Annotated in this window: 45 protein-coding genes and 1 pseudogene (1 of these 46 running past the window's edge); 28 read left to right on the top strand and 18 right to left on the bottom strand. The window is 64.6% G+C overall.

The annotated features are described in order from the left end of the window. Positions 1 to 243 precede the first annotated feature (243 nt). Together V3328_RS18520 and V3328_RS18515 are read right to left on the bottom strand one after the other, a co-directional pair. Positions 244 to 1,248, bottom strand: a complete 1,005-nt coding sequence (locus V3328_RS18520) for a VOC family protein (RefSeq protein ID WP_340331180.1) — start codon at positions 1,246 to 1,248, stop codon at positions 244 to 246. A gap of 292 nt (positions 1,249 to 1,540) precedes the next feature. Further along, on the bottom strand, positions 1,541 to 5,263 hold the full coding sequence (locus V3328_RS18515) for a vitamin B12-dependent ribonucleotide reductase (protein ID WP_340331179.1): 3,723 nt from the start codon (positions 5,261 to 5,263) through the stop codon (positions 1,541 to 1,543). An 888-nt stretch (positions 5,264 to 6,151) separates the two neighbouring features. Here V3328_RS18515 and V3328_RS18510 point away from each other — a divergent pair. From V3328_RS18510 to V3328_RS18500, 3 genes are all read left to right on the top strand, one after another. After that, the gene (locus V3328_RS18510) at positions 6,152 to 7,153 is read left to right on the top strand and encodes an acyltransferase family protein (protein WP_340331178.1); all 1,002 of its coding nucleotides are present in this window, start codon (positions 6,152 to 6,154) and stop codon (positions 7,151 to 7,153) included. Positions 7,154 to 7,371: 218 nt separating this feature from the next. Then, the gene (locus V3328_RS18505; protein WP_340331177.1) at positions 7,372 to 7,782 is read left to right on the top strand and encodes an NADH:ubiquinone oxidoreductase subunit NDUFA12; all 411 of its coding nucleotides are present in this window, start codon (positions 7,372 to 7,374) and stop codon (positions 7,780 to 7,782) included. 227 nt (positions 7,783 to 8,009) lie between these two features. Further along, on the top strand, positions 8,010 to 8,375 hold the full coding sequence (locus V3328_RS18500) for a DUF2155 domain-containing protein (protein ID WP_378759029.1): 366 nt from the start codon (positions 8,010 to 8,012) through the stop codon (positions 8,373 to 8,375). Here the strand turns inward: V3328_RS18500 and aat are convergent. The 8 genes from aat to V3328_RS18460 all read right to left on the bottom strand — a co-directional run bounded on the left by aat (position 8,315) and on the right by V3328_RS18460 (position 15,707). After that, a complete protein-coding gene (gene aat, locus V3328_RS18495) occupies positions 8,315 to 8,986 on the bottom strand; it encodes a leucyl/phenylalanyl-tRNA--protein transferase (RefSeq protein WP_340331176.1) in 672 nt (223 codons plus the stop codon). The genes V3328_RS18500 and aat overlap by 61 nt on opposite strands. Positions 8,987 to 9,040: 54 nt before the next feature. Continuing rightward, a complete protein-coding gene (locus V3328_RS18490) occupies positions 9,041 to 10,309 on the bottom strand; it encodes an RNA polymerase sigma factor (protein WP_340331175.1) in 1,269 nt (422 codons plus the stop codon). A gap of 121 nt (positions 10,310 to 10,430) precedes the next feature. Further along, positions 10,431 to 10,868: a VOC family protein gene (locus tag V3328_RS18485; RefSeq protein WP_340331174.1), complete on the bottom strand. Its 438-nt coding sequence runs from the start codon at positions 10,866 to 10,868 to the stop codon at positions 10,431 to 10,433. 51 nt (positions 10,869 to 10,919) lie between these two features. Then, positions 10,920 to 11,342 carry a YciI family protein gene (locus V3328_RS18480; RefSeq protein WP_340331173.1) on the bottom strand — a complete coding sequence of 141 codons (423 nt, stop codon included), beginning with the start codon at positions 11,340 to 11,342 and terminating at the stop codon, positions 10,920 to 10,922. Positions 11,343 to 11,496: 154 nt separating this feature from the next. After that, positions 11,497 to 12,840, bottom strand: a complete 1,344-nt coding sequence (gene accC, locus V3328_RS18475; RefSeq protein ID WP_340331172.1) for an acetyl-CoA carboxylase biotin carboxylase subunit — start codon at positions 12,838 to 12,840, stop codon at positions 11,497 to 11,499. A gap of 16 nt (positions 12,841 to 12,856) precedes the next feature. Next, positions 12,857 to 13,327, bottom strand: coding sequence for an acetyl-CoA carboxylase biotin carboxyl carrier protein (accB, locus tag V3328_RS18470; protein ID WP_340331171.1), 471 nt, complete (start codon positions 13,325 to 13,327; stop codon positions 12,857 to 12,859). A gap of 168 nt (positions 13,328 to 13,495) precedes the next feature. Then, complete coding sequence (locus tag V3328_RS18465) at positions 13,496 to 14,344, bottom strand: DsbA family protein (RefSeq protein ID WP_340331170.1); 849 nt, start codon at positions 14,342 to 14,344, stop codon at positions 13,496 to 13,498. A gap of 46 nt (positions 14,345 to 14,390) precedes the next feature. Further along, a complete protein-coding gene (locus V3328_RS18460; RefSeq protein ID WP_340331169.1) occupies positions 14,391 to 15,707 on the bottom strand; it encodes a M48 family metalloprotease in 1,317 nt (438 codons plus the stop codon). 361 nt (positions 15,708 to 16,068) lie between these two features. Here V3328_RS18460 and V3328_RS18455 point away from each other — a divergent pair, with 361 nt between their 5' ends. Then, on the top strand, positions 16,069 to 17,268 hold the full coding sequence (locus tag V3328_RS18455; RefSeq protein ID WP_340331168.1) for a pyridoxal phosphate-dependent aminotransferase: 1,200 nt from the start codon (positions 16,069 to 16,071) through the stop codon (positions 17,266 to 17,268). A 4-nt stretch (positions 17,269 to 17,272) separates the two neighbouring features. Here the strand turns inward: V3328_RS18455 and V3328_RS18450 are convergent, their stop codons facing one another. After that, positions 17,273 to 19,975, bottom strand: coding sequence for an Rne/Rng family ribonuclease (locus tag V3328_RS18450; protein ID WP_340331167.1), 2,703 nt, complete (start codon positions 19,973 to 19,975; stop codon positions 17,273 to 17,275). A 707-nt stretch (positions 19,976 to 20,682) separates the two neighbouring features. On the opposite strand from V3328_RS18450, the gene V3328_RS18445 reads away from it, so the two are divergent. From V3328_RS18445 to prfB, 3 genes are all read left to right on the top strand, one after another. Beyond that, a complete protein-coding gene (locus V3328_RS18445) occupies positions 20,683 to 21,948 on the top strand; it encodes an N-acetylmuramoyl-L-alanine amidase (RefSeq protein WP_340331166.1) in 1,266 nt (421 codons plus the stop codon). 211 nt (positions 21,949 to 22,159) lie between these two features. Next, positions 22,160 to 24,601, top strand: a complete 2,442-nt coding sequence (locus tag V3328_RS18440; RefSeq protein WP_340331165.1) for a penicillin-binding protein 1A — start codon at positions 22,160 to 22,162, stop codon at positions 24,599 to 24,601. Between the two features lie 49 nt (positions 24,602 to 24,650). After that, a protein-coding gene (prfB, locus tag V3328_RS18435; RefSeq protein ID WP_340331164.1) for a peptide chain release factor 2 occupies positions 24,651 to 25,782 on the top strand; the annotation gives its coding sequence in 2 pieces (ribosomal slippage) (positions 24,651 to 24,719 and positions 24,721 to 25,782; 1,131 coding nt in all). A 57-nt stretch (positions 25,783 to 25,839) separates the two neighbouring features. Here prfB and V3328_RS18430 read toward each other — a convergent pair. Beyond that, positions 25,840 to 25,977: pseudogene (locus tag V3328_RS18430) on the bottom strand (peroxiredoxin); the annotation flags it as partial. Positions 25,978 to 26,157: 180 nt separating this feature from the next. Here V3328_RS18430 and V3328_RS18425 point away from each other — a divergent pair. The 14 genes from V3328_RS18425 to V3328_RS18360 all read left to right on the top strand — a co-directional run bounded on the left by V3328_RS18425 (position 26,158) and on the right by V3328_RS18360 (position 36,768). Beyond that, complete coding sequence (locus V3328_RS18425; protein ID WP_340331163.1) at positions 26,158 to 27,555, top strand: tyrosine-type recombinase/integrase; 1,398 nt, start codon at positions 26,158 to 26,160, stop codon at positions 27,553 to 27,555. 630 nt (positions 27,556 to 28,185) lie between these two features. After that, entirely contained in the window at positions 28,186 to 28,533 is a 348-nt protein-coding gene (locus tag V3328_RS18420; protein WP_340331162.1) for a hypothetical protein, read from the top strand. 18 nt (positions 28,534 to 28,551) lie between these two features. Beyond that, entirely contained in the window at positions 28,552 to 28,779 is a 228-nt protein-coding gene (locus V3328_RS18415; RefSeq protein ID WP_340331161.1) for a hypothetical protein, read from the top strand. Beyond that, on the top strand, positions 28,772 to 29,569 hold the full coding sequence (locus tag V3328_RS18410; RefSeq protein ID WP_340331160.1) for a DUF3102 domain-containing protein: 798 nt from the start codon (positions 28,772 to 28,774) through the stop codon (positions 29,567 to 29,569). Before V3328_RS18415 ends, V3328_RS18410 begins: the two co-directional genes overlap by 8 nt. Continuing rightward, a complete protein-coding gene (locus V3328_RS18405) occupies positions 29,562 to 29,846 on the top strand; it encodes a hypothetical protein (protein WP_340331159.1) in 285 nt (94 codons plus the stop codon). Before V3328_RS18410 ends, V3328_RS18405 begins: the two co-directional genes overlap by 8 nt. After that, entirely contained in the window at positions 29,843 to 30,817 is a 975-nt protein-coding gene (locus V3328_RS18400; RefSeq protein WP_340331158.1) for a hypothetical protein, read from the top strand. Before V3328_RS18405 ends, V3328_RS18400 begins: the two co-directional genes overlap by 4 nt. Further along, on the top strand, positions 30,817 to 31,560 hold the full coding sequence (locus tag V3328_RS18395; protein ID WP_340331157.1) for a hypothetical protein: 744 nt from the start codon (positions 30,817 to 30,819) through the stop codon (positions 31,558 to 31,560). Before V3328_RS18400 ends, V3328_RS18395 begins: the two co-directional genes overlap by 1 nt. 131 nt (positions 31,561 to 31,691) lie before the next feature. After that, positions 31,692 to 31,877 carry a hypothetical protein gene (locus V3328_RS18390; RefSeq protein WP_340331156.1) on the top strand — a complete coding sequence of 62 codons (186 nt, stop codon included), beginning with the start codon at positions 31,692 to 31,694 and terminating at the stop codon, positions 31,875 to 31,877. A 391-nt stretch (positions 31,878 to 32,268) separates the two neighbouring features. Further along, positions 32,269 to 32,529, top strand: coding sequence for a hypothetical protein (locus V3328_RS18385; RefSeq protein WP_340331155.1), 261 nt, complete (start codon positions 32,269 to 32,271; stop codon positions 32,527 to 32,529). A 60-nt stretch (positions 32,530 to 32,589) separates the two neighbouring features. Next, positions 32,590 to 33,096 (top strand): hypothetical protein, encoded by a 507-nt coding sequence (locus V3328_RS18380; RefSeq protein ID WP_340331154.1) that lies wholly within the window; start codon positions 32,590 to 32,592, stop codon positions 33,094 to 33,096. Between the two features lie 363 nt (positions 33,097 to 33,459). Further along, the gene (locus V3328_RS18375; protein WP_340331153.1) at positions 33,460 to 34,134 is read left to right on the top strand and encodes a Clp protease ClpP; all 675 of its coding nucleotides are present in this window, start codon (positions 33,460 to 33,462) and stop codon (positions 34,132 to 34,134) included. Positions 34,135 to 34,146: 12 nt separating this feature from the next. Continuing rightward, complete coding sequence (locus V3328_RS18370; RefSeq protein WP_340331152.1) at positions 34,147 to 34,596, top strand: hypothetical protein; 450 nt, start codon at positions 34,147 to 34,149, stop codon at positions 34,594 to 34,596. A gap of 6 nt (positions 34,597 to 34,602) precedes the next feature. Next, entirely contained in the window at positions 34,603 to 36,492 is a 1,890-nt protein-coding gene (locus V3328_RS18365) for a phage tail tape measure protein (RefSeq protein WP_340331151.1), read from the top strand. After that, complete coding sequence (locus V3328_RS18360) at positions 36,493 to 36,768, top strand: hypothetical protein (RefSeq protein ID WP_340331150.1); 276 nt, start codon at positions 36,493 to 36,495, stop codon at positions 36,766 to 36,768. Positions 36,769 to 36,845: 77 nt separating this feature from the next. On the opposite strand, the gene V3328_RS18355 is transcribed toward V3328_RS18360, so the two are convergent. The 3 genes from V3328_RS18355 to V3328_RS18345 form a co-directional block, all read right to left on the bottom strand. After that, positions 36,846 to 37,514: a hypothetical protein gene (locus V3328_RS18355; protein ID WP_340331149.1), complete on the bottom strand. Its 669-nt coding sequence runs from the start codon at positions 37,512 to 37,514 to the stop codon at positions 36,846 to 36,848. Positions 37,515 to 37,662: 148 nt separating this feature from the next. Continuing rightward, positions 37,663 to 38,073: a hypothetical protein gene (locus V3328_RS18350; protein WP_340331148.1), complete on the bottom strand. Its 411-nt coding sequence runs from the start codon at positions 38,071 to 38,073 to the stop codon at positions 37,663 to 37,665. 10 nt (positions 38,074 to 38,083) lie between these two features. Further along, the gene (locus V3328_RS18345) at positions 38,084 to 38,482 is read right to left on the bottom strand and encodes a hypothetical protein (protein WP_340331146.1); all 399 of its coding nucleotides are present in this window, start codon (positions 38,480 to 38,482) and stop codon (positions 38,084 to 38,086) included. A 248-nt stretch (positions 38,483 to 38,730) separates the two neighbouring features. Here V3328_RS18345 and V3328_RS18340 point away from each other — a divergent pair, with 248 nt between their 5' ends. Further along, positions 38,731 to 39,390: a thermonuclease family protein gene (locus tag V3328_RS18340; RefSeq protein WP_340331145.1), complete on the top strand. Its 660-nt coding sequence runs from the start codon at positions 38,731 to 38,733 to the stop codon at positions 39,388 to 39,390. Between the two features lie 370 nt (positions 39,391 to 39,760). Then, positions 39,761 to 39,937: a YegP family protein gene (locus V3328_RS18335; protein WP_340331193.1), complete on the top strand. Its 177-nt coding sequence runs from the start codon at positions 39,761 to 39,763 to the stop codon at positions 39,935 to 39,937. Between the two features lie 13 nt (positions 39,938 to 39,950). Here V3328_RS18335 and V3328_RS18330 read toward each other — a convergent pair whose 3' ends face one another. Beyond that, positions 39,951 to 40,505, bottom strand: a complete 555-nt coding sequence (locus V3328_RS18330; protein WP_340331144.1) for a hypothetical protein — start codon at positions 40,503 to 40,505, stop codon at positions 39,951 to 39,953. 169 nt (positions 40,506 to 40,674) lie between these two features. On the opposite strand from V3328_RS18330, the gene V3328_RS18325 reads away from it, so the two are divergent. Next, positions 40,675 to 40,983: a hypothetical protein gene (locus V3328_RS18325; protein WP_340331143.1), complete on the top strand. Its 309-nt coding sequence runs from the start codon at positions 40,675 to 40,677 to the stop codon at positions 40,981 to 40,983. 167 nt (positions 40,984 to 41,150) lie between these two features. Here the strand turns inward: V3328_RS18325 and V3328_RS18320 are convergent, their stop codons facing one another. Further along, the gene (locus tag V3328_RS18320; RefSeq protein ID WP_340331142.1) at positions 41,151 to 41,369 is read right to left on the bottom strand and encodes a hypothetical protein; all 219 of its coding nucleotides are present in this window, start codon (positions 41,367 to 41,369) and stop codon (positions 41,151 to 41,153) included. A 196-nt stretch (positions 41,370 to 41,565) separates the two neighbouring features. Here V3328_RS18320 and V3328_RS18315 point away from each other — a divergent pair, with 196 nt between their 5' ends. From V3328_RS18315 to V3328_RS18305, 3 genes are read left to right on the top strand one after another with little or no spacing between them, the layout of a single operon-like run. Beyond that, the gene (locus tag V3328_RS18315) at positions 41,566 to 42,348 is read left to right on the top strand and encodes a hypothetical protein (RefSeq protein WP_340331141.1); all 783 of its coding nucleotides are present in this window, start codon (positions 41,566 to 41,568) and stop codon (positions 42,346 to 42,348) included. Then, positions 42,345 to 42,584: a hypothetical protein gene (locus V3328_RS18310; RefSeq protein ID WP_340331140.1), complete on the top strand. Its 240-nt coding sequence runs from the start codon at positions 42,345 to 42,347 to the stop codon at positions 42,582 to 42,584. Before V3328_RS18315 ends, V3328_RS18310 begins: the two co-directional genes overlap by 4 nt. Beyond that, positions 42,581 to 42,823 carry a hypothetical protein gene (locus V3328_RS18305; RefSeq protein ID WP_340331139.1) on the top strand — a complete coding sequence of 81 codons (243 nt, stop codon included), beginning with the start codon at positions 42,581 to 42,583 and terminating at the stop codon, positions 42,821 to 42,823. Before V3328_RS18310 ends, V3328_RS18305 begins: the two co-directional genes overlap by 4 nt. A 376-nt stretch (positions 42,824 to 43,199) precedes the next feature. On the opposite strand, the gene V3328_RS18300 is transcribed toward V3328_RS18305, so the two are convergent. Next, positions 43,200 to 43,676, bottom strand: coding sequence for a peroxiredoxin (locus V3328_RS18300; RefSeq protein WP_340331138.1), 477 nt, complete (start codon positions 43,674 to 43,676; stop codon positions 43,200 to 43,202). A gap of 353 nt (positions 43,677 to 44,029) precedes the next feature. Between V3328_RS18300 and V3328_RS18295 the strand changes: the two genes are divergently transcribed. Next, on the top strand, positions 44,030 to 44,313 hold the 5' portion of the coding sequence (locus tag V3328_RS18295; RefSeq protein ID WP_340331137.1) for a YhdP family protein. It continues 3,118 nt past the right edge of the window; 284 of the gene's 3,402 nt are visible here — the first part of the coding sequence; its start codon is at positions 44,030 to 44,032; its stop codon lies off the right edge, out of view.

Genomic DNA, 44,313 nt, shown 5'->3' with positions numbered 1-44,313 from the left:
GGTGGGGGTGGCGCAAGGCGGGTTCGATGCCCGCCTTGCGCGATGCTCTGAAGGCGCCCGCGGGCACGGCCAATCGCCCCGCCGCCGGGACCGGCGCGGGTCGGTGTCTTGCTCGGTGCGGCGATTGCCGCGTGTCAAAGAGCCGCGGAGCGATTGCCACTCCGGGGACCGTCTGCCCCCAACTGATACTGCAGACGACCGTCTGCGGGGCGCGGGCGCTCGAAGGAGTGCCTTGCTAGTGGTTTAGTGATGGCGCTCGTCCGAGCGCCCGCCGCGGCGGTTAAGACCAGTCCGGATCGCGCTCCGGCGGGGGCGAACGGCTCGCGCCCTCAAGAGCCGCCGGGGTGCGCTGCCAGGAGGCTCTGCCTCCTGCGCCACGGTCCCCGCGGAACTCCCCTGGACGGCCGGACGGAATCCCGCCTCAAGGCCCGCTTGGGCGGCCCGCCGTAGTACGGACGGGCGATCCGGGAGCCTCCCCGAGCCGGCGTGCCGACATGCACGGCCTGCTGGAGGCGCCGCTCCCTCCCGCGTGGTCCGTGTCGGATCCGGACACGCCCCCGCATGGGAGAGATGACATGAGCATACGCGCGTTCTGGAGAGTGTGAATAAGATTGTCGGCGGGAATCTGTAAGGGACTGGCAGGCCTACGGAAATCGACAGTCCGCGCCAACCTCGACTGCGTCCCCGGTCGTCATGGCCGGTCCTGTCCCGGCCATCCACGTCTTCTCCGCGGCGGCCGCCGTCCGTGGATGCCCGGCACAAGGCCGGGCATGACGGCCGAGGTGGATCGCATGGGATTGGCCATATCGCAGCCTGCGCCCCGGACGTGATCCGATGCCCGGCGGGACGATGGCGGTGTCCGCCGCGCGACCTAAAGAGCGCTGTGACGAAGTAGCCGTCGGGATCGCGCAGGGAAAACTCCATCGTGCCGGTGTTCGAGTTGACGTGCGGCTCTTCCTCCAGCCGGTCGGCGGCGGTGCTGGCCCTCGACAGGGCGTGATCGAAGTCGTCGACGCGGAAGAACAGCAGGAGGCCGTTGCCGGGCTCGGCGTGGGTCGGGCTCGCCAGCGTCGGATGACCGTGTGCGCCCCACTGGTGGAGACACAGCAGCACGGTTCCGTCGGTGTCGATGACCTGGCCGAAGTCGTCATGCGCCGGGTCCGTTGCGGGAAGGCCGAGAAGCGACTGGTACCAGGCAAAGCTTCGGGCCACGTCGCGGACGCCGATGATCGTCCAGGTGCGCTTCACCGCCTGCTCCGATGGCGTCGTACGGGCCCACCATGCCCGCCAGGAATGAACTCACGATACTCGCTTTGTAGCGGCGTTCCGGTCAGCACTGTAAGTCGGATCGGCGGAACGTTGTGTCATCGATTCTCCCGGAGCCGAGCCGACATGGCGTCTTGCCGGCCTGTGAACAGGTCGGCACCGGCGTACCGCCGTCGATGTCGGGCTGGCGGCGACGGGTGGGTGCCGCACACAAAGGAAAAGGGCGGATCCGAAGGCCCGCCCTTGTATTATCCGTCAGATCGGACTTGGCCGCTCAACTACAGCCGCTGGTCGAGCCGCAGGTGTCGCACTTCAGGCAGGTGCCGTTGCGTACCATGGTGAAGTTGCCGCACTCGGTGCAGGATTCGCCGACATAGCCCTTCAGACGTGCCTGGGCGCGCTGTTCCTCGACGCTCGGCTGGGCGATCACCGACTCCGCTTCCATCTGCACCTCGACTTCGACCTCCCGCTTCAGCGCGGTGGCCTGTCCGGATCCGCCGGATCCGCCGGCGAAGTTCTGGGCGCGGGCCTGGAGCTTGCCGACGGGGCCGCGGGCATCCGGGGTGCGTACCTTCGCAGGCGCCTCGGCGCCGCGCACGACGGTCAGCTTCTCGTTGACCCGCCCGCGCACCAGGCCGGTGGAGACGAAGCGCGCCGCGGCGGGAACCTCGGGCTCCTGCTTGCCTTCGCTGACGCCGGCGCCCATCGCCGTAGAGCCGATGTCGGCGGGGTCGACGTGGCCGAGATCGTGGCGGCCGATATAGGAGATCGCCAGTTCACGGAAGATGTAGTCGAGGATCGACGTGGCGTTCTTGATCGAGTCGTTGCCCTGCACGAAGCCGGCCGGCTCGAAGCGGGTGAAGGTGAACGCCTCGACGAACTCGTCGAGCGGCACGCCGTATTGCAGGCCGAGCGATATCGCGATGGCGAAATTGTTCATCAGGCTGCGGAAGGCGGCGCCTTCCTTGTGCATGTCGATGAAGATCTCGCCGAGACGGCCGTCCTCGTACTCGCCGGTCCTGAGATAGACCTTGTGGCCGCCGACGATGGCCTTCTGGGTATATCCCTTGCGCCGGTGCGGCAGCTTCTCGCGCTCGCGAACCGCCTTCTCGACGATGCGCTCGACGAAGCGTTCGGCCATCGCCGCGGCCTTTGCCTGCGAGGACTGGGCGAGAAGCTGCTCGACGACTTCCTCCTCGTCCTCGTCCTCGTCGGCGATCAGCTGGGCCGACAGCGGCTGCGAGAGCTTGGAGCCGTCGCGGTAGAGGGCGTTGGCCTTCAGCGCGAGCCGCCAGGACAGCATGTAGGCGTTCATGCAGTCCTCGACCGTCGCCTCGTTGGGCATGTTGATGGTCTTGGAGATGGCGCCGGAGATGAACGGCTGGGCCGCCGCCATCATGTGGATGTGGCTTTCCACCGACAGGTAGCGCTTGCCCTTCTGCCCGCAGGGGCTGGCGCAGTCGAAGACCGCCAGGTGCTCGTCCTTGAGGTGCGGGGCGCCCTCGACAGTCATCGTCCCGCAGACATAGGCGTTGGCCTGCTCGATGTCGCGCCGACCGAACCCGAGTTCCGACAACATGTCGAAACCCGGGTCGGCCAGTGCGTCCGCCGCGAACCCGAGGGTCCCGGAGCAAAAATCCTCGCCGAGCGTCCATTTGTTGAAGACGAACTTGATGTCGAAGGCGGTCCTCACCGCCTCCTCAAGGGCCTCGATCTTGTCGTTCGTGAAGCCCTTGGCCGCCAGCGTGTCGTGGTTGATCGCCGGCGCACCCTTCAGCGTGCCGTGACCGACGGCGTGGCGAATGACGTCGTCGATCTGCGCCTGGTCGTAGCCGAGGCCGCGCAGCGCCGCCGGGACGGCCTGGTTGATGATCTTGAAGTAGCCGCCGCCGGCCAGCTTCTTGAACTTCACCAGGGCGAAGTCCGGCTCGATGCCGGTGGTGTCGCAGTCCATGACGAGGCCGATCGTGCCGGTCGGCGCGATCACCGAGACCTGGGCGTTGCGGAAGCCGTGCTCCTCGCCGACCGACAGCGCCCGGTTCCAGGCATCGCACGCCGCCGCGACGATCTCGCGCTCCGGGCAGGAGTCGTGATCGAGCGGCACCGGCGGGATGCTGAGTGCCTCGTAGCCGGTCTCGTCGCCGTGGGCGGCGCGCCGATGGTTGCGGATGACGCGCAGCATCGCCTCGCGATTGGGTCCGTAGCCGGGGAAGGCGCCGAGCGCCGAGGCCATTTCCGCGGACGTGGCGTAGGCAACGCCGGTCATCAGCGCCGTGATGGCGCCGCACAGGGCGCGGCCTTCCTTCGAATCGTACGGGATGCCCGACGTCATCAGCAGGCCGCCGATATTGGCGTAGCCCAGGCCCAGCGTGCGGAACTTGTAGGAGAGCTCTGCGATCTGCCTGGAGGGGAACTGCGCCATCAGCACCGAGATCTCGAGCACGATCGTCCACAGCCGCGTGGCGTGGGCGAAGGACTGCACGTCGAACGCGCCGTCCTCGCCGCGGAACTGCAGCAGGTTCAGCGACGCCAGATTGCAGGCCGTGTCGTCGAGGAACATGTATTCCGAGCAGGGATTGGAGGCCCGGATCGCGCCGTCGGCGGGGCAGGTGTGCCAGTCGTTGATGGTGGAATGGAACTGGATGCCGGGATCGGCGCAGGCCCATGCCGCGTGACCGATGTCTTCCCACAGGTCCCGGGCCTTGAGCGTGCGGGCGACCTTGCCGTCGAGGCGCCGGATCAGGTTCCAGTCGCCGTCCTCCTCGACCGCGCGCAGGAAGTCGTCGGTGACGCGCACCGAATTGTTGGAGTTCTGACCGGAAACCGTCAGGTAGGCTTCCGAATCCCAGTCGGTGTTCAGATCGGGGAACTCGATGGACGTGTATCCCTGCCTGGCGAACTGGATGACGCGGCGGATGTAGTTCTCCGGCACGTGCGAGCGCTTGGCGGCCTTGATCTCGCGCTTCAGCGCCGGGTTCTTGGCGGGGTCGAAGCAGTCGTCGCCGGGGCCTTCGCAGTTGACGCAGGACTTCATGATCGCCGAGAGGTGCTTGCGGCAGATCTTCGAGCCGGTGACGAGGGCGGCGACCTTCTGCTCCTCCTTCACCTTCCAGTTCACGTAGGCCTCGACGTCCGGGTGGTCGACGTCGACGACCACCATCTTGGCGGCGCGGCGGGTGGTGCCGCCCGACTTGATGGCGCCGGCGGCGCGGTCGCCGATCTTCAGGAAGCTCATCAGTCCGGAGGACTTGCCGCCCCCCGACAGCTTCTCGCCGTCGCCGCGCAGCATCGAGAAGTTCGAGCCGGTCCCCGAGCCGTACTTGAACAGGCGCGCCTCGCGCGTCCACAGGTCCATGATGCCGCCGTCGTTGACGAGATCGTCGTCGACGGACTGGATGAAGCAGGCATGGGGCTGCGGATGCTCGTAGGCGGACGTCGAGGCGGTCAGCACGCCGGTCTCGAAGTCGACATAGTGGTGGCCCTGGCCGGGACCGTCGATGCCGTAGGCCCAGTGCAGGCCGGTGTTGAACCACTGCGGCGAGTTCGGCGCGCATTTCTGCGTGGCCAGCATGTAGGCGAGCTCGTCGAAGAAGGCGCGGGCGTCGGATTCGGAATCGAAGTAGCCGCCCTTCCAGCCCCAGTAGGTCCAGGTGCCGGCGAGCCTGTCGAAGACCTGCCGCGAATCGCGTTCCGGACCGAACCGCTCGTCCTCGGGCAGCGCCTCCAGCGCCTTGTCGTCGGCAACCGACCGCCACAGCCACGAGGGGACTGTGTTTTCCTCGACCGGCTTCAGCCGGGCGGGCACGCCTGCCTTGCGGAAATACTTCTGGGCGAGAATGTCGCTGGCCACCTGCGACCAGGTCGCCGGCACCATGATGTCGTCCAGCCGGAACACGACCGACCCGTCCGGATTGCGGATCTCGCTCCGGGTCTTCCGGAACTCGATCCCATCGTAAGGTGACTTGCCGTCGACGGTGTAGCGTCGCTCAATCCGCATCATATCTCCCCATCGCGCAACTCGGCGCGCACTTCCCCGCGCCGGACCCAACAGACGTCCGGCTCTTGCCTCACGTACCGACGGTGACAGTTCCGTCAAGGCGTCTGCCGACGCCGCTTACCCTGAACCGATGCCCGCGGCTCCCACCCGTCCGGCGGGCAATATCTGCCGCTGCCCCCGAACCAGGCCGGGGGCTGTAAAACGCTGATACATAATGGAATTCCTGCCTGACGGTGGAACGCCGCGCCGTCATCGGCAACGTCGACAACGCTAAGAGACTCGGCGGAGCGGCGTCAAGGACTAACATCGGGAGTGACATGAATTTTTCACAATCCCTTGTAGCGACGTTTGTTTCCCCCACAAGATATTGTGGCGAATCTTAACAGCCAGTGAATCGTGGGGACAACTCCGCAACGCCGGCGCGCGCAGCCGGCGCATCTGCTCCCAAAGGAGCGGCCCCTTCCGGAGGTCAAGGCCGCCCTGTCAACTCAGGAGCTTTAGGCACCGCTCACGCATTGAGGACGATTCGCCACGCCTTGTCACAATCGATGAGGTCGCATGTCGCGCACTACGGGTCGTCAGCCCACGAAGATACACGTCCGGAGGGTTGGACTGGGTAACCGCCCGAGGAGACGCGGTCCGGCTCTGGAAGATGCCGCGGAAACCCCGCGATGGCATCGATAGTCAAAGTGCCACAGATGTCATAGTATAGAGGGAAGGCAGAATGGTGAATTTATGATTCGCTCAGTAAAGGAGATAAATGCAGAAAAATTAAGTGCTTGAGAAACAATCAAATTAGGAGACGTGAAGGAGGCGGTTTGAGGTGCGGGCGCGTCAGGTCTGGAGGGCAATGCAATAAAGCCGGCACGCCGCCAGGGGGAGCGCTACGTGACTCTGGACGCCTTTCGTGGGGCCGCCGCTCTTTTCGTGGTGATGCATCATTTCCCTCAGTTTTTTGGCGGATGGAGTCCGCAGCTGGCTAGTTCTGCAGTCGACCTTTTCTTCGTTCTGTCCGGATTCGTTCTTGCGTCCGCCTATGGTGACAGAGTTGCCACAGGGACAGCGCAAAAGCAGTTGATCCTGTTGAGATTGGTTCGGATCTACCCTTTGTATCTCCTGGGCACCGCAATCGGAATCCTGTCCCTGGTCTTGTCCGTCGTGAGCCGCGGATACGTAAGTGAATTCCATCTCCCGTTCTGGAAGGCGATCCCCTTCGCGCTCGTTATGCTTCCGTCTCCGAGTTTTGGCAGCCTGGGAAACGTATTTCCGCTCAACATTCCCGCCTGGTCGCTGTTCTTCGAAATCGTTGCGAATTTTTACTGGTTTCTACTCGGAAGGTATGCGGCAAGATTACAGTTGTGGTCTGTCATCATCGTCAGCGGAATCGGCTTGTTCGTGTTGCGGGATCAATTGTCGGGCGGTTGGAGCCACGATAATTTTTATGTCGGATTTTTCAGAGTTGCATACTCGTTCGCCGTGGGGCTCGTCCTGTTCAGGTATAGAAATATAGTAGATCTGCGGTTCATGCCCTCCGGATTTGTATTCCTGACGATATTCATTCTGGCAATGTGCTCGGCACCAGAATCCGCACGGTTGGGCATCGTGATGGTGTTCTATCCCGTCCTTGTTCTGCTCGCGGCGCGCGCCCGGGTAGGGGCAGGGTGCAGAGCCGTGTTTGAGTATGCGGGCAGGATTTCCTATCCGATGTACGCGGTTCATCTTCCGATGCTTGCGATTGTCGTTGCCGTGATGGACAGATTTGCCTATGGACCGACGCCGCTGATATCTGCCGTCGTGATATTTGGTCTTGTGCTGTCCTGCTGGGTCGCTGATCGCTGTTATGATCAGCCCATCCGCCGATATCTTCACGCGATGCTTGGTCTGAAGTGAGAACGGTTGCGCCGACCACGGGCGGAGGTGTCTGGAGATGCGCCTGCGACCGCGTTGCGGCGCCGGAGCCAGGCCTGCTCGAGCCGGCCCGCCGATCGCGCCGGATCCTGCGGTGACAGATGCGGTGAGACGTGGCGGACGGCGCACGCCGAGACGCTTTACGCCCTAGACACCCGGGGGCTTTCCCGCCATATTCCGCGCCATTCCAAGGGCGGACGATGCGAAATTTCATCATTCAGATCTTTGCCTGGTGGCACAACGCGACGCTCGGCACGCGGTTCTACACGTGGCGGAAGGGCGAGTTCGTCGGCGAGGACGAGTTCGGCAACCGCTACTACCGCACCCGCGGCGGCGCGATCGACCCGGAACTGCACTTCCAGCGGCGCTGGGTGATCTTCAACGGATACGCCGAGGCCAGCGCCATTCCGCCGGGGTGGTGGGGCTGGATGCATCACAAGGTCGACGTGGCGCCCAGCGAGACGGACTACCAGCCGATGCCCTGGCAGAAGCCGCATCTGCCGAACCTCACCGGCACGCCGGCGGCCTATCGCCCCCCGGGCAGCATGCTGACGCCCGAACGGCGTCCGCGGGTCACCGGCGACTACGACGCGTGGTCGCCGGACGCCTGACCCGGCGCAGTGGCGGCCTCACACCAAACCTGCCGGATGGACGACGCAGTTTGCACCGTAGCCGCATGACCGCCTGCCTTGACCATTTTTCGGCGTATTCGCCTCGGATAAACGCCGGATCGCGCGGGCTGCGAGTCGGGCGGCGCAGGGAGACGGCATTGCGGAAGACGGACAGCACATCCTGGAAGGGCAGCCGCAGCGGCATTGCCGTCGCGCTTTCGGCCGCCGTGCTGATCCTGGCCGCCGGCGCGGCGCGCGCGGAGAAGATATCCAATCCGATCGCGGAGTTCGCCGGTCTGGACAAGATCACCGGCCAGATCCGGACCTTCGACGTCAGGATCGACGAGACGGTGCAGTTCGGCGCACTGCAGCTCACGCCGCGCGTATGCTATTCGCGGCCGCCCACCGAGCCGCCGCAGACGACGACCTTCGTCGAGGTCGACGAGGTGACGCTCGACCGCAAGATCCAGCGCATCTTCACCGGCTGGATGTTTGCCGACAGTCCCGGCCTGAACGCCGTCGACCATCCGATCTACGACGTCTGGCTGACCAACTGCAAGACCAGCTCCGAGGAACTCGGCGTCGGCAACTGACGGAAGTCGGCCTCCCTGAGGAGGGCCGCCTCGAGAACGTGCTGGTAGCGCTTGCGCGGCAGCTCGATGGCGCCGAACTGACGCAGATGCTCGGTGATGAACTGCGTGTCCAGCAGTTCGAACCCGCCATAGCGAAGGCGGGCGGCAAGATGGACCAGCGCGATCTTGCTGGCGTCGCGCTCGCGGTGGAACATCGATTCGCCGAAGAACGCGGCGCCCAGCCTGACCCCGTACAGTCCGCCGACCAGCCGGTCCTGCCGCCAGATCTCGACGGTATGGACATGGCCGATCTCGAACAGCTCCCGATAGATCCGGCGGATCTCGCCGTTGATCCAGGTCTTGCGCCGGCCGGGCGCCGGCTCGGCGCATGCCGCGATCACCCCGTCGAAGTCGCTGTCGATGCGCACCTCGTAGTCGTTGCGCCGGATGGTGCGCGCCAGCCGCCGCGAGACCCGGAACTGGTCCAGCGGCAGGACGCCGCGTTCGCGCGGCTCGATCCAGTAGATCGACGGATCCTCGGCGCTTTCCGCCATCGGGAAGATGCCGCAGGCATATGCCTTGAGAACCACGTGCGGCGTGATCGACAGCGTCAGGTCGTCATGCGAGGTCATGGCCCATATCTAGGGCTTGCCGCGGCGGATTGGAACCGGCGCGGGGCGCGACGCTCAGGCCGGGCCGGCACACGCCGCCGCCCGCCGCAGGAGGAACTCCCTCTCGCGCGCGTTGCGGGTCAGCGCTGCGGCGCGCTCGAACTGTGCCCTTGCCTCGTCGGGGCGGCCGGCGCGCAACAGGAAGTCGCCGCGGGCTGCGGGCAGGGGGGCGTAGTCGCTCAGCGCCTCGACGCGGTCGATCTCGTCGAGACGCTCCAGGCCGACCTGCGGTCCGTAGGCCATGCTGTGGGCAATCGCGCGGTTGAGGTCGACGACGGGAGACGGCATCACCTGCCGGAGTACGTCGTACAGGCGGGAAATCAACTCCCAGTCCGTGTCCGCGGCACGACGGGCGCGGGCGTGGCAGGCCGCGAGCGCCGCCTGCAGGGCATAGGGGCCGGTCGCGCCGCCAAGCGACACCGCACGGTCGAGAGCCGCAAAGCCCCGCCCGATCAGCAGCCGGTCCCAACGCGACCGGTCCTGCTCGGTGATCGGCACGAGCGATCCGTCCGCTGCCGTGCGCGCGGGCAGGCGGGATGCCTGTATCTCCATCAGCGCGAGCAGGCCGAAGACCTCCGGCTCGTCCGGCATGGCCGCCGAAAGGATGCGTCCGAGCCGCTGCGCCTCGCCGCACAGGCCGGGGCGGACCAGGTCGTCGCCGGCAGTCGCCGAGTAACCTTCGTTGAAGATCAGGTAGACGACCTCCAAAACGGAGGCGAGCCGTTCGCGGCGGTTGCCGCCGCGCGGCACCTCGAACCGCAAGCCCGCATCGCGAATCGCCTTCTTCGCCCGCACGATGCGCTGGGCGATCGTCGGCTCGCTTGCGAGGAAGGCACGGGCGATCTCGTCGGTCGTGAGACCTCCGATGAGGCGCAAGGTCAGCGCAGCCCTGGCCTCGCGCGACAGGACGGGGTGGCAGGAGGTGAAGATCAGCCCCAGCAGTTCGTCGCCGAGATCGTCGTCCAGCGCGGCGTCGAGCTCGGCCACCGACGTCTCGCGCGTCTCGTCGGCTTCGCGGCCGATCTCGGCATGCTTGAGCCGGCGCATCCGCTCGCGGCGGAAGCCGTCGATGGCGCGGCGCCTGGACACGGACATCAGCCATGCGCCGGGCTTGTCGGGGATGCCGCTGTGCGGCCACTGCGCCAGCGCCGTCACCAGCGCGTCCTGGGCAAGTTCCTCGGCCAGGTCGACGTCACGAACGATGCGAGCCAGGCCGCCGATGAGGCGGGCCCGCTCGATCCGGAAAACGGTCTCGATCGCCTGATGCGTTTGATCGGGTGTCACGCATCCTGATTAGAGCGCGGACCGGAGAATGTCGACGCTGCCCGGGCCGTCGGAAAATTCGGCCGGCCGCAGGAGGACTGCGAGCCGGCCTTGGCCATTCGTCGTCCCGCGCTGCCGCCTGTCAGGCAGACCCCCCGGTTTCCTGCGGCATTGCGGCCGACGCGGCATCCATGTCCATCCACGCAGGCTCGAAAACGTGGCCGTCGGGATCCTCGAAGGTGCGGATATACATGAAACCCATATCCTGGGGCTCGCGGACGTCCGCCTTGCCCCCCGCCGCGGCCGCAGCCGCCACGATGGCGTCCACGTCCGCACGGCTGTCGCGCGACAGCGCGATCAGCATTGCGCAGGTCTCGCGCGGGTCCGAGATCGGCTTTTTGGTAAAGGTCGCGAAGTAGTCGCGCAAAAGCAGATGGAACATGATCGTCTCCGACCACACCATGCTCGCCGCCTGATGGTCGCTGAACTGTTCGTTCTTCACGCAGCCGATCGCCTCGTAGAAGCGGATGGAGGCCGCCAGGTCGGTCACGGGCAAATTGAGGAATATCATGTCAGACATGAGCAGAAGTCCTTGCTGAATCGATTTGGGGAAACCGGCGATCCCGGAGCCTCACCGGTCCTCCATCTTCTGCCGGGTGCGGTCGTGCAACTCCGTGACCTCCGGCGTCAGCGTCTCGGCGAAGTCCTCCATCTCGAAGATCGGGCGGATCTCGATCTCGCTCGGTCCGGGCATCGGATTCGGGCAGCGCTTCACCCATTCGACCGCCTCGGCCATATCCTTGACCTCCCAGATCCAGAACCCGGCCACGAGCTCACGGGTTTCGGCGAACGGACCATCGATCACTGTCCGGGTCGACCCTTCGAACGCGATCCGCTTGCCCAGTGAGGAGGGCTTCAGTCCTTCGCCGGCGAGCATGATGCCCGCGTTGACCAGCTCCTCGTTGTACTTGCCCATGGCTTCGAGCAGTTCCGTCGAAGGCAGCATTCCGGATTCGCTGTCGTCGGTGGCCTTCACCATCACCATTACACGCATCGTTTTTCTCCCATGTTCACGAAGGCCGAAGCAGCCTTCATGCACCTGCGACGATCGAACGTCGGCAGAATCGACAACGGGCCAGAAATTTTTTGCGAAATGATGTCGGCGGAAGGTACCGGCGCCCGCACGGCAGGCGCCTGGGCCTCCAGGATCACTGATTGTCGGCCAGGAACCGCTCGAGCCAGTGGATGTCGTAGTTGCCGTCGACGATGTCGGGCTGGGTCAGAAGGCGCTGGAACAGGGGAATGGTGGTCGACACCCCGTCGACGACATATTCGCTGAGCGCGCGCCTGAGCCGCATGAGGCATTCGTTGCGGGTCTTGCCCGAAACGATCAGCTTGCCGATCAGGCTGTCGTAGTAGGGGGGGATCCTGTAGCCCTGATAGACCGCCGAATCGACGCGAACGCCTAGCCCTCCCGGCGGATAGTAGTAGTTGATCCGGCCGGGGGACGGCATGAAGGTCGCGGGATCTTCCGCGTTGATGCGGCACTCGATGGCGTGACCGTCGAGCTTTATGTCGGACTGCCTGACCGACAGCGAGCCGCCGGAGGCGACGCGAATCTGCTCGTTGACGAGGTCGATGCCGGTGATCATTTCGGTCACCGGATGCTCGACCTGCAGCCGGGTGTTCATCTCGATGAAGTAGAACTCGCCGCCCTCGTAGAGAAATTCGATCGTTCCTGCGCCGGAGTAGCCGAGTTCGGCGATGGCGTCGGCGACCCTCGCGCCGATGGTCGCGCGCTCCGTGGCATTGATGCCGGGCGAGGGCGCCTCCTCCCAGACCTTCTGGTGGCGCCGCTGCAGCGAGCAGTCGCGTTCCCCGAGGTGGATCGCGTTGCCGTTGCCGTCGCCGAACACCTGGATCTCGATGTGGCGGGGCAGGGCCAGGTACTTCTCGATGTAGAGTGCGTCGTCGCCGAATGCCGCCTTGGCCTCGGCGCGCGCGGTGCTGATTGCATGGGGCAGATCGGCTGCCGTGCGGGCGACCTTCATGCCGCGCCCCCCACCGCCGGCGGCCGCCTTGACCAGTACGGGATAGCCGATTTCCGCGGCGATGCGGCCGGCCTCCACGTCGTCGGTTACCGCGCCGTCCGAGCCGGGGACGACCGGGATGCCGAGGCGCGCGGCGGTGCGCTTTGCCGCGATCTTGTCGCCCATGATGTTGATGTGTTCGGGGGAGGGGCCGATGAAGGCGATATCGTGTGCGCGCAGGATTTCGGCGAACCGGGCATTTTCCGAGAGGAAACCGTAGCCGGGATGCACGGCGTCGGCGCCGGTGATCTCGCAGGCCGACAGCAGAGCGGGGATGTTGAGGTAGCTGTCGCGCGCCGGCGGCGGGCCGATGCAGACGCTCTCGTCGGCGAGGCGAACGTGCATGGCGTCCGCGTCGGCGGTCGAATGCACTGCGACTGTCGCGATGCCAAGTTCCTTGCAGGCCCTGAGAACCCGCAAGGCGATCTCGCCGCGGTTGGCGATGAGAATCTTGTCGAACATCGCTCTGCCTGCCGGTCTATTCGATGACAAGCAGCGGTTCGCCGTATTCGACCGGCTGCCCGTCCTCGACAAGGATCGCGGTCACCGTGCCGGTCCGCGGGGCGGGAATCGGGTTCATCGTCTTCATGGCCTCGACGATCAGCAAAGTCTGGCCTTCCCGGACCGCGGTTCCCACGTCGACGAAGGGCTGGGCGCCGGGCTCCGGCGCGCGATAGGCGGTGCCGACCATCGGCGAGGTGACGGTTCCAGGCTTCAGGCCGGTGTCGGCGGTTGTCGCGGGTCGGCCTTCGCCCCGGTCGGCCGACGAGACAGGGCCGGGCGCCGGCGCGGCGTGGGCTGCGACGGGAGCGGCGACCGTCACGCTGCGCGCCACGCGAACCCGAAGGCCGTTCTGCTCTATCTCGATTTCGCTGAGGTCGGTCTCGGTGAGAAGCGACGCGAGCTCGCGAATGAGCTCCTGATCGATGTCGCGTCCGGATTTTGCCATTCGTTTCTTTCCTGCCGTCCGAGGGCCGCGTCGCCGCTGCCACATGCGGCTTTTTCCTGTTTCAAGGCTGCCCATACATAAAGGTTCGGGCGCGATCCGCAAATCGCGTCCGAACCGATGACGTCAACCTGGGAAAACTTATCCCGCCGCGGTGCGCCCGGCCAGCGCTCAGCAGGTCTCGCAGCCCGACTTCCGCGCCTCTTCAATCTTGGCCTGCAGCGCATCGAAGCTGAGCGCGCCGGGAATCACCTCGTTGCCGACCACGTAGGACGGCGTGCCGCGCAGCCCGAGCGCCTCGGCCAGCTGGAAATTCTGTTCAAGCGCATCGTCCACGGAGGACTCCTTGGACGCCGCGAGAATCGCCTCCCGGTCGAGTTCGAGCTGGTCGACCACCTCGAGCGCCCGCTTGCGGTTGATTCCGTCGCTGCCGCTGGGCTGGGACATAAGTTCGACGTGGAAGTCGAGGTACCGCTCGGGTGCGACCTTCTTGACGCCCTGCGCGATCCGCGCCGCTTCGGCGGACCCTTCCGACAACACCGGCCATTCCTTGAAGACGACCCGCAACTTGGGGTCGGAATCCATCAGGTCGACCAGCGCCGGCAGCATGCGCTTGCAGTACCCGCAGTTGTAGTCGAAGAACTCGACCAGGGTGATGTCGCCGGCAGGATTTCCGGCCACGGCCGAGTGCGAGGATCGGAAGATCTCCTCGCGGTTCTTGTCCAGCGCCTCGGTACGCGCCACCTGCTGGTCGCGCTCCCGTTTCGCCTCGAGTGCGGCGAGCACCTCCTCCAGGAGTTCCGGGTTGGCGAGGAGGTACTCCTTGACGATCGGGCCGATCGTGTCGGCATCGAGGGTTGCCTCACGCGATTCCTTGATGCGGGCGTCGATCATCTTCTCGACGGCCTTCTTGCTGAGGGTGGCTTCCTCCGCGAACGCGTGCTGCGTCGGGGCGAGGGCACCGATGGCCATGGCGGTCGCGATCGCCAGAGCCCCGAACATCGTGGGCAGTCTCGTCATGTCGTGCATGTCCCTATTGGGAGTGGATTGACTCGCCGTGGGCTTATCACGAGCGCGGCGGCTTGTAGTTCAAAATATCGTCAGCCCTCAGCCACGCGGGCGACCCCCGCGCGAGGCCCTGCTGGGCGCGACCGGCGAACCGCTGGGCAAGTTCGTAGTCGCCGCGGGTGAAATATTCCTGGGCCGTCGCAAGCTCGGCCTCGGGCACCTGTCCCGCCTTGCCGTAGGCGATGGCCAGATGCCGGTATCCTGCGGCAAAGTCGGGTTCCTCCTGGAGCCCCTGGTTGAGCTGCTTGATGCCCTGCTGAAGAAGGGAGGGATCGTCGGCGGCAACCATGGCGCCGCCGAGCGCCACCCGGATCAGTCCCGGGTGCGGAGCCATCGAGACGGCTTTCTGGTACGGGCCGATTGCGTCGCGCGGCCGCCCCGACTTCACGAACAGGTCTGCCTTCAACTCCCAGAAATAAGGGTTTGACGGCTCAACCCGCAGCAGTGCGTCCGCTCCGGCCATCGCGTCGCGATAGTTGCCCGACTGCATCAGCGCGATCGTGCGGGCATAGACGGCGGGAAGGCTCTTGTCGGAGGGCGGATAGCGACGGTTGACGGAACTGGGGTGCTCCAGGTAGCCGGTGAGCTTGGCCCGCGCCAGGTCGTGGCGATGCTGCAGCTGCGGCGGATCCTGCTTTTCGAAGTACGGGCTCTCCTGGGCGAGCTTCTCGAGCGCCGCGATACGTTCGCGCGGCATCGGATGGCTCTGGGCGTAGGGGTCGACGTACTTCGTCGACAGGAACGACTGGTCGGCCAGACTGGCGAACGTCGTCAGCATGCCCTTCGAAGACTGCTCCGTGGCATTCAGATAGTTGACCGCCGACCGGTCGGCCGCCGCTTCCTCGCCGCGCTGGTAGCTGAGCAGCGAGCGCTGCAGGGCGTGCTGGCTGCCCATCATCATGGCCTGGCCGGCCTGGGCGCCGGCGCCGGCGTCACCGGCCATGGCGCCTGCGGCCATCGCGCCGGCGCCAAGCAGCATCCCGAGTATCGCCATCGCCTGCGCGTTCTGGAGTTCCAGACGCATGCGGGCCAGGTGGCCGCCGGCGATATGGCCGGTTTCGTGCGCCAGAACGCCGATAACCTCGTTGGGAGTGTCGGCCTGCATCAGCACGCCGGAATTGATGAAGATGCGGCGCCCGTCGGCGACGAACGCGTTGAAGGCCGTCGAACCGACCAGATAGATGTTGACTGCGGAGGTGCCGACGCCGGCGGCGCGGATGATCGGCGTGGCGTAGTCGCTCAGCAGCGCCTCGATCTCCGCGTCGCGGATGAATCCGCCCCGCTGCGCGGCGGCCGGGGCGACAGTCAGTGCCACGGCGGCGACGGCCGCAACGGCGCCGCGGGCGAGCCGGCCGGTGCCCAAAAATCCGGTTGGACCGGGCCGTATCTGTCGACGCGGCGCAGTCTCGATTGGCATTGCCCCTGATGGCATGGCGGACCTTCTCCCTGAACGCCAGCAAGGTAGGATCAGCAGTCGTCGCGGTCAAACGCAACGGCGGCCCTTGCCGGCTGCTGCAGCTTTCCTCCCGGCGCCGATAAAACCGGTCCGGTGCGCGCGATGTGGACCCTGTGCTCCCGGTCGGCTACCACAAGGCGGAAATTGCGGCGACAGGGTGGCCGCAGCCGGCTGTCGCGCCGCAGATGCGGTGCGAGAGCCCCCACGCAGGGGAAAATGGATGCACGACAAGGTGAGCGGCGACGAGCGGATACTCCGGCACGGGCCGCCGATGCCGTCCAGACGCTCGGACGTGGCGCCGTTCATCGCGATGGACGTGCTGCGCGATGCGCGCAATCTCGAACGACAGGGCCGGCACATCCTGCACCTGGAGGTCGGGCAGCCCGGAGCCCCGACGCCGGCCGGCGTGCGCGCCGCCGTCGCCGAGGCCCTGACGGGCGGCAGCATCGGCTACACGGAGGCGCTCGGCACGACGCCGCTGCGCGAACGCATCGCCCGCCACTACCTCGAAACCTACGGCGTTCGTGTCGCGCCGGACAGGATCGTCGTCACGACGGGATCCTCCGCCGCCTTCGTGCTGGCCTTCCTGGCCTGCTTCGAGGCCGGCGACCGGATCGCACTCGCCGCTCCCGGCTACCCGGCCTATCGCAACATCCTGAGCGGGCTCGGCCTCGAAACGGTCTGGCTGGAAACCACCGAAGCGTCGCGCTGGGCGCCGACCGCGGCCATGCTGGACGATGCGTCCGCGGTTGCGCCCCTGCAGGGAATGCTGGTCGCCAGCCCGGCCAACCCGAGCGGCACGATGCTCGAGCCCGATGCAATGGAAGCGCTGCTGGCCGGCGCCCGCGATCGCGGCATGTGGTTCATCTCCGACGAGATCTATCACGGCCTGACCTACGGCGGCGCCTGCGACACCGCCCTGCAGCACGACGACGACGCGATCGTCATCAACAGCTTCTCGAAATACTACTGCATGACCGGCTGGCGGATCGGCTGGATGGTGGTGCCCGAGCGGCTGGTGCGGCCCGTCGAGCGGCTGGCGCAGAACATCTACATATCGCCGCCGGCGCTGTCGCAGGTCGCCGCCATCGCCGCCTTCGATTGCGTCGACGAACTGGAGCGCAACAAGGCTGTCTACGCCCGCAACCGCGAGATCCTCGCCGAAGCGCTGCCGCGGCTCGGGTTCGACCGGATCCTGCCGATGGACGGCGCCTTCTACGCCTATGTCGACGTCAGCCGCTTCACCAACGACTCGCTCGATTTCGCCGAACGCATGCTGCACGAGGCCGGCGTCGCGACGACGCCGGGCCTCGACTTCGATCCCGACAGGGGGAGCCGGTTCCTGCGCTTTTCCTTTGCCGGAGCGACCGCCGACATCGAGGCGGCGGTCGACAGGCTCGGCGACTGGCTGAAGCGCTAGCGGGCTATTCGCCGGCCGTGGTCCGCCGCCGCCACCAGCCGCGGCGCGGAGGAGCGCTCGGCGCGGTGTCCTGGACGACAGGCTTTTCCTCGGCGGCGGCCGGTTCCTCGGCCGTCTCCGGCCCGGTCTCGCCGTCCACGGCTTCGGCGGCGACCGGCTCGGCCACCTTTTCGGGCTCGGGCTCCTGCTCGGGCTCCGGCTCGACAGGAGCCGGCTCGGCGGCGTCGCCATCCGCGGGCTCAGTCTGCGCCAGCTCGTCGGCGGGGGCCGCAGGCACCTCGCCGACCTCCGCGATTTCGGCATCGGCGGTGTCCGAGTCCGCCGTCACCGGGTCGGCATCGGCAGCCGCGGACGCCGGCTCGGCCTCCTGGGCGGCCTTGGCGCGCGACCGGCGAGGGGCCCGCTTGCGGGGGGCGGGCTTCTTTTCGGGCGTTTCCGGTGCGGTCTCTGCGGTCTCGTCCGCTGATTCCGTTTCGACGGCCGCCTCCGGTTCCGCGGCGGCTTTGGCCGGCTCGTCCGCCTGCTGCGGTTCGGTCACCGTTGCGGGTTCCCAGGACGACGGCGCCACGACATCGGGCCGGTCGCCGGAACTTGCCGCTTCGTCCGCCTCGGCGGCGGTCGCCGGGGACTCGTTGCGGTGGCGGCGTCCGCCGCGCCTGCCGCGCCGGCGCCGGCGGCTGCCGGACGACCCGCCGCCCTCCTTTTCGGCACTCTCGTCGTCATCGGTGTCAGCCGACTCCGCCTCGGCGGCCTGCTGGTCGCCGGAGGCTTCCTGGCCGGCGTCCGCCTGGGAGTCGGAGGCCGATTCGCCGCCCGATCCGCGCCTGCGCCGCCTGCGCCGCCGGCGCTTCGGGCCGCTGTCTTCCTCGGAACGGCCGGCCTGCGTGTCGTCGGCCTCGTCGTCCGCAGCCTGGACGTCGTCTTCAACCTCGTCCTCGCCCGGGACCACGGAGATCGGCCGGACGACGGTGTCGCGTTCCGCCGCGCGGGCCGGCTCTCCCTTCTCGATCTCCACGGCCGAGGAGCCGACGCTTTCGTCGGCATCGATCGAAATGATGACGGAGAAGCGGGTTTCGAGTTCGCGCAGGTGGGTGCGCTTCTGGTTGAGGACGTAGAGCGCCACTCCCGTCCGGGTGCGAACCTTGAGATCGGTCGGCTTGCCCTTGAGCAGCTCGTTCTCGATGGTCCGCAGCAGGTGCAGCGCGACCGACTCGATCGACCGGATGCGGCCGGTGCCCTCGCAATGGGGGCAGGGCTGCATGGTGGATTCCAGGACGCCGGAGCGAATCCGCTGCCGGGACATCTCGAGCAGGCCGAAATGGCTGATGCGGCCGACCTGAATGCGGGCCCGGTCGTGGCGCAGCGCGTCCTTCATCCGCCGTTCGACAGCGCGGTTGTTGCGCTTCTCGTCCATGTCGATGAAGTCGATGACGATCAGGCCGGCGAGATCGCGGAGGCGCAACTGGCGGGCCACTTCGTCGGCGGCCTCCAGGTTCGTCTTGAGCGCGGTGTCCTCGATATTGTGCTCGCGGGTCGAACGCCCCGAGTTGACGTCGATCGAAACCAGCGCCTCGGTCTGGTTGAGCACGATGTAGCCGCCGGACTTCAGCGTCACCTGCGGGCTGAACATGGCGTCGAGCTGCGCCTCGATCCGGGTCTTGGCGAAGATCGGTTCGGGGTCGCGGTAGGGCTGGATGTTCTTGGCATGGCTCGGCATGAGCATGCGCATGAAGTCCTTGGCCTCGCGGTACGCCTGGTCGCCGGCCACGAGGACCTGGTCGATGTCCTTGGTGTACAGGTCGCGGATCGCGCGCTTGACGAGGCTGCCTTCCTCGTAGACGAGCGTCGGTGCGACGGACTTGAGCGTCAGCTCGCGGACATTCTCCCAGAGGCGCAACAGGTATTCGAAGTCCCGCTTGATCTCCGTCTTGGTGCGGGCCGCGCCCGCCGTGCGCAGGATGACGCCCATCCCCTCGGGCACCTCGAGCTCACCGGCGATGCCCTTGAGGCGCTTGCGGTCGGTCGAATTGACGATCTTGCGGGATATGCCGCCGCCGCGGGCCGTATTGGGCATCAGTACCGAATAGCGGCCGGCAAGCGACAGGTAGGTGGTGAGCGCGGCGCCCTTGTTGCCGCGCTCTTCCTTGACGACCTGCACGAGCAGGACCTGCCGCTTCTTGATGACTTCCTGGATCTTGTATGTCCGGCGCGGTCGCGACTTGCGGACCGGCACCTCTTCCATCGCATCGTCGCCGCCGACGGATTCGACGGAATCGTCCTCCGAAGTTGCGACTTCCTCGACGGTTGCGCCGGAAGCCTCGGGCTCCGCGTCCGACTCGCCGTCGCCATTTGCGGCGGCGGGATTCTCGGACGCCTCGCCGGCCTCCTCCCCGTTCTCCTCGGCATCGTCCGAGGCACGGTCGGCTTCGTCGGCCTCGATCAGCGCCTGCCGGTCAGCGTAGGGGATCTGGTAGTAGTCGGGATGGATTTCACTGAAGGCGAGAAACCCGTGCCGATTGCCGCCGTAGTCGATGAAGGCGGCCTGCAGGGAGGGCTCTACGCGGGTGACCTTGGCCAGATAGATATTGCCGCGGAGCTGCCGACGGTTGGCGGCCTCGAAATCGAACTCCTCGACCTTGTTGTCGCGGACGACGACGACCCGGGTCTCCTCGGGATGCGCCGCATCGATAAGCATCTTGGTTGGCATTGTCTCAACTCTGAATTGTGGAGGACGACAGGCGACGCCGACGCGGCCCTGGTCCGGTCAGTCCGGAAAGGGGCGTGCGATCGCGTGTGTCCTGGGGTTGGTGTTCCGGGCGCCGATGGCCTCTCGGAAACGACGAATCGGATGGTCGGCACGTTCGCCGTCCCGGCCGGGTAATGCAGTGCGGCGCCTGATGGCGCTACGCTGGCCGGTGGCACTTCAATCCCGAACATCCGCAACTCTCGTTCGATCCTGCCGGGCTTGACCGGAGGATGGGTTGGGCTGGACGCCTGGAATCAAGACTTTAGTGCGTCCGTTTGGTCTTGGCGTGGCAACGCCGCAACCGTTGACAGGTACCGCGCGCAATCGGCGCTGCGGTGGCTGATTCGACCTCCAGCGGTTGTTCGGAGCGGGGACCGGGCGGGGCAGCTTTGCCGCGGCACTATTGCCTGGCTGCCCGGCGATCTGGAAGGGTCCCTTGCGGAGGAAGCAGATATCTCCGCAATGGCTCGAGGCCAGAGACGCGAATTCGAAACCTGAATTGTTATTAATGGGTCGGCGGCTGACTTTGCAAGGGTTGTGTTGCCGCGGCCACATTCCGGAATTTTTCCGCGCCCGCCGTCAACATCCGATTAACCCTGCGCCTATAATTCTCGCCTTGATTTACGCATTATGGATCGAAGCCCGATTGCTGCTGGGGTCGCTGGCCGGTGTTTGCGACGGTTTTCAAGACAGGATCTATCGGGGCGCTCGTGGGTCTGGCGCTGGCATGGTCCGCGCCAGCCGCTCTTGCCGAAGAGGATTCGGCAGGCTCCGTCGATGACACTGCGGCGGGCCTCGTCGTTGCGACCGGCTCGAGGCTGGCCGGCGACGAGAAGCGGACCCGCTTCGTCGTGGACGTCGATCGTCACGTGGCGTTCGGAGTGTTCGCGCTCGCTGATCCCTACCGGATCGTCGTCGACCTCCCGGAAACCGAGTTCAAGCTCGATGCCGCGGAGGGCCGGGCGGGGCGCGGTCTCGTCAACGCCTATCGGTTTGGGCTGATCGGTCCCGGCAAGTCGCGAATCGTGCTCGATACGTCCGGGCCGGTGCAGGTCGACAAGGCCTTCGTCGTCGATGCCGTGGACGATCAGCCGGCGCGTCTCGTGGTGGACATGGTCGAGACGACTCGCGAAGACTTCCTCGCCGAACTGGCGTTGCAGCCGCCGCGGCAGCCCGTCGCCTCGTCGCCGCCGGTGTCCGGGCACGAAGCCGTTCGTCCCGGCGGCGCTTCGGGGAGCCGCGAGATCGTCGTGGTAATCGATCCCGGCCACGGCGGGATAGATCCCGGTGCCCGCAGCCGCAGCGGAACGCTGGAAAAGGATGTTGTCCTCGCGTTCTCCAAGCGCCTCGAGGAATCGCTCGGGAAGTCGGGCCGGTTCGAGGTCCATCTGACTCGCGACGACGACGAATTCATTCCGCTGGCCGAGCGGGTCAACATCGCCCGCAACCACAAGGCGTCCCTGCTGATCTCGGTGCATGCCGATTCGGTCGCCACGGGCACGGTCAGCGGCGCGACCATCTATACGCTGTCGGAACGGGCGTCCGACGGCGTGGCCGCGGCGCTGGCGGAACAGGAGAACCGGTCCGACGCCATCGCCGGAGTCGACCTGACCGGGGAAACCGACGCCGTGGCCGACATCCTCATCGATCTCGTCCAGCGGGAGACGAAGAACTACGCGGTTTTCTTCGCGCGCACGCTGGTGGAGGAACTGAAGGGACACACAGGCGTGGTGAAGAATCCCCACCGTTCCGCGGGATTCCGGGTCCTCAAGGCCCATGACGTCCCTTCGGTGCTGCTTGAGTTGGGATACCTGACGAATCCCGAGGACGAAAAGCACCTGCTCGACGAGGAATGGCAGCACAAGATTGCCGATTCCGTCGCCAATGCGGTCGCGCAGTATTTCGGCGAACGCCACGCGCGCGCCCCGTTCTGAAGCGGCACGCAGCCTGGCCGGAGGAGCGGGTCACAATTTGGTCATGCCCGTACCGTTGATCGTCGCCAAAGGCGATTTGATCGGACGAAAATAACCGGGTATGAGCATCGGCAAGGAATACCGCGCACACGGGGGCGTCGCGGAATAGCCCACGCGGGCGGTCGGCAAGGCGCTGCGCCCGAATGCATGCGAGAACTGGCGGTAGCCTGATATGCTTCTGAGATTCTTGGGTTTTCTGTTCACGGCGGGCGTCATCGTGTTCCTCGTCGTGTCGGCCGCGGCGGGCTACATGCTCTGGAAGGTCTCCGGTGACCTGCCGGATTACGCGAGCCTGCGCGAGTACGAGCCGCCGGTCATGACGCGCGTCCATGCCGCGGACGGCGAGCTGATGGCCGAATATGCCGTCGAGCGCCGCCTGTTCATGCCGATCCAGGGCGTGCCGAAGCAGGTGATCGAGGCGTTCCTGTCGGCGGAAGACAAGAACTTCTACTCGCACTTCGGCATCGATCCGGTCGGCATCGGCCGTGCCGCCGCGGAAAACGTCCAGAACATGATTTCGGGCGGCAATCGCAGCCTGGTCGGCGGCTCGTCGATTACCCAGCAGGTCGCCAAGAACTTCCTGCTGTCGAGCGAGAAATCCTACGAGCGCAAGATCAAGGAGGCGCTGCTGGCGCTGAGGATCGAGAACGCCTTTTCCAAGGACCAGATCCTCGAGCTGTACCTCAACGAAATCTATCTCGGTCTTGGCGCCTACGGTATCGCCGCGGCCGCGCTGATCTATTTCGACAAGTCGGTGGATGCGCTGACCATTGCCGAGGCAGCCTATCTCGCCGCCCTGCCGAAGGCCCCGAACAACTACCATCCCTTCCGTCAGCCCGAGCGCGCCATCGAGCGCCGCAACTGGGTGATCGACCGGATGGAGGAGAATGGCTTCATCACGCCGGAGGAGGCCGAGACCGCCCGCAGTTCGCCACTGGAAGTGACGCTTCGTCCGACCGGTGCGCAACTGGCTGCGGCCGACTATTTCGCCGAGGAGGTGCGCCGCAAGCTCTACGAACTCTATGGCGAGGACGGTCTTTACAAGGGCGGCCTGTCGGTGCGCTCGACGCTCGATCCCAAGCTGCAGGTCGAGGGCCGCAAGGCGCTGGTCGCCGGTCTGATCCGATACGACCGCACCCGCGGCTGGCGCGGCGCCATGGAGACCGTGGATATCACCGGCGACTGGGGGGTCGCGGTCGGTGCGGTCGAACCGCTCAGCGACGTGGAGCCCTGGCGTCTTGCCGTGGCGCTCAAGGTCGAGGACGACGGGGCCGTCATCGGCCTGCGCCCGGCCAAGCTGCCGTCCGGCAAGTTCAGTGAGCAGCGGGATGTCGGCCGGATCCCCTACGAACAGATGAAGTGGGCAGGCAAGAAGCCCGGCGACATCCTCAAGCCCGGTGACGTCTTCTACGTCTCTCCGGCGACCGACGAGGAAGGCAACGTCAGGGAAGGCGAGTTCGAGCTGCAGCAGGTGCCGAAGGTTTCCGGCGCCCTCGTTGCGATGGACCCGCATACCGGTCGCGTGCTGGCAATGGTCGGCGGCTTCAGCTTCGCCGAAAGCGAGTTCAATCGGGCCACTCAGGCGATGCGTCAGCCGGGTTCTTCGTTCAAGCCGTTCATCTACGCGGCCGCACTCGACAATGGCTACACGCCGTCGAGCGTGGTGCTGGACGCGCCGATCGAGATCGTCTCGGGCGGCAAGATCTGGCGTCCGCAGAACTACGGCGGCAAGTTCGCAGGCCCGTCGACCTTGCGGCGCGGCATCGAGAAGTCGCGGAACGTGATGACGGTGCGCCTGGCCCAGGACATGGGCATGCCGGTGATCCGCGAATACGCCAAGCGGTTCGGCATCTACGACGACCTGCTGCCGTACCTGCCGATGGCACTGGGTGCCGGCGAGACCACCGTGCTCAGGATGGCCGGTGCCTATTCGACGCTTGCCAATGGCGGCCGGAAGATCACGCCGACGCTGATCGACCGCATCCAGGATCGCTACGGACGCACCATCTACAAGCACGACGAGCGCGTCTGCGAGAAGTGCAATGCAAAGAAGTGGCAGGGCCAGGACGAGCCGGAGCTGATCGACAACCGCGAGCAGGTGCTGGACCCCTACACCGATTACCAGATCATCTCGATGCTCGAGGGCGTCGTCCAGCGCGGCACGGCAACCATCCTGAAGACGGTCGAGAAGCCGATCGCCGGCAAGACCGGCACCACCAACGACGAAAAGGACGCCTGGTTCATGGGCTTCTCGCCGGACCTCACGGTCGGCGTCTATATCGGCTACGACCAGCCCAAACCGCTCGGCAAGGGCATGACCGGCGGCAGCGTTGCCGCGCCGGTGGTGCGCGACTTCTTCCAGGTGGCCTTGGAGGACAAGCCCGCGATACCCTTCCGCGTCCCGCCAGGCATCCAGCTCGTGCGCATCAACGCGACCACCGGGCTTCGTGCCGGGCCCAACGATTCGAACGTCATCCTGGAGGCGTTCAAGCCGGGTCAGGCCCCGCCGGAGAGCTATTCCGTCATCGGCTATCAGAGCCAGATGGGGCAACCGCTGACGGTGAGCCCGGAGGCCGACCAGGCGGTGCGCTCGGGAACCGGCGGCTTGTACTGACCGCCGGCAGCCACCATAACCACCTCACGCGAATAACAACGGAGCCGCCATGCGCGCCGAACACCAGCAGTACATCGACGAGATTCGTCAGTCGATCACCCTGCTAAGGAGGCATCTTTGACTGGGACAACGCGCTTGCCCGTCTCGATGACCTGAACCGCGACGCCGAAGATCCCGCATTCTGGGACGATCCCGAGAAGGCGCAGGCGCTGATGCGCGAGCGCCAGCAGCTTCAGGACGGGATCGACGCGATCGAGCGTCTGGAGCGCGAGCTCGAGGACTCCATCGGAATGATAGAGCTTGCCGACGAGGAGGGCGACGAAGGCGTCCTCGCGGAAGCAGCCCAGGGCCTCAAGACGTTGCATGCCGAGGCCCTGAAGCGCCAGGTCGGCACACTGCTGTCCGGCGAAGCCGACAAGAATGACTGCTACCTGGAGGTTCATGCCGGGGCCGGCGGCACCGAGAGCCAGGACTGGGCCGAGATGCTGCTGCGCATGTACACCCGCTGGGCCGGCGCGCACGGCTACAAGGTCGAGGAAATCGGCTACAACGCCGGCGAGGAGGCCGGTATCCGTTCGGCGACCCTGCAGATGACCGGGCCCAACGCCTACGGCTGGCTGAAGACTGAATCGGGCGTCCACCGCCTGGTCCGGATTTCGCCCTACGACTCGAGCGCCCGCCGGCACACCAGCTTCGCCTCCGTGTGGGTCTATCCGGTGGTTGACGACACGATCGACATCGACGTCAACGAATCCGACGTGCGGGTCGACACCTATCGCTCCAGCGGCGCCGGCGGCCAGCACGTCAATACGACCGATTCGGCCGTTCGCCTGACCCACATTCCCACCGGCATCGTGGTCGCCTGCCAGAACGAGCGCTCGCAGCACAAGAACCGCGCGACCGCCTGGGCGATGCTGCGGTCCAGGCTCTACGAACTGGAACTGCAGAAACGCGAGGAAAAGGCGATGGCGGAAGCCGCCTCAAAGACGGACATCGGGTGGGGGCACCAGATCCGATCCTACGTGCTGCAGCCCTATCAGCTGGTGAAGGACATGAGGACGGGAGTGGAGAGCACCAACCCGCAGGCGGTGCTCGACGGCGATCTTGACGAGTTCATGGAAGCCTCGCTCGCGCAGCGCGTCGAAGGCGCCGCGGACGAACCGGCCGAAGAGACCGCCTGAGGTCCGATAGAGAAGGCCTTGCCAGAACGGCGGCGCGGACAGATGCGCGCGTCGCCGTCACAGCCCCTCGACTGCGTCAAGTACCTGCTCGGCGTGACCCGGAACCTTCACCTTACGCCATACCTTACGGACCGTTCCCGCGCCGTCGATGAGGAAGGTTGAACGTTCGACGCCCATGAACCTGCGCCCGTACATTTCTGGGCCTTTTTGTGGGTTGTTACCGGCCTGTTGACGGGGGTCACAATCCGTTGCGTTTCAAGGACAAAAAGAATACATACATGGGGATAACAGCCAAGTAACAGGGTGGCGAAAGAGGCGCGAGTTTCCGACTCTTTCCGATTTTTTTCCGACAGAACCCACAATCGGAGCCCATGTATGACCGGTCGATCCCCATCTATTACCCGCCGATCGATAGAAGCGGCGATGCGCACTGTCGACGCTGGTAACAGCGCGTCGGTCATCCTTCGCGACGACCGCGTGCCGGGGCTAAGTCTCGCCATTGGCGCCCGATCGCAGCGGTGGCGATTGGACTACAAGTTACCACTTCCGGACGGCCGATGGTCGGCCGGCAAGCGGCTGACGCTCGGTGATCTGGCGCAGATGGATATCAACGCCGCGCGTACGGCGGCGGGGGAGGCCAAAGCAGGGATTGCGGATGGCGTCGACCCGGTATCGGCCAAACGAGCGAAACGGCAGTCGAACGTCGAAGCGGGATCATCGCAGACGGTTGCCGACGCGATCGACCGCTACGTCGACGAACGCTCGCAGGATTGGACCGAGGGCACGCGAGCACATTTCCGGGGAGATTTCGCCTTGATCCGCGCCGAGATCGGCGACGCGCCAATGGCGTTGATTGAACGCAAGGCGTTGACTGAGCTAATCGACCGTTTTCTCCGGGATCAACGCCGGCAGGGCGCGGCGGGCACGACACGGGCGATCCGCATCGCACAACTTCTCGCCGGCCTATGGAAGCAGGCCGGACCGGGGACGCCATCGCGGCCGGGCTGGGAATGGCAGGGTATCGACCCACAAGTTGCCGCCCATCTGCCGATCACCGGGCGGCATCGGCTGGTATCGCGGCGCCGCGTCCTATCGGAAGCAGAAATCAGGGTGACCTGGCCTGTTCTGCGAGACGGCATCCCCGACACCTTGATCGGCCCGGCGCCGCGCCTTGTGCTGATGCTTTCGCTTGTGACCGGGCTCCGTATTGGTGCCATAGCGTTGACCCGCGTCCGTGATCTGGATCTTGATCCGGTTCCGCTTGTCGGCGCCCGCGACAATGGACCGACGATCCGGATTCCAGCGGAGGACGGGCGCAAGATGACCGCCAAGGATCGGCGAGAGGGGAGCGACCTTGTGCTACCGCTCTCGCCCTTGGCCGCGCGCCTGTTCCGGGAGGCGATGACGCAGGGTGATGGGGAGCACGTTTTTCCGGGGAAGCCGAGCGGGACGCCGTTGTCGCCGAACACGGTATCGCGAGCGTGGCGAACGCTCGCCGACGCAAAGGGGAGTCCAGTGCCGAGCGACGCCACGGCGCACGACTTGCGGAGGACGATGCGGACGCATCTTGGCGAGATCGACCACGGCGGCGCATACGAGGATGAGGAACGGCTCATCGGACATCGCGTCGGAGGCACCGTTGCGCGAACCTATGATCGCGGCCGGCGACTGGCGCGGCTGCGTCCGCTGGCAGATGCGTGGGGAACGAAGTTGGAGGCCATCGTAACCGCGCGCGTCGCAACCGTGACGCAATTGCAAGGCGAATTGTCATGATGCGAGAAGATCAGTTGCGACGCCGTTTCGTCCGGATATTCGAACGAACTGCAGGCGCAGAACGCGTGAAGACAGCCAATGGGTGGTGGGATGGCGATCCGGCAGGTGAGCGGCAGGTTCGTGATGACCACGCATCGGGAAGGCTTGCTTGGTATGAGGCCCACTTTGCCTCACGGGATGGGCTGAGAGCACTAGACGCAGGCGATTTGGATCTCGCTCGTTCACTTGTGTGGATCGCAACGGATTTTTACGTAGACGCACTCGAATCCCGACTGGAACCGGACGAAATTAAGTTTTTGTCGACGTCCGCCAAGCGGCGCGGCCGATCGCGAGGGAGCCCAACCGCTGACCGAGACCGACGACTAGCCGCCGCTGTCGCGGCACAGGAACCGCTGACCGGCGGTACCGCGCTTCGGGCAGCTTTCAGGGCCGATCGCGATTTGGCGAGGGTCTTTAGGGGGCTGGGGGCGGCGGGCATTAGGGCCGCACTCAAGCGCGGGCGAAGAAACTCGTAATTGGAAATAGCCCCGGGAATTTTCCCGTTACGTTCGGGCCGTTAAATGGGGCGTCACCGTAACCGCAGGTGGCGCCCTTTTTCGTCGTGCGCCACAGGCAACAGAAAGGTGACGCATGAACCAGAAAGCAGAACGTTCAGCGGAAATCGAGGCGGCTACGATTGCCAGCCTACTTACCGAGTACCGTGACGGCCGCGATCCGCTCGTCACTTACGAGCATGCAGCTGAATGCCTTCGCGCGCTCGGCCGGCCACTTACACCCGCCCAGGTGCGCGACCTCGTGGTTGATGTACGCACTCTAGGCGGACGCAGCGTCGGACGTCTTTGCGAATTTGTGCAAGCCGCCGACGATCGAATAGAGCGGTTGCTCAGGCGCCCGAACCTAAAGGCGCAAGCCGCTGCTGCGGCGCGCGCTGCAAAGCGGACCAACAGCCCGGATCTCGGCGCGACGGAGGCCGCGTGAAGCATGCGGCACCCCAATATGGCGAAGCCGGCCCCGGTGGCGACCGGGAACCGGCTTCAGAAACTTGATCATCACGGCAGCGAGATCAGCCCCCAAAATAGCCCAGAAGTCAGTCCGGTTCAACCGGCCTGGCTGCCCATCGGTGCGATTGTTTCGGTCGCACCTGACGGCCTGATCGTCGGTCTGTACGCCGACGTGCGGGCGGCACGACGCGCGACCCTAATCCAGGGGGCGCGGCATGACTGATATCACCACCACTGCCGCCTTCGACTACTCGATCATCGACGCCGACACGGCCCACTTCGCGAGGAAAGCGGCGTTCCTGGTCCGGGCACGACACCAGAGTCAGATCCGGATGTTGATCGAAACCGGAAGCGACCTGCTCGCCGTAAAGGAACGGCTGCCGCATGGCCGCTTCGGCGCCTGGCTTAAGGCTGAGTTCGGATGGACTGAACGAACTGCGCAAAATTATATGCAGGCGGCACTGGCCTTCCGCGATAAATCCGAAACGATTTCGGAACTGCCGCAGACTCTCGTCTACAAGCTTGCCGCGCCGTCGACGCCACCTCAGATCCGAGACCGAGTAGTTGCCGACCTGGAGGCGGGCCGCGCGGTCGATCCGGTACAGATCAAACAGGAAATCGCCGAAGCGGTCGCCCCCTCTCCGGAAGAGATGGCAGCAGAGCTGAGCCGGAAGCGGATTCGTCAGCGTCGGAAACTCACCTCCGAAGACGAGCGGCGAATAGATCGTGAGCAGCGGCGGCGAGAAGCTGACGCCGAACGACGCCGGCAGGAAGATGAAGACGCAGCTACGGAGATCTTCCAGATCCTCGGCGATCTGGCTCCAGACGCCGCTAATCGCCTGCTCGACCTGATCCAGCGCCCCGGTGTCATCTGGGCGATTCGCGACCGTCGCGAGGTCGATCCGCCCGCTACTCCCAACGGGTACACGGTCACGACGGACGACGAAGCCGAGGGTCTGCTCAACGACACCATGAAGGCGGTCCAGGCGGCCGCTGGAGGTCGCGATGACTGACCAGCACGACATCATCACTGAATCCGACGTCGGCGAACTCGGCGACCTGATCGAAGCGGGCGGACTGACCGAAGCCGAAGCGTATCTGTGGCTTCGCCTCCGGACTGCCCGCCGTGCGGGCGGTTGGGATTACGGGCCGGCGGTTACCTCAACGTCCCGCCGGCGGGAGGTTCTGCCCGACAGGCGACGCCCTCCGCGTCCAGGTGACGTCCACGATGGCTTTGTGTTCGTCGGCGGCGATCCCGCGGTTCCTTCCAGCTGGGAGGCCGCACGATGAGCGAGGACATCATTAAAGGGCCTTGGACCGAATTTCAGAGCGTGAACGGCGAACTAGACAAGCTGGTCGAGCAGATCGATGCCGGGGAAGAGAAGCCCTCCAAAAAGTCGGCCTCGACCATCCTCGTCGAGATCGCCGAGTCGCTTTACGAATTCAGCGTCTCGGATACCGGCGACACATTCGGCGTCCCGAAGTCCGGCTCGAAGGTGGTTCAGATGCTCCGGGGCGGCAAAACCTCCCTGCGGAGCGAATTGTCCCGGGAGTATTTCCAGCGGACAGGGCGAGCCGCCCCACAACAGGCGCTCGCGGACGCACTACTCGTTCTGGAGGGCATCGCTCAGGCTGGCGACCCTGTTCCCCTTCATCTCCGAGTAGCTCGACTCGAAGGTGACCTACTGCTCGATCTCGGCGACGCGACCGGGCGCGTTGTTCGAATAGGTGCTGGAGGATGGTCAGTCGAACCAAATCCGCCGGTCCTGTTCAGGCGCACCGCACTGACGGCCGCCCTGCCTGATCCGGTTGGCGGGAGTGATGTCGAAGAACTTTGGCAGCACCTCAACGTCGCCCCGGAAGACCGCCCTCTGATCCTCGCCTGGTTGGTGGCCGCGCTACATGTCGACATTCCGCACCCCATCCTGTCGATCGGAGGGGAGCAGGGTTCGGGCAAGAGTACCGCGGCGAAGGCGCTGACCGGGATCCTCGACCCGTCGCCGGTTCCATTGCGGAAACCACCGCGAGATGGGGAGGCCTGGGTAACGGCGGCGTCGGGCTCCTGGGTCGTCGGCATCGACAACATATCTGCGATCGCCGACTGGCTGTCGGATGCAATGTGCCGGGCCGTTACAGGTGACGGCGACGTGCGCCGAAAGCTCTACACTGATGGTGACATGCACGTGTTCGCTTTCCGGCGCTGCCTGATTCTCAACGGTATCGACATCGGGCCGTGCGCGGCGATTTGGCGGAAAGGTTGATGACGATCAACTTCCGGCTGATCGGCGAAGACGCGCGGCTCACGGAGGCCGAAATGTGGCCCCGGTACCGCGTAGCCCACCCCCGGATTCTTGGTTCAATCCTGGACCTGGCTGCGAGCGTGAATCGCGTCCTGCCCTCTGTCAGTCTGGGGAAGAAACCGAGAATGGCAGATTTTGCCCTGATCCTCGCCGCCGTCGACGAGATCCTCGGCACGAACGGCTTGCAGGTCTACGTCGAGAAGCAGAACGAGTTGGCGACGGACTCCCTGACCGGCGATTCCTTCATAACCGCCATTGCGAAGATGGGGCCGTTCACGGGCACCTCCGCGGAGATACTGGACTGGACGATCAAGCCGGAAAAACCGCCGAGGGATTGGCCGGCAAACGCGAGGGCCGTTACCCAGCGCCTAAAACGACAGGCGCCCGTGATGCGCAAGGCCGGTTGGCAAGTCGAACACGACGACGGTCGGAACCACAAGAACGTGGCGATATGGACTATCACACCACGTCCTGGAGATGCCCGGATTTTATCCTCGCAACCCTCGCAACCCTCGCAAGACGGGGCAAAGCGCGAGAGTGCGAGGAACGCGAGGCACGAATACGGCCCATCTCCGTATGACGAGCACTGCCATCAATGCGGCGACCCGCTTGACGCCGACGACATCCTCGACGTCTCCGATGGCGAACGTGATGCCACCATCCATCGGCGCTGCGAAATCGCATGGAGCGAGGCCGGCCGATGACCATTTCGGATCCGGAACAATTTCCATTGAGCGGGGGGTGTCAAATCCTTGCAACCCTCGCCTTGCCCGGACCCGCGCCCCCAGCACCGACAGATTTTCCGCGCGCAACCTGAAAAAAACCGGAGACCAACATGAAGAAGCCCAAGTTCGATGCGCTGGCGGCGCTGCGTCAAATCGCTGCCAATCCCGAGACACCGGCGACGGCTCGCGTCCAGGCATGTAAGGCGCTTATGGCGCACGAGCGCGCGAGCGACGGCAAACCCGATGCCGTTACCGCCCGCGCGCTGAGGCTGCTGAAGGGCGGCAAGGCGTCATGACCGATTGCATCCCCACCGAAGGCGAATACCGGGGCGTCGGGCTTCATGTCGGCCAATCCGAAGGCCGGTTGCGGGTCGTCCGCGCCGATATCGACGCCGTATTCAATCTGCCCAATGACTTGGCCGCCCTGGTCGAGACGGCGGACGACATATCGAGGGCACCCGAGGCGCGTTTGCTAGCAAGGGCGCTAGCGCTGGCGATCCTCGACGATGCTGTCCGGCGTCGTGCGCCTCGCTCCCGGACGTCGATGCACTCGCGCGATCGGATTAGGGCTTCGGCTGCCGGTTGCGATTCCGTGCGGTGGCAATCACCTACGCACTACAGCTCGCTACTGGACCCGGGGCCGTCGCCGTCTGGTCCCTGGCCGGTTCCGCGCGAAGAGCCGCTGCAATGAATACTCGACTGTTTCCCTCCGATGCGGAGCTTGTCGGCGTCGTCATGATGGCGACGCCGGCCGAACGTCAACGCCGGTATCGGGAACTGCGGAAGGCCGGTTTTTGCGTACTGCCAGTCAAAATTGACGAGTTCGCCCTGACTGAAGCGCTGATCGAGGCGGGTCGGCTGGGGGCTTGGGACGAGGACGATCGGGTCGCGATTGCGGAAGCGATCGAGCAGTTGCTCGCCGATTGGATTGTCGAACGTGACGCATAACGGCCTCGGCGAACCGGAGCATGCTAGTCATTCAAGGGACCGAACAAAGGAGCGGCGCCGATGTTGATGGCGGTAAAGACTGAAGGTGAGGCGGTGGACCTGGACGTACCGAGCCCGGCGGCGATTGTCGCGGCCCGTGCGCCGATGACTGGCGAGCACCGCACGGCGGAAGCCCAGCTAAGGGATGCGCGGGAGAAGCGGAAGCAGCTTCACGACCAGTTGGTAATTCTCGTCAATACCCCCGAAACCGCCCCAGGTCGCGCCGGTCGGATATCCGTCGCCGAGGAGGAACTGCGGCGGGCTGAAGACGACGTTCGCCGGCTCCGCAACAGCGCAATGGAGTTGCGCGAAGTGCGGGCGCCGAAGGTGGTGGCCGCACTGAAGCGCTATCGAGAGGGCGAGGCGAGCCGCCTGCTTTCCGCATTGTCCGAAATCCGCGCCGCCGTCGCCAACCTCAATGCCGCTGCTGACGAAATTCGCCGCAGCGGCGGCCCCGATGAGCGTCTGCCCCAGGTAGGACTCGGGTCGATCGAAGTCGTTGCCCGTCGATTGGCGGGATCCGTTTAATCATGAAATCGGCCGGCGTTCCTTTCCCCGCATGGGTTTCCTTCCGCCGCGCCGTGCCCTGCCGATTTCCAGCGACGTTGATCGGCAGGGCACTTTTTTCGCGAGGTGCCGCGTGACTGAGACTGAAATCGTTCCCCTCGCAACCGCGAGCGCGCCCGATCGTCCCCGCCGGGCAGTGGCGGTCGAATTGATTGAAAGGATGCGCCCCGAAGCAGGGCGGACCGCGCCGGAAGCGCTCCGGGATGTCGTGGTCGCCAGCGTCGCAGCGGTTCGGGACGCCGACGACGTGACAGTCGAGTTGGACGTCAAAGGCGAGACTGGCGATATGCGTCTCAGGGTCCGCAGCTACAGGCGCGCGGGCCAATGACGAAATACTACCCGCGCCGAGAAATGGCCCGCTCGATCGTAAGCCGCATGGTCGACACCAAGCCGACGCGCGCGCTGGATACCCTGCATCTGACGCTAAGTGGTCCAATCGGCTCTACCGACAGGTTGGGGCAGAGTATTCGAGCATCTGCGGTTAAGGCCACGCTCGCCAGCAATAAGTACGCGAGTCAGATCGTCGTGCGGCTGAACAGTACCGGCGGGTCGGTGCACGAAGCCCAGGCCATCTATGACGCATTGGTCCGGCATAGGGCGCGAGTGACGGTGCGAGTTACCGATACATGCGCATCAGCGGCGACCATCATCCTCCTCGCAGGGGACGAGCGTATTGCACCACCGGACGCCACGGTGATGCTGCATGGGATAGAAGTCCCACTACCCACCGGGGCGAGGCGCTGGACCGCCGAGCGATACGCCGAGACGGCTGCGCATCTGCGGGACGAGCAGCGCAGGCTCATAAACTTGTTTGCACGGCGCACCGGCGGCCGGCGTGCGTTCTTCGAAGCGCAGTTCAAAGACGAGCGACCCATGCATCCCGAGACGGCCCTCCGGCACGGGCTGCTGACTGAAATCGCAGAGGTGCAGGGGAGGGGGCCCTTCAAATCGCTACGAGCTTCGACAGCGGGACCGGCGCGGGAAGCACACTTGTTCTAAATCTGAGGAATTTTGATGAAACGCGGTCGTAAATCAGCAGCGGCATTCGAGACGCAGGCGGGCCGGACCATCGCCGACCTGGCAAACGTCAGCCGGACCGCGCGGCACGAAGCCCCGGAACACTTGACCGACGAGCAGCAGGCAATCTGGAGATCGCTGATCGACGCAGCACCGGCGGCGATGATGCCGACCGAAGCGTTGCCGGTATTAGTGGAACTGGTCAAGGCTGTCAGCCGCGCGGGCGTCATCGCCTACGAGACGAACCGGTTCAAGGCTGAATGGTTTGGCGTCGACGGTGGGCCGGAGCGGTACGAACGGCTCCAACGGATGGCGGACCGGGAAGCGCGATTGATAGCGAGTCTGTCGACGAAGCTGCGACTGACGCCGCAGGCGCGCATCCGACCGGAGCGCGCCGGCGTCATCGAGCAGGATCACCGGCCCGGCCGCCGGCCGTGGGATTGATCACCAATGGCAACTGACACCGAAAGACTCGTCGTCCAGCTTGAAGGGCGAATTGCGCATTTTGAGAGGGCGATGGCGAAGGCGCGCGGAGAAACCAACCGCTCGGCCCGGGCGATTGAAACCCGCTTCGCCACCATGAACAAGAAGATACAGGCGAACTTCGTATCAATGGGGCGCGGCGTGGCGGCGGCGGCGGGCGTGCTCGGCGCTGCTCAGATCGCGCGCACGGTCCGGGAGATCGTCGCGGAGTCCTCGAATCTCGGCAAGGTCGCCGACAAGCTTGGCGTTGGCATCGAAGCGCTTCAGGAATACCGGTACGCGGCGGAACTTGCCGGCATCTCGCAAGAGACCTTCGACATGGCGTTGCAGCGCTTCACGCGACGTGCTGCCGAGGCCGCACAGGGCACCGGGGAGGCCAAGGCGGCGCTCCAGGAGCTAGGGATAGCGCTACGGGACCAGGAGGGCAACGTCCGCCCTACTGAGGCATTGCTAGGCGACGTCGCCGACGCATTGCAGCGGATCGAGGATCCTGCAACGCGGGTTCGGCTCGCCTTCAAGCTTTTCGACTCCGAAGGCGTGTCTATGGTCAACATGCTGCGCAACGGTTCGGCCGGGCTGGACCAGATGCGCGAAGCGGCGCGCAAGGCGGGCGTCGTCCTGGATGAAAGCCTTGTCCGCGCTGCCGAGCGCGTCGACGACCGTTTTGCCACCCTGACGAAGCAAGTCGGAACCAACTTCAAAACGGCGATCCTGCAGGCCGTGGACGCCGTTGACCAGCTCCTGGAGAAATTCCGAAGCCTGGAGAACCAGACAAATCCCCAGGTTATCGGCGCGCAACTGGAAACCCTGAACCGGGAGCGCGACGTCCTGAACGCCGAGCGCGAACGCCTGGAGCGGATGCCGCGCGGTCCGGGCGGCCGAATCGACCCGGTAGCGGAGCGGGGCCTGGACGCCATCGCAAGGCGGATCGGCGAAATCGATCAGCAGTATAGCGCGCTGTTGAACCGGCTTGGCCAGATCAATCAGAACACACCATCGCCGACCGGCGATCCGATCGTGCCGCCACCACCGGAGGACGACACGAAGACCGGCGGCAGCGCCTCGAAGATCGACACGTTCGCCCAGGAGGTTGAATGGATCAAACGCCGCACCGACGCCCTGCGGCTGGAGGCCGAGGTCTACGGAGAATCGGCCTTCGCTATAGAGCAGGCGCGGGCGGCGCGGGAACTGTTGAACGCTGCCGAGGCCGCGGGGCTGGAGATCACCCCCCAACTGCTGGAGCACATCGATCAGCTTTCCAGCGAATACGCGGACGCTGCCCAGCACATCGAGGACGTCGCGCGGCGCCAGCAAATGCTCAATGACGTGTCGTCTCAATTCGGCGACGCCATCGGCAATGCGTTCTCGATCATCAACGCGGATGCCGAAGACATGGAGGCGCAGCTTGCGCGCCTTGTCGTGCAACTGATCGCAGCGATCATTCAGGCGAAGATCCTCAATTCAACGCTCGGCAGCACGCCGATGGGAGGATTCTTGTCTTCGCTGATCGGGGCATTCTCCGGCGGATTTGCCGGCGGCGGCACGGTTCCCTCCGGCACATGGGCCATGACCGGCGAGAAGGGTCCGGAGCCCATCTTCGCGAAGCCCGGGGGCGGCGTGGAAGTCATGTCCAACGCGGCCATGTCCAAGGTCGCGGCGGGCGGTGGCGGCGGACCGTCGAACATACACATTACCATCGGAACCGAGCCGGGTGATATGTTCCAACCCTACGTGGTGAATGTAGCGCAGCAGGCGGCGGTGCCCGTTGCGGTTCGGATCGCAAACCAGCGCGTCAGCACCTTCAGGCGTCATGAAATGATCCCGGCGATCCGGGAGGGACAGATGAGAGGCCGATAGATGACGACTCAGGAAAACAACCCCTACGACGTCGCGCGGGCTCGCATCCGAAAGGCGACCATCGCCAAGGCCTGGCTGGCGTCGTTCAGAAAGCACCGAATGCAATCGGGCGAGATCGTCGCCGAGCATAGCGACTTCATCAAGGCCGACGTTCGTCTGCTGGTCCCGGACGCGACCGATGCCGAGATCGCCGAAGCCGTGAAAGCAATCCAGGCGGACTATGACGAGGCAACACGGATTGTCGAAGAATTGGGCTTCGGCGACGACGATGAATAGCGCACCCGGCGGCTCAGCGAGCACGGAACTGTATGGTACGAAAATCTCGCAACCGCAGAATGAAAATCAAGATCGGTCTATAATAGCAGACGAACGGTTTTCGCCATTTCGTATACGCCATATGCAAACAGTATATAGCACGAGATCGTTAGAAAAACGGCCAATACGTGAAATGATTTTCCAAGATAATTGTATGCACCAGAGCATTCTTTTTTCTTGATATAAGGGTGATCCCAAATTAACAACGCTCCGTTGGACGCCGCCCCATAAAAATACTGCGTCAAATATGCAGCACCGGATCCGACTGCAGCCGACAGCACGCCCCCTGAAAACAGAAACAACACAAAAAGGGCGTTTTCACTCCCATTGCCAAGGCCGACCTTCCGGTTCGCAAGCGCTCCTAAAAAGGCTAGTGTAGCGACCGCCGCGCCACCATTGATCAATGCAGCACTCTTCAGTGCATTTAGCGCTGTATCGAGCACTGATTGGTTCATGTGCAACACAAAACTGAAGTGCTTGTCGTGCGCCTTTTCAGCAAGGCGAAGATCTAGATCAGATCTTCCGGCTGCACCATCTACTGCTTCCGCCGTCGAAGCAGCGACCGCCTCCATAGCCGACAGGGCGCCCTCCAACGACGCCAGAGTTTGCACTTCCTCTAGGGTGTACGGCCGACCTTCTTCGACAGCCTTAGAAACCACCAGCTGCCTCCTTTGGAGCAAATCGCGGTACTGCTCGTCCAATAACATTGCCCCCTCCTGGTGACTTAGTGTCAGAGAGTAGATCACGGCGATCAGGTGGAAGTCGATTCTCGGTATGCGCGCACGGACCCCGCCGGAGCGGAGTTGCGCGATTGAGATGGATCAGGCAGCCGGCTCCAATTTGAAACCCGTCCGGCTATTGCGCTGCCACGTCCGTCGCAACGAGCGGGGGCTGAGAAGGCTGCGGCGGCAACAAGTCTTCGGGGATAGGCGGTACTTCGCAGATCATGACCGCCGCTTTTCGTCGAAGTGTTTCTGAAGCACCTTTCAGTCGGGCGATTTCGGCTTCCCGCGCGGCCGGCGAATCGAATAGCGACGGGCTGACGCCAATCAGGATGAGCATGGTGGCATCCGCCGCCCGGCGCTGGCTCTGCATGTCTGACAGCGTGATGAGCTTCGCCTCGATCAGCCGGAGTTCCGATCCGATCTGCTCGCAAGTGATGCCTTCATAGCTCATCTCCGGCACATAGGCCGGCGCGATCGAGTTTGGACTCGCGGCACAGCCGACCAACGCCCCCGCGATGGCGAGGACCAATATCAGTCGCACGGATTGTCCCTCACAGCATCAGGCTCCTGCGCCGGCAAAACGCGGTGACGGCTGCCAAGTCGTTGTCATTGTCGCCGAAACCGATCAGAAAGAAGCCCTCGCTCGTCAGTGTTCCCGCAAATGGCTTTTCGCCGATGTACCCGCCGAAGCTGTTCTTCGCGTTCAGGTATCCGCAAACGCTGATTTGACCATTCTGGTCCGCCCCTGCCGCGAAGACACCGAAGCGTGCCGACTCCGGATCTTTCAGGCGTTTCCTGGTATCGGACTGCACGATCGCCACTTGCTTTGCGGACAGTGTGACCGGCGACAATTGAATGGGACTCGGGGGCGACGGTGGTGGCGCACAACTTGAGGCGGCGGCGGCAAACGCGAGTGCGGCCATACGCGGGCCGAAGAATATCCTGTACATTTGCCCCCTGTGTCCGCCGTTCAACTGGCGGCAATGTTGCCCTAAGGGAACTATCGCAACCACGGCGCGATGACGCAATCACCTTCTACAGGTTCGATGGATATGGCGGGACGGTCCGAACGGCTCCAGGCACTCAGGCAGAGACTGACCACCAGCCAAGCCGAGGCCGATGAGCTTGGGCTGGATCTGGTCAGCTACCTGATCGCCGTGGCGCTTCAGGAACTCGATACAGCTACACAGGCCGTCCGATGAGGCTTGTCTTCTGCACCTTGGCTTTGGTTGCCGTCGCTACGATTGCGCGTGCCGATACGCTCGCCGGCACAGCCGCAGTCATTGACGGCGACACGATCGAGGTCGCTGGCGTCTCGGTGCGCCTGTACGGCATCGATGCCCCCGAAGCGGGTCAGAAGTGTGCCGAGGCGGGCAGCGGCACATGGGAGTGCGGAACGGCAGCCACCGAGGCGATGGCCGTCCTGGTCGAGGATGAGGAGGTGACGTGCGAGATCCGCGGCAAGGACGATTTCGATCGGCTGCTGGGGGTCTGCAAAGTCGATGGCGTCAACGTCAATGAGCGGATGGTTTCGGACGGCCACGCCTGGGCATTCGTCAAGTACGCTTCGGACTATGTGCCGGCGGAAGAGAAGGCCCGCGCTGCCGCCCTAGGCGTGTGGCAGGCGCCGACGATGCCTCCCTGGGAGTACCGTGCCCAGAGGTGGGCTGTTGCCGAGCAGGAGGCTCCCGAGGGCTGTCCGATCAAGGGCAATATTTCGAGCAATGGCCGGATCTATCATCCGCCATGGTCGCCCTGGTACTCGCGGACGAAGATCGACACCGGCAAGGGCGAACGCTGGTTCTGTTCAGAAGGCGAAGCGCTAGAAGCCGGGTGGCGCGCGCCGCGGTGGCGGTAAGATCGTCGGTGGGGGCCACCGATAAAATGAGGCAGTGGGGAACGATGAGATCATTCAAACTGCTCTGCGTCGTGTTCACAGTCTTCGCATTTACGCACCCCGTTCTAGCCCAGACTATTTCATCACCTCCGAAGGGTAGCGTGGTCCGACCGTTGCTCACACCAATCCCTGTCCAAGGGTGCTGCAAGATCTGCCGCACCGGCAAGGCATGCGGCGACAGCTGCATATCTCGCGACAAGGCATGCCATAAAGGAAAAGGCTGCGCGTGTAACGGGTAGACGTGGGAGGGGACTGGTGGCGATGCTTGCATTTCGTCCCGGCGAGCGCCACCATCACTTGGGATCACGGTCAACAAGAGGGGCATACGCCGATGTACAAGTTCGAAATCTACAAGGATAGGGCTGGGGAATATCGCTTTCGTTTCCGCGCGTCCAATGGCGAAATCATGTTCTCCTCGGAGGGGTACAAGGCGAAAGCGTCCGCCACGGGCGCTATCGAATCCATAAAGAAGAACGCTCCCGGCGCCTCTATCGACGATCAGACTTGAGCTCTAAGGACCGTCAACGTTTCTGCTGCCGCGGTCGCCGCGCTCCGGCCACGTATGGCGCCATTTCATGCGTAGGGGAGGGGGAGGTGGGGGTGTCGGATGCTCTGGCATCCCGAGAAACTACGCGATCGGCAAAGCTCGCTGTCAAGGCCGTCGATACCGCGTCGAGGCCAAGGCAAAAGCGGAGCAGGTTCTTGAGCCAAGCAGGGTGGCGGATTCCAAATAACAGGACAACTTGTCCCGTTTTGATGAGGCGGGGCAGCCGGGCCAAGCTGGTCCGGGGCGCGGCAACAAAGGCATCGCCACGAAGATTGCCGAGCAGACCGGCCTTTCCCAGCGTACCGTCCGCCGCGCCCTGAAGGCTCCGCCAGTCGACCACGAGGCCGAACGGGACCGCAAGGAAGCCGAGCAGCGCCGCCTTGAAGCCGGGATCGGGAAGCCCGGCGCGGTCAAGAGCCGGTGGATGGATCGGTAGGCCTGCGCCGGAAGCGCTGCCGGCGTGCCTTGTGGAATTGATCGGGTAGTGCCTCCGGAATCGCTGCAAACCAGTGCCTGCCGGTTCAGACATGCCCCCTTCGATCCCAGGACCGCGTGCGAATTCCATAGATGTAAGATTGGCGGTGAACTATAGATGAACGTAAGTATCAGGGGCCGTTCACTTCCTCACCATAGAATGTCCGTTATCAGGATTGAGCCGCCTGCTTTAGGAGGAGCCTGATCGGTCAAAGGAGAAAGACATGTCGAAGAAAATGTTTACGTTGATTGCATCAGCCATCGCGATATCGGGCGCCTTTACGGGCGTTGCGATAGCAGAAACTTACGCATCCACCTGCGGATACAGGACTTATGCGGGCAGCACTTCTTACGCATGCTGGTGTAAGGCCGGAGACTCTATCAACACTTCTGGAACGACATGCACCACGGCAGCCCTCGCGGGGGAGATCAGCAAAGTGCCAGCCAAGGAATTCTTGGAACTTCCTGCGCCCACAACGCCCGGGGTGATCACATCCAAGAAGGCGGTCGTTCCGGGACAGGCCAAGCAATGAGTTGACGCGACTGAAGCCGGAATTGTCGCCAAGCTGCGACAATTCCGGCCTGCCCGTTCCGGCGGGCCACAGGTAGACGAGTGCTGTTGCAGCCGAAACCGCTTCCGACGGCGCACCGCGCCGGCAAAGGCCGGAGTTGCGCGTTTCTGCGAATTGAGGACGGGGGGTCAGTCGGGGTCGGCAGAGGTCGCTCGCAAGCGCTCCCAGGCGGCCTTAGCCTTCCTTCCAGCTTCCTCCGCGCGGCGGGCGTACTCTTCGGTTTCCGCCGTTATTTCCAACCTCCCATCCGCACGTGCCTGATTGAGAAGTGCCTCGATCGCACGCTTGTGCTCGGTCGCCGCTAGGCTCCAAGCTTCCAATGCATTTTTGTGCGATTGATCAGCCATTGAAATCTCCGAGCAAATCCGACGCTTGCAATCATCGGTCGTGAGGCGCACGATAAGCGCACCGATCGGGAGTTGGCGCTCCCGACCGGCACTTGCCACCGAAACGCCGGATGAGGGCGATCGATGACCGAATCCATCAATACCAAAAACACGACGCGGCGCGAGTCCCTCCGGCATCAACCTGGAGGAAAGACGCATGTCTACTTCAATGACCCGCCGTGCCGCCGTCACGGGCCTTGCAGCCGCGCCTGTGGCGCTTGTAGCTGTCCCGACTCCCGCACCCGCCGCACTTCCCGCCGTCGCATCAGTCGGCGACGATGCGGCCCTTTTCGATCTGTTCAACAAGTGGCGGGAGATAGGAGCGAAGGCCGATCAGGTCGGCGAAGCCGAGGACGCATTGGTGCAGCAGATCCACGCGGATGCAGCCGTCATGCCCGATGCTTTGCGGTGGCGTGACGGCGACGCCAGTTTGTGCCTGGACGATCACAGCGCCGGAGCCCGCTTTCGTGGGCATTACACTGAGAAGGATGTCGAGCGTTTGCGTGGGCCGCGCCGTAGGGCGCGCACACTGGTTCGCAACAATCAAAGTCACCCCGAAGCGCCGATGGCGATCCGACACGATGTCGAGCCAGTGACCGCCCTTACCAATCCCGGATATCTGGTCGAGCTCGTGCAAGAGCCGTGGCCGGAGGCGCAGGCTCGCGCCGATGAACTGGTGGCAGCGTTCGCGTGCTGGGATCAGACACCGCACCCCTTGCAAGCCCGCTGCGACGAACTTGGCCGCGAGTGGGACCGACTTTGCGACAGGCGGGCTGAAATAGAAGATCAGATTGCCAATACCCCCGCGAAGACACTGCCCGGCATCATGGCCAAGGTGGTCTTCGTAATAAAGCGGATGGAGACCGACAGTCTGGCCGACCAAGATATCGCCGAAAGTACTCTGCGCGACATGCACGCGATGTTCGGGGGGGCGTCATGACGAATTCGACCCTCGACACACTGCACACCGCCGAACGGCTTGATGACCTTGTCGATCGCGCCCGAGTTCTGGCGTTAGCAATCGCGGGGCATGGTCACAACTCGCGAACTTTCAGCGAGGTCTCGCCGATGATCTGTCTTGCCGAGGAAATCGGCGAAGCACTCGCAATGTTGTCCGGCGAGATCCACCCCGCCGAGAACGACGACATCGTCACACACATGGGGGACAGGAAATGAACCGCTACCCGCTGATCACTCCTCCCGATATCGAACTCAGTTACGAGACCATGGCCATGGTGGACGTCTGCCGGACCGCGCTTTCTCAATTCGAGAACCGGTGCGACCTGCCGGACGGGGCCACACAGCAGATCAGTTCGGTCTGCCTCGTGCTGGGGATGCTGAAATGCAGCCTCAGCGAGCTTCACGATACGCTGGAGCGCGCCGAAAAGGCAGAGGCGAAGCTATTATGCGCCTGATCCGGACCATGCTCGCCTGCGGGCTCCTGAGGGCCGGCAATCGCCTATTGGGAGCCTCGCTGCTGGTCTGTCAGACCTACGGGCCTAGAGATTGGCGAGTGAAGTCGATCGGCCCCGCGATTCGGCTGGGGATCGGGTGCGCCACGACGGCGGAAGCGATTGGCCCGTGGTTGAGAGAGACGAATGCCGCCACGGAATGACCCGAATCGCTATGATGGATGAAGGCGCGCGCTTACCCGCGAAGTGGCGCGCGGCCCCTGCGGTCGATCCCCCAAGCCCGGCCGCAGGGGCATCTCGGCGGCACCCAACCCCGGCGCTTCACGGCGTCGGGGTTTTTTCATTCCGATTATTTTCCGATAAATCGGTGAAACAGCACTCATGAACCAAGCGATTGGGCGACTCTTAGGACCGCCTCTGCATGCCCCGAAACCTTAACCTTTCTCCATACTTGGCGCACCGTTCCCGCGTTGTCGATGAGGAAGGTGGAGCGCTCGACGCCCATGAACTTGCGCCCGTACATGCTCTTTTCCTTCCACACGCCATAGGCCTGCAGCACGTCCTTCGTCTCGTCGGAGGCGAGCATCACCGACAGGCCGTGCTTGGCGCGGAACCGGTCGTGCCGGACGGGGGAATCCGGTGACACTCCCACCACGACGGCGCCGGCCTTCTCGAAATCGTCCTTCAGCCTTGAGAAGTCGATCGCCTCGCGCGTGCAGCCGGTGGTGTCGTCCTTCGGGTAAAAGTAAAGGACGACTGCGTGTCCGCGCAGATCAGACAAGCACAATTTGCCGCCGCCGTCCGTCGGCAGATCGAAGTCCGGCGCCGCGCTGCCTTCACAGATCTCCTCACTCATGATTCACGACCCTGTGTCATAATCTGCCTTTCTTTCGTCGAGATTCGAGTTGCATGAAACGTACATACAGGGGTTCGGGCGTCGGGCTACTCACTGCCATCCCGCGGTACCACCTGCAGGCGGCATGTCGCCCGGCCCGCAGGTGCGGTAGTGTTCACTCGGCAATCCTCACTCGGGCTGCAGCGACGGACCTGCCGACGGACGTCGACGATTCCCGAACCTGAGACAATACACGGCCGATGACGTCAGATCCGACTCACTCCCTTCGACCGCGCAGGACATTGTCCCGCCTGGCCGCAGGTGGGCTGGGTCCGCTGCGCGGGCGGCTTCGCCGCCTTGCGGCGAAGCGGCGCATGTGGATGCGCGTCGCCACGGGTCTGGGCGTCCTGGCAGTCGTCGTCATCGTCGCGCTCGGTGCGCTGGTGTTCCGGCTGTCGCAGGGGCCCCTTTCGGTCAGTTTCCTGACGCCGCGCATCGTCGAGGCCGTGCAGCGGCAGTTGCCCCCGGAGTTCACCGCACGGATTTCCGATACGGTCATCGAGAGGGACACCGAAACTGGCGACGTGCTGCTCCGGCTGCGCGACATATCGGTCACGGGCCCGGATGGAGCGCGTGTCTTCGCCGCGCCGCGTGCGGC

Origin of the sequence: Microbaculum marinum, assembly GCF_037855135.1 — a bacterium.
In the GTDB taxonomy this organism is placed as follows: Bacteria; Pseudomonadota; Alphaproteobacteria; order Rhizobiales; family Tepidamorphaceae; genus Microbaculum; species Microbaculum marinum.
Note: the sequence above shows the minus strand (reverse complement) of the source record. Positions and strands in the feature narration are given on the sequence as shown.

Excerpts from the sequence above, each read along its gene's own strand:
- V3328_RS18515 (WP_340331179.1), bottom strand. The coding sequence starts at position 5,263 with ATGCGGATTGAGCGACGCTACACCGTCGACGGCAAGTCACCTTACGAT.
- V3328_RS18505 (WP_340331177.1), top strand. The coding sequence starts at position 7,372 with ATGCGAAATTTCATCATTCAGATCTTTGCCTGGTGGCACAACGCGACG.
- aat (WP_340331176.1), bottom strand. The coding sequence starts at position 8,986 with ATGACCTCGCATGACGACCTGACGCTGTCGATCACGCCGCACGTGGTT.
- V3328_RS18485 (WP_340331174.1), bottom strand. The coding sequence starts at position 10,868 with ATGTCTGACATGATATTCCTCAATTTGCCCGTGACCGACCTGGCGGCC.
- V3328_RS18480 (WP_340331173.1), bottom strand. The coding sequence starts at position 11,342 with ATGCGTGTAATGGTGATGGTGAAGGCCACCGACGACAGCGAATCCGGA.
- accC (WP_340331172.1), bottom strand. The coding sequence starts at position 12,840 with ATGTTCGACAAGATTCTCATCGCCAACCGCGGCGAGATCGCCTTGCGG.
- accB (WP_340331171.1), bottom strand. The coding sequence starts at position 13,327 with ATGGCAAAATCCGGACGCGACATCGATCAGGAGCTCATTCGCGAGCTC.
- V3328_RS18465 (WP_340331170.1), bottom strand. The coding sequence starts at position 14,344 with ATGACGAGACTGCCCACGATGTTCGGGGCTCTGGCGATCGCGACCGCC.
- V3328_RS18455 (WP_340331168.1), top strand. The coding sequence starts at position 16,069 with ATGCACGACAAGGTGAGCGGCGACGAGCGGATACTCCGGCACGGGCCG.
- V3328_RS18450 (WP_340331167.1), bottom strand. The coding sequence starts at position 19,975 with ATGCCAACCAAGATGCTTATCGATGCGGCGCATCCCGAGGAGACCCGG.
- V3328_RS18440 (WP_340331165.1), top strand. The coding sequence starts at position 22,160 with ATGCTTCTGAGATTCTTGGGTTTTCTGTTCACGGCGGGCGTCATCGTG.
- V3328_RS18425 (WP_340331163.1), top strand. The coding sequence starts at position 26,158 with ATGACCGGTCGATCCCCATCTATTACCCGCCGATCGATAGAAGCGGCG.
- V3328_RS18420 (WP_340331162.1), top strand. The coding sequence starts at position 28,186 with ATGAACCAGAAAGCAGAACGTTCAGCGGAAATCGAGGCGGCTACGATT.
- V3328_RS18415 (WP_340331161.1), top strand. The coding sequence starts at position 28,552 with ATGGCGAAGCCGGCCCCGGTGGCGACCGGGAACCGGCTTCAGAAACTT.
- V3328_RS18410 (WP_340331160.1), top strand. The coding sequence starts at position 28,772 with ATGACTGATATCACCACCACTGCCGCCTTCGACTACTCGATCATCGAC.
- V3328_RS18405 (WP_340331159.1), top strand. The coding sequence starts at position 29,562 with ATGACTGACCAGCACGACATCATCACTGAATCCGACGTCGGCGAACTC.
- V3328_RS18400 (WP_340331158.1), top strand. The coding sequence starts at position 29,843 with ATGAGCGAGGACATCATTAAAGGGCCTTGGACCGAATTTCAGAGCGTG.
- V3328_RS18395 (WP_340331157.1), top strand. The coding sequence starts at position 30,817 with ATGACGATCAACTTCCGGCTGATCGGCGAAGACGCGCGGCTCACGGAG.
- V3328_RS18390 (WP_340331156.1), top strand. The coding sequence starts at position 31,692 with ATGAAGAAGCCCAAGTTCGATGCGCTGGCGGCGCTGCGTCAAATCGCT.
- V3328_RS18385 (WP_340331155.1), top strand. The coding sequence starts at position 32,269 with ATGAATACTCGACTGTTTCCCTCCGATGCGGAGCTTGTCGGCGTCGTC.
- V3328_RS18380 (WP_340331154.1), top strand. The coding sequence starts at position 32,590 with ATGTTGATGGCGGTAAAGACTGAAGGTGAGGCGGTGGACCTGGACGTA.
- V3328_RS18375 (WP_340331153.1), top strand. The coding sequence starts at position 33,460 with ATGACGAAATACTACCCGCGCCGAGAAATGGCCCGCTCGATCGTAAGC.
- V3328_RS18365 (WP_340331151.1), top strand. The coding sequence starts at position 34,603 with ATGGCAACTGACACCGAAAGACTCGTCGTCCAGCTTGAAGGGCGAATT.
- V3328_RS18360 (WP_340331150.1), top strand. The coding sequence starts at position 36,493 with ATGACGACTCAGGAAAACAACCCCTACGACGTCGCGCGGGCTCGCATC.
- V3328_RS18355 (WP_340331149.1), bottom strand. The coding sequence starts at position 37,514 with ATGTTATTGGACGAGCAGTACCGCGATTTGCTCCAAAGGAGGCAGCTG.
- V3328_RS18345 (WP_340331146.1), bottom strand. The coding sequence starts at position 38,482 with ATGTACAGGATATTCTTCGGCCCGCGTATGGCCGCACTCGCGTTTGCC.
- V3328_RS18340 (WP_340331145.1), top strand. The coding sequence starts at position 38,731 with ATGAGGCTTGTCTTCTGCACCTTGGCTTTGGTTGCCGTCGCTACGATT.
- V3328_RS18335 (WP_340331193.1), top strand. The coding sequence starts at position 39,761 with ATGTACAAGTTCGAAATCTACAAGGATAGGGCTGGGGAATATCGCTTT.
- V3328_RS18330 (WP_340331144.1), bottom strand. The coding sequence starts at position 40,505 with ATGTCTGAACCGGCAGGCACTGGTTTGCAGCGATTCCGGAGGCACTAC.
- V3328_RS18325 (WP_340331143.1), top strand. The coding sequence starts at position 40,675 with ATGTCGAAGAAAATGTTTACGTTGATTGCATCAGCCATCGCGATATCG.
- V3328_RS18320 (WP_340331142.1), bottom strand. The coding sequence starts at position 41,369 with ATGGCTGATCAATCGCACAAAAATGCATTGGAAGCTTGGAGCCTAGCG.
- V3328_RS18315 (WP_340331141.1), top strand. The coding sequence starts at position 41,566 with ATGTCTACTTCAATGACCCGCCGTGCCGCCGTCACGGGCCTTGCAGCC.
- V3328_RS18310 (WP_340331140.1), top strand. The coding sequence starts at position 42,345 with ATGACGAATTCGACCCTCGACACACTGCACACCGCCGAACGGCTTGAT.
- V3328_RS18305 (WP_340331139.1), top strand. The coding sequence starts at position 42,581 with ATGAACCGCTACCCGCTGATCACTCCTCCCGATATCGAACTCAGTTAC.
- V3328_RS18300 (WP_340331138.1), bottom strand. The coding sequence starts at position 43,676 with ATGAGTGAGGAGATCTGTGAAGGCAGCGCGGCGCCGGACTTCGATCTG.